This window comes from Janthinobacterium sp. DSP2-3-3 (assembly GCF_049897325.1).
Taxonomy (GTDB): domain Bacteria; phylum Pseudomonadota; class Gammaproteobacteria; order Burkholderiales; family Burkholderiaceae_D; genus Janthinobacterium.
In genome coordinates this window covers 1-56,117 of sequence record NZ_JAFCWA010000017.1, presented here as the reverse complement: position 1 = coordinate 56,117, position 56,117 = coordinate 1, and the positions used below count along the sequence as shown (strand labels likewise).

The following is a 56,117-nucleotide window of genomic DNA, read 5'->3' as shown; positions in this document are numbered from 1 at the left end:
CCCGTGTCGCGCACTTCGAAGCGCAGCCAGGCGCGCCCGTTTTCGCTCTCGGCCAGACTGACGGCCACCACCACTTCGCCGCTCTCGGTGAACTTGATGGCATTGCCGGCCAGGTTGACGAGAATCTGCTGCAGGCGCTGGGCGTCGCCCACAAGGCGCCGCGGCACGTCGGGTTCGACGGCGATGGCCAGTTCCAGCTCCTTTTCGCCCGCATTCATGGTCATCGTCGTGGCCAGGGTATTCATGACTTCGTCGAGATCGAATTCGACGGGCGACAATTCCATGCGGCGCGCCTCGATCTTCGAATAATCGAGCACGTCGTTGAGGATGCCCAGCAGCGACTGGCCCGCTACGCGCACCATGGTCAGATACTTGCGCTGTTCCGTATCGAGCTTGGTATTGCCCAGCAAGTACACCATGCCCAGCACGGCATTCAGGGGCGTGCGGATTTCATGGCTCATGTTGGCCACGAAATCGCTCTTCGCGCGGTTGGCCGCCTCGGCCCGGTCACGCTCCTGTTCCAGCTCTGCCGCGCGCGATTCGAGCTCCTGCTGCAGGCGGTCGCGTTCGCTCATCAGGCCGTTGAACGCTTCCGTCAGTTCGCCGATCTCGTCGCGCTGCTGCACCGGCACGGGAGTGAAGCGGTTGCCGCTGGTGCGCAGGGCCAGCAGGGTGTCGCGCAGGCGTACCAGCGGCGACAGCAGGCGCACGGTGACCCAGCCCAGAACAAAAGCAGCCAGCAGCGAAGCGAGGATGCTCCACAGTACCAGCCGGTACAGTACGCCATCGAAGGGTTCGAAGGCATCCTCGACGGGCAGCGAGGCACCCAGCAGCCAGTTCACGGATTTCAGGCGCTTGAAGCTGTTGACGGCCGTGATGCCGCGGTTGTTGGTGCTGACCATGCTGCCTTCGCCATCTTCCTTCAGCAACTGCGTGGTCGTCAGGTTGGCGTTCGGCTGGCGCGGCTGCAGCAAACGGCTGGTGTCGGGATGCAGCACGTAGCGCGGCACGGCGCCGCGCGTGAGGATGAAGTAATAGCCGCTCTTGCTGATCTTTTCCGAGCGCAGGCGTCCCAGCAGGTTATCCTTGTACAGGCGCAGCACGCCAATCACCACGCCGGCCACCTGGCCATCGGCGGTGAGCACGGGCGCCACCATCTGCACGATGGGCATGCCGCTTGATTTGCCCAGCATCGGCTCGGTGATCATGGGCTGGCGCGTGCGCACGACGGTCTGGAAATATTCGCGCTCGCCGACGTTGATGCCGGCGCGTCCCGCGACCCGCGGCATGTCGGCCACGATGGCGCCTTGCGCATCGAGCACCAGCACGTCGTCGAACAGCACCAGCATCGCGCGGCGCGCATAGTATTCGCGCAATTGGGCGGGCTGGGCGATCAATTCCGGCGGCTGCTGCCTGGCCGTCAGCGCGACGATCTGCAGCAGCATGCCCAGCTTGTCGTCGAGCTCGGCAGCGGTGCGGGTAATCAGGGCCGATTGCTGGCTCAGCAGCACTTTGGTGAAGTCGGCGCGCATGTGCTGCACCTGGATCATGGTGACCAGCGCGATCATGGCGATCGAGGTCAGGCTGGTGGCTAGCGCGACTTTTGCTTTAATGCCGAGAGGCTTCATGATTTCCTTTTCAGTACCGGGCGGCACAGGCGGCAGATAATGCTGTCAGGAATTTTCCTATCAATACCCGAGCTTGGCAAGCGGTGCGGCGCAAATTGCCCTCCCCGCATGGGCTTTTGACGATGTTGCCATATAATTAAAGTCAGAACGTCGTTTATTCAGCGCAATTGCGGTGAAATTGGCACACGGCAACCGTGTATGCAGTAAACTTGTTATTGCATTTTCTAAAAGGTATCAACATGACTGAAGCGCTACTCACTCCCACCTTGCCCATAGTGAACGTGGAAGCGTTGCGTGCGCGATGCTCGACCTGCAGCATGCATCAATTGTGCCTGCCGATGGGCCTCGATGTGGGCGATATGGACAGGCTGGACCAGATCATCGGCCGCCGCCGCAAGATCGTGCGCGGCGCCTCGCTGTTCCGCATCGGCGACTCGTTCCAGAACCTGTATGCGATCCGCCTGGGGCACTTCAAGACGTACCAGATCAATCCGGGTGGCGAAGAGCAGGTGACGGGTTTCCAGATGGCCGGCGAACTGCTGGGCATGGACGCCATCAGCGCCGACCGCCACCACTGTAATGCCGTGGCGCTGGAAGACAGCGAAGTCTGTGAAATACCGTTTTCCAGCCTGGAACAATTGCTGGGCAATATGCCGACCCTGTTGCGCCATTTCCACCGCATGATGAGCCAGGAAATCACGCGCGAGCAAAGCGTGATGCTGTTGCTGGGCAATATGCAGGCGACGCAGCGTTTTGCCGCCTTTATCGTCAACCTGGCCTCACGCTATGAAGCGCGCGGCTATTCGGCCAGCAAATTTCAGTTGCGCATGTCGCGCGAGGAAATTGGCAATTACCTGGGGCTGACCATCGAGAGCGTCAGCCGTCTGCTGTCGAAGTTCAAGAAGGAAGGCTGGCTGCGCGTCTCGAATCGCGAAATTGAAATCTTGCAGCCCGCCAAGTTGAAAGCCATTACGGCTGGTACCGACGTCTGCAAGTAAGCTTTACAGCTCTGCGTCAGCATGCAGCGCGATGCTGCGCTGCAGGGGCCAGGTCCAGATGCCGGACAGGCGCCACTCGCGTTTATCGTTTTCCACCAGCACTTGCCAGCGGCTGCGCTCAAGCATCGGCAGCGCTACCGAGAAGTTGCCGGCCACATCGGGCTGCACCAGCAGCTTGATATCCTTTTCCGGCAAGGTCGCATGCGCCAGATGCAGCTGCAGCGGACCCTGGTAAGCCTTGCCGAAGCTGTGCACGGAACCACTGAGGCGCGCGTGCGCCACATCATAGGATAAGCTGGTATCCATCGCCAGGTTGCTGGCGATCGTGTCGCGCTTCAAATCCTGGTTGATTGCCTTGCCCTGCTTGTAATAGTCGCCCACCACCAGTGCATCGGGCTGCGTAAACGCGATATATCCCATGAAGCTGCCGACGACCACGGACAAGCCTGGGCCGATCATCAGCAGCCAAGGCCAGCGATGCTTGTACCACGGTGCAACGGGTGCTTGCAGCTTGAGACTGTCGGACATGATATTTCTCCTGTTTGATCAGCCAGTCCCCATGCGGGGACTGGCCTTCCTACATTAGCGCGGCACGATGAATACCGCGCTTTCACGTACATGCAGCGATGGGTCGTCCAGCGAGTGCAATTCGATCGCAATCTTGTTCGAGCCCTTTTCGCCGACCCCGTGCGGCACGCGCAGGCGGATCGGCCAGCCCAGCGTTTCCGTCGGCTGCAACATCACTTCTTCGCGCGTCAGCAAGGTCAGGCCCGGCAAGCCGGAGACGCTGATTTTAAAATGCTGGCTTTGCTCCGAGGTGTTCATGATCTGCAGGCGGTAGACGTTTTCGATCATGCCGTCTTCCACTTCGCGTCCCATCGAACCGCGGTCGCGGATCACGTCCATTTTCAGGGGCGTGCGCAAGGCCAGCGAAGTACACACGGCGATGATGATCAGGGCCAGGATGGAAGTGTAGATCAGCACGCGCGGACGCATGGCGCGCTGGCGTATCTGCTTCGAATTGAAGTTGTTTTCCATCGCATGGTCGGTACTGTAGCGTATCAGGCCCCGTGGCCGCTCGACTTTGTCCATCACGCTGTTGCAGGCATCGACGCAGGCGGCGCAACCGATGCATTCATACTGCAGGCCGTTACGGATATCGATGCCGGTCGGACACACCTGCACGCACAGGGTGCAGTCGATGCAATCGCCCAGCTTGTCGTTGTTGCCGGCCTTCTTGCTCATGGCGCCACGCGGTTCGCCGCGCTTGGTATCGTAGGTGATGATCAGCGTGTCCTGGTCGAACATGGCGCTCTGGAAGCGCGCGTAGGGGCACATGTATTTGCACACCTGCTCGCGCAGCCAGCCCGCGTTGCCGTAGGTTGCCAGGCTGTAGAACAAGACCCAGAACCATTCCCAGGGACCGAAATTCAAGGTGGTCACCGCCTGCGCCAGTTCCTTGATCGGCGTGAAGTAGCCGACAAAGGTAAAGCCCGTCCACAGGGCGATGGCGCCCCACACCAGGTGCTTGGCCGTCTTCTTGAAGGCCTTGCGCACGGAGGGACCCTGCTTGTCGAGGGCCATGCGCGCGCTGCGCGTGCCTTCGATGCGGCGTTCGACCCACAGGAAGATTTCCGTGTATACCGTTTGCGGGCAAGAGAACCCGCACCACACCCGCCCGGCAATGGCCGTGACGAGGAACAACAAATACGCACAGATGATCAGCAGGGCCGCCAGATAGATGAAATCCTGGGGCCACAGCACGACGCCGAAAATGTAGAACTTGCGCGTGGTCAAATCGAACAGCAGGGCTTGCCTGCCATTCCAGGTCAACCACGGCAAGCCGTAGAACGCCAGCTGGGTAAGCCATACGCATACCCATCGCCAGGTAGCGTAGCGTCCTTTGGCCTCGCGAGGGTAGATTTGCTCGCGGGCCGCATACATCTTGATGACTTGAGGTTCCATTACATCATTTCACGGGCGTCTGGGGATTCGACAGGCTCCAGACATAGGCCGACAGCACGTGTACCTTGGACTCGCCGAGGAAATCGCTGAAGGCCGGCATGGTGTTGCTGCGTCCCTTGCGTACGGTTTCCATGATGGTATCGGCACTGCCGCCATACAGCCAGATCTTGTCCGTCAGATTCGGCGAACCCAGCATCGGGTTGCCCTTCGCATCGGCGCCATGACAGGCCATGCAGGCGCCGAACTTGGCTTTGCCCAGCACCGACTTGACGGGGTCCGAAGTGGAACCGGACAGGCTCAGCACATAATGGGCCACGTTCTCGACATCCTTTTCGGAGCCCAGGGCGGCGCCCATCGGTGGCATCTGCCCATTGCGGCCGTGCAGGATGGTGGTCTTGATGATGTCAGGTTCGCCGCCATACAGCCAGTCCTTGTCGGTCAGGTTGGGGAAGCCCTTGTTGCCGCGCGCATCCGAACCGTGGCATTGCGCGCAGTAGGTCAGGAACAAACGCTGGCCGATGGCTTGCGCCTGCGGATCGGCGGCCACCGTCTTCAAGTCCTGGCTCAGGTACTTGTTGAACAGGGGGCCGTAGTCGGCTTCCGCCTTCTTCAGCTCTTCCTCGTACTGGCCCGTCGATTTCCAGCCCAGGCTGCCGGCATAGTTGCCCAGGCCCGGATACAGGAACAGATACGCCAGGGCGAAGACGATGGTGATGTAGAACAACCACATCCACCAGCGCGGCATTGGCGTGTTGAGTTCCTTCAAGTCCTCGTCCCAGACGTGGCCCGTGGTGCCGTCGGCAGGCGCGCCGTCGACCACTTTGATTTTCGACTGCGAGTACAGCAGCACGCCGCAGCCGATGATGCCCAGCAAGGACAGCACGATAATGTAGATATTCCAGAAGCCATTGGTAAAGTCAGCCATGGTTGCGCTCCTTTGCCACGCTCATCTCGGCCTCGGCCGGATAGTCCAATGCGTCATCGGCGAACGGCAGGTGCGCCGCCGCGTCGAAGTCGCTGTTGCTGCGGCTGAAAGTCCACCACAGGATGCCTACGAACGTCGTAAAGGAAACCACCGTCATGACGCTGCTGGCGCTGTCAAACAGGTTTTCGATTGCCATGCTAATTCCTTGTTTTGATTAATGTACCGAGGCCTTGCAGATAGGCGACCAGGGCGTCTTCTTCCGTCTTGTCCTGCAGCTGCGCCGGGCCGGCGGTGATTTCCGCATCGCTGTACGGCTGTCCCAGGCGTTGCAGGGCGCGCATCTTCGGCATGATGTCGTCAGGCACCAGCTTGGTCTTCGCCAGCCATGGGTAGGCCGGCATATTCGACTCGGGCACCACGTCGCGCGGGTTGTTCAAGTGCGTGCGGTGCCATTCATCGCTGTAGCGGGCGCCCACGCGGGCCAGGTCCGGCCCCGTGCGCTTGGAACCCCACTGGAACGGACGGTCATACACGAACTCGCCAGCGACCGAATAGTGGCCATAGCGTTCCGTTTCCGCGCGCAGCGGACGTACCATCTGCGAGTGGCAGTTGTAGCAGCCTTCGCGCACGTAAATGTCGCGGCCCGCCAGGCGCAGCGGCGAATACGGCTTCAGGCCGGCGACCGGTTCCGTCGTGCTCTTCTGGAAGAACAGGGGAATGATCTCGACGGCGCCGCCGATGCTGATCACCACCGTGACCAGGGCGATCAGCAGCCAGGGGTTTCTCTCAATCCATGCATGTGAAAATTTCATTTGCTTTTGCTCCTATCAGGCGTGCGCCGCGTTCAGTTCCGGAATGCGGGCGACGGGGAGTTTGCTGCCGCGCAAGGTCATCCAGGTGTTGTAGCCCATGATGCACATACCCGACAGGTACAGCAGGCCACCGGCCACGCGCACCACGTAGTACGGATATGTTGCTTTCACGCTTTCGACAAAGGTGTAGGTCAGGGTGCCGTCCGGATTGACCGCGCGCCACATCAGGCCCTGCATCACGCCGGCGATCCACATTGCCGCGATGTACAGCACGATGCCGATGGTGGCCACCCAGAAGTGCACGTCGACCAGGCGCGTGCTGTGCATCTGCGTGCGGCCCGCCAGGCGTGGCAGCAGATAGTAGATCGAACCCATGGTGATGAAGCCCACCCAGCCCAGGGCGCCCGCATGTACGTGGGCAACGGTCCAGTCGGTGTAGTGCGACAGCGAGTTGATGGTCTTGATCGACATCATCGGACCTTCGAAGGTGGCGATGCCGTAGAACGACAGCGAGACGATCATGAATTTCAGGATCGGATCGGTGCGCAGCTTGTGCCACGCGCCCGACAGGGTCATGATGCCGTTGATCATGCCGCCCCAGCTTGGTGCCAACAGAACCAGCGAGAAGACCATGCCGATCGATTGCGTCCAGTCAGGCAATGCCGTGTAATGCAGGTGATGCGGGCCGGCCCACATGTAGGTGAAGATCAGCGCCCAGAAGTGGACGATGGACAGGCGGTACGAGTACACGGGGCGCTCGGCCTGTTTCGGGATGAAGTAGTAGACCATGCCCAGGTAGCCGGCGGTGAGGATGAAACCCACCGCGTTATGGCCGTACCACCACTGGATCATGGCGTCCTGCACGCCCGCATAGGCGGAATACGACTTGGTGAACGAGGCTGGCATGACGGCGCCATTGACCACGTGCAAAATCGTCACGGCCAGGATGTAGGCGCCGAAGAACCAGTTGGCCACGTAGATGTGCTTGACTTTGCGCTTGATCAAGGTGCCGAAGAACACGATGGCGTAAGCGATCCAGACGACGGCGATGAGGATGGCGATAGGCCATTCCAGTTCGGCGTATTCCTTGCCGCGCGTCATGCCCATGGGCAGGGTGACGACGGCGCACAGGATCACCGCTTGCCAGCCCCAGAACGTGAAAGCGGCCAGTTTGTCGGAAAACAGGCGCACCTGGCAGGTGCGTTGTACAACGTAGTACGAGGTGGCGAACAGGCCGCAGATGCCGAAGGCGAAAATCACCGCATTCGTGTGCAGCGGACGCAAACGTCCGTATGTCAGCCAAGGTATGTCGAGGTTCAGGGCAGGCCAGGCCAACTGAGCGGCGATGATAACGCCAACCAGCATGCCGATGATGCCCCATACCACAGTAGCGACCGCGAATTGCTTCACGATCTTGTAGTTATAGTTCAGCGATTGATCCACAAAGACTCTCCCTGGAATTACTATTTATGATGGTGGCCAGAGAGTAAGTGTTTGCCCGCGAAAAAACTTTGATGTGGATCAAAATTCCCAGGATGAAATAAGGGTAGCTAACTGGCATCGAAATAAATGCTGATTTGGATAAAAAAAGCCATGCAAGATCCCTGCAAGAGGTGCTTGACCTGTGTCAAAAAGCGTATGCCAACGATGGCTGGGTACCATCGTGCCGGGTGTGGAAAAGTCAAGCGTGCGGTTCGTCGGGCGGCGGTTTGACGGCCGTATCGTCGTCCTGCAGCACGCGCAGGCCCGGTCCGACGAGGTCGTCGAACTGGCCGCTGTCGGAGGCGGTGAAATACACCCACAGGGCGATGAAGACGACCACGACGCTTAAAGGGATGAGAAGGTAGAGTGCTTCCATGGTTCAGGCTTTCCGCAGGCGCAGGGCGTTGGCGATGACGACCGCCGAGCTGGCAGCCATGCCGACGCCGGACAGCCAGGGGTTCAGGAAACCCAGCGCGGCGGCCGGGATGGCCGTCAGATTGTACAGGGTGGCCCAGCCCAGGTTTTCGCGGATGATGCGCATGCTGCGCGCGGCCGTTTGCGCCGTATCGAGCACGGAAACCAATTGGCTCGAGAGCAGCACCGTGTCCGCATGCGCCTGCGCCAGCGCGGCGCCGGAACCCATGGCGAACGAGACGTCGGCCGCGCTCAGCACGGCGGCGTCGTTGATGCCGTCGCCGACCATCGCCACGACGGCGCCCGTCGCCTGCAATTGCTGCACGAAATCGAGCTTTTCATCGGGCAGGCATTCGCCGCAGGCCGTGGCGATGTCCAGCTGCGCCGCCACGCTTTGCGTCAGCGCTTCCTGGTCGCCGCTCAGCAACACGACTTGCTTGCCGCGCCGATGGAAATACTCGACCACTTCGCGCGCTTCCGGGCGCAGCGCATCGCTGAGCAAAAAGCGCGTGAGCCAGTGCCCCTGCGTGCCCAGGTACAGCGGCGTCATGCCTTGCATGCCGACGGCCGTGTCGCCCAGCGGCGGCCCGGCGATGGCGGCGACAAAGGCCGCATTGCCCAGGCGGTAGCGCACGCCATCGATCACGCCTTCGAGTCCCTGGCCCTGCACTTCCTGCAATTGTTCCGCATGCGCGCGCGGCTGCTGTCCTGGCAATCCTTCGGCGGCAGCCAGGATCGCCTGCGCCAGCGGATGGGCGCTGCCCGCTTCCAGCGCGGCGGCCAGTTGCAGGCAAGCGTTTTCCGTCATGTTGCCGAGGCCCTCGATTTGCTGCAGCACAGGCCGGCCCAGGGTCAAAGTCCCCGTCTTGTCGAAGACGATATGGGTGGCGCGGTGCAGGGTTTCCAGCACATGCGGCTGGACGATGAGCACGCCGCGCCGCAGCAGGCTGTCGGTGGCGGCCGCCAGCGCCGTCGGCGTGGCCAGGGATAATGCACACGGGCACGACACGACCAGCACGGCGATGGCCACGGGCCAGGCCCGCGACGCATCGTGCCAGCTCCAGAAGGCGAACACGGCGACGGCAAACAGCAGCAGGCCCAGCACGAACCAGGCCGCCACTTTATCGGCCCACTGCGCGATCTGCGGCTTTCCGCTGCCGGCCCGCTCGATGAGTTTTAACAGGTCCGACAGGGTGCTTTCACGCGCCGGTTTCAGTACGCGCAATGTCAGGACGGCACTGGCGTTGATGGCCCCGCCCGGCACCTGTTCTCCCGCCTTGCGCCGCTGGGCCGCACTCTCACCCGTCAGCAGAGATAAATCGAGCGCGCTCGTGCCTTCGATGATGACGCTGTCGGCGGCGATCGCCTCGCCCGGTTTCACAAGGATGATGTCGCCCACATCCAGCGTGCCGGCCGGCACCAGGGTGGTGGCGCGGTTGTCGGGAAAGCCCGCCATCAGCGAGGCCGAGGCGGGCAAGGCGTGCTGCAGGCGTTCCAGCGCCGAGGCGGCCTTGCGGCGCGCCTGCAGCTCGTAATAGCGGCTGCACAGCAAGAGGAAGATGAACATCGTGGCTGAGTCGTAATACACCTCGCCGCGGCCCGTAAAGGTCGCCACCACGCTGCCGAAGAAGGCCGCCAGGATGCCCAGCGCCACGGGCACGTCCATGCCGAGGGTGCGTGCGCGCAGGCTGGCCCAGGCACCCTGGAAGAAGGGCATGGCCGAATAGCAGATGGCCGGCAAGGTCAGCAGCAGGCTGGCCCAGCGCATCAGGCTGGCCATATTGTCGTCCAGGGTGCCGTCCTCGGCGGCCAGGTAGGCGGGCGCCACGTACATCATCACCTGCATCATCGACAGGCCCGCCACGAAGAGCTGGCGGCCCAGGGTCTTGCTGGCCTTTTGCAGGCGCTCGCCATGGCGCACGGCGTCATATGGATAAGCCGTGTAGCCAACTTGCCGCACGGCTTGCAGGATGTCGCCCGGCTCGCACTGCGCGCGGCTCCAGCGCACGTACAGGCGCTCCGTGGCGACGTTGAGGCTGGCTGCCTGCACGCCGGGCAGGCGCGTCAGCTGGCGTTCGATCAGCCAGACGCAGGCAGCGCAACGGATGCCTTCGACGGAGAGTGTCGCTTCGCAGCTGCTGGCGTCGCGCGCGAATTGCGCGTCGTCATTGCTGTACAGGCGCAGTTCGGGCGGCATCAGGGTGGCATCAAACGCGTTGACGGCATATTCGTCGCGGTCGCGGTAGTAGGCGCTCTGGCCGATGTCGACGATGGTTTGCGCCACCGCTTCGCAGCCGGGACAGCACATGGCGCGCGGCACCTCGTCGATAGTGACGGTCCAGCTGGAGCCAATGGGGACGGGCAAGCCGCAATGGAAGCAGGCGGAGGGTTTTAAAACAGCATTCATAGGTTTGGTTTCATGCGTCTTTTTATGGATGGCCCGTGACGCACAGGGCGTCGAGCCAGCCCAGCGACACGCCGTTGGCGGCGCGCAGCAGGCCCAGCAAGCCAAAGCCCAGCACCAGCAAGCCGCTGGCGATGCGCACGGGGCGGCGCTGCATCTGCGCGCGCAGGCGCGTGCCCAGCAAGCCCATGCCCAGCAGCATGGGCAGGGTGCCCAGGCCGAAGGCGGCCATGCTGGCCGCGCCGTCGAGGGCCGAACCCTGCAGCATGGCCGTCAGCAGGGCGCTGTAGACCATGCCGCACGGCACCCAGCCCCACAGGCCGCCCACGGCCAGCGCCTTGAATGCGCTATCCATCGGCATCAAAGGATGCAGCAGGGGGCGCACGCGGCGCCAGACGACGTTGCCGGCCGCTTCCAGGTGGGCCAGGCCGCGCCAGGCATCCATCAAGTACAGGCCCAGGGCGACGAGCATCAGATTGGCCAGCCAGTAACCGGCCACTTGCAGGGACGCCATGTGCAGCATGCCCGCGCCGGCCAGGCTGCCGGCCAGGGCGCCGGCCAGCATGTAGCTGCCGATGCGCCCGCCGTTGTAGGCCAGCACGCGCAGCACGTTTGTTTGCAGCGTCGTTTGCAGCACCGGGCGCGCCACCGCGATGGCGATCACGGGACGGCTGGGCGCGGGAGCTGCGCCACCGCCCAGCGACAGCGCGCCGACGATGCCGCCGCACATGCCGATGCAGTGCACGCTGCCGGCCAGGCCGACCATGAACATGGGCACGAGGCTGAGGGCATTCATCGGGCGGCGTTACACCGTTTTCGAGTAGCGCAGCGGCTGCACCGCGTCCGGCGTCGCGTTCGCGCGGGCCTGCGTCAGGTAGCGGTCGAAGACCATGCAGATATTGCGGATCAGCAAGCGCCCTTTCGGCGTCACCGTCAACCAGTCTTCCTCGATGACGAGCAAGCCGTCACGGGCCAGTTCGCGCAGCTTTTCCAGCTCGGCGGCGAAATAGCTGCGGAACTTCACTGGGTGGGCTTGCTCGATGGTGGCGATCGACAATTCGAAGTTGCACATCAGCATCTGGATGATGATACGGCGCAATAAATCATCGGTATCGAGCTTGATGCCGCGTGCGATCGGCAGCACGCCTTCGTCGAGTTTTTCGTAATACGCGTCCAGCGTCTTTTCATTCTGGCTGTAGACGGCGCCGACGGAACTGATGGCCGACACGCCGCAGGCGATCAGGTCCGCTTCCGCGCGCGTCGAGTAGCCCTGGAAGTTGCGGTGCAAGCGGCCCTGGCGCTGCGCCACGGCCAGGTCGTCCGTTGGCTTGGCGAAATGGTCCATGCCGATGTAGACATAGCCGGCGGCCGTCAGGCGCGCGATGCACAGGCCCAGCATGGCCAGCTTGGTGGCGCTGTCGGGCATGTCGGCGTCGAGGATGCGGCGTTGCGGCTTGAACAGGTGCGGCATATGCGCGTAGTGATACAGGGCGATGCGGTCGGGGCTGGCGGAAATGACTTTGCGCAGGGTTTCCGTCATCGTTTCCAGGCTTTGCTTGGGCAAACCGTAGATCAGGTCGATGCTGATCGAGCGGAAACCGGCGTCGCGCGCCGCTTGCATGATGGCCACCGTTTCCGCTTCCGGCTGGATGCGGTTGACGGCCTTCTGTACGTCGGCGTCGAAATCCTGCACACCCAGGCTGATGCGGTTGAACCCTTGCGCGCGCAGGGAAAACACGCGTTCGCGCGACACGGTGCGCGGATCGATCTCGATCGAATACTCGCCGTCTTCATCGGAAGCGAACTCGAAATGCTGGCGTAAATGCAGCATCAGCTCGTCCATCTGCTTTTCGCTCAGGTAGGTCGGCGTGCCGCCGCCGAAATGCAGCTGCTCGATCTGGTTCATGCCGGCAAACAGCTTGCCCTGCATGGCGATTTCCTGTTTCAGATAGCTGAGATAGGTGGCGGCCTTGCTGCGGTCTTTGGTGATGATCTTGTTGCAGGCGCAGTAGTAGCACAGGGTGTCGCAGAACGGCACGTGCACGTACAGCGACAGCGGACGGCGGCCGCCGCGCATGCGCAGCGCGGCCAGCGCTTCGAGGAAGTTGCCGTAGCCAAAGTCGGCATTGAAACGGTCGGCGGTCGGATAGGACGTGTAGCGGGGGCCGGACTGGCTCATCTTGCCGATGATGACCGGGTCGAATTCGACCACGGCGTCCAGGTCGGCGGAAGCACTGCTGAGTAGTGTAGGCATGATGTGTGTAAGGTCTTGAAAGGTGTTAAGCGGCCAGGCGTTTCAGAGCGGCGGGTTTGCCGGTGTTCGCGGCGCCTCCCTTGCCGCCGGGCATGGCGACGCGGCGCGGTGGCGGCATCTTGCCGAAATTGAACAGGCTCACGGCTTGCGACAGGCTGGCGGCTTCTTCCGCCAGGCGCGTGGCGGCGGCGGCGGCTTCTTCCACCAGGGCCGCATTCTGCTGCGTCACCTGGTCCATGTGGGCGATGGCCTGGTTGACCTGGTCGACGCCGATGCTCTGTTCGCGCGAGGCGATGGAAATTTCCTGCATGATGGCCGTGACTTGCTTGACGGAGCTCACTACCTGTTCCATGGTGGCGCCGGCGCGGTTCACCTGCAGCATGCCGGCGCCCACCTTGCCGACGGAAATTTCAATCAGCTGTTTGATGTCCTTGGCCGCCACGGATGAGCGCTGCGCCAGGTTGCGCACTTCGCCCGCCACCACGGCGAAGCCCCTGCCTTGCTCGCCGGCGCGGGCCGCTTCCACGGCCGCGTTCAGGGCCAGGATATTCGTCTGGAAGGCGATGCCTTCGATCAGGGCGATGATGTCGACGATTTTCTTCGACGAGGTGTTGATCTCGTCCATGGTGGTGATTACTTCGGCCACGATTTCACCACCCTGTACGGCCACTTTTGAGGCGGCCACGGCCAGTTCGTTGGCTTGCACCGAGTTGTCCGCGTTCTGTTTCACCGTCGACGAGAATTCTTCGATGCTCGAGGCCGTCTCTTCCAGGCTGGCCGCCTGCGATTCCGTGCGGCCCGACAAGTCCATATTGCCGACGGCGATTTGCTTGGTGGCCACGGCCATGGTTTCCACGTTGATGCGCACGTCGCGGATGGTGGCGATCAGGTTGCTGTTCATCTGTTGCAGCGCACGCAGCAATTGCCCCACTTCATCCGTGCTTTCCGTTTCAAAACTGCCCGACAGGTCGCCGGCGGCAATTGCGCGCGCGCCGTTCAAGGCCTTGCCCAACGGCTTGAGCACGGACATGCGCAAGGTGTACCAGAGGAAAACGTTGATCAGGAAGCCGAACAGGGTGGCGCCGAAGATGGCGTAATTGGTGATCTTGCCGCCGCTGGCGAACAGGCTGATGATGCACACCAGCAGTTGCAAACAGTTCACGATGGACGTGGCGGCCCAGATGCGCAGGTTGAGCGACATGTGCGTCAGATTGTGCAGCAGGTGCGCCAGGCCCGGGCGCACGATCTGGCCGTTTTTGATGACAATGTTGCCGCCTTCCTTGTTGCGGATGGCCGCGTAGGCTTCCTCGGTCGCCTTGACCTGATCCTTGTCGGCCTTTACGCGCACTGACATGTAGCCGATGGTCTTGCCCGCTTCGCGGATGGGTGTGACGTTGGCGCGCACCCAGTAAAAGTCGCCGTTCTTGCAACGGTTCTTGACCAGGCCCGTCCACGGCGTGCCGGCCTGGATCGAGGTCCACAGGTCGGCAAACGCTTCGGCCGGCATATCCGGGTGACGCACGATATTTTGCGGCGAACCGATCAGTTCTGCCTCGCTGAAGCCGCTGACCTGGCTGAAGTACGGATTCACATACACGATATTGCCGTTCATATCCGTTTTCGACACGATGGCCTGATCGTCCAAGACGAGGACTTCACGGTTAGTCACTGGCAAATTTTGGCGCATGGTCGCGGCTTCCTGATCAGTTAAAGAGCTCATTGGTGAGTAAGACTTGCACGATTGCAAGAATGGAGATCAGTGTAAGGAGTCGCCTGCGCAAATTTATTGATGTAGATCAAAATCCTCCAGATTGGTCGTGCTCGCACGCATTTAGCGATAGCAATGCGGCATTGTTTTAAAGTTACTGGTTGCCGACGGTGGCTAATCGGCGCCCGCCGTCAGCGGCCGCGGGCTGCCCACGGCGTAGCCTTGCGCGTAGTCGATGCCCAGGTCGCGGATGATGGCCAGGGTTTCCGCGTTTTCCACGTATTCGGCCACTGTTTTCAAGCCCATCACGTGGCCTACTTCATTGATGGCTTTGACCATGGCGCGGTTGATGGCATTGGTGGCGATGCCGCGCACGAAGACGCCGTCGATTTTCAGGTAGTCGACGGGCAGCGCTTTCAGGTAGCCGAACGAGGAAAAGCCGCTGCCGAAGTCGTCGAGCGAGAAGCGGCAGCCCATGGCCTTGAGCTGGCGCATGAACACTTGCGCCTTGGGCAAGTTGGCAATGACGGCCGTTTCCGTGATTTCAAAGCAAATTTGTTCGGGCGCAATGGCGTACTGCACGAATTGCCCGGTGATGTAGTCTTGCAGGCCCGTGTCGGCCAGCGACATGCCTGACAGGTTGACGGAATACATGGCCGGTGTGCGGCGCCGGCTTTCCGCCAGCGCGGCCAAAGGCGGCAGGCTGTCGCGCACGCTCTGGATATGCTGGCAGACGGCGCGGATGACCCAGCGGTCGATCGACAGCATCATGTCGTAGCGTTCGGCGGCGGGAATGAAGGCGCCGGGTAATATCAGGTCGCCCTGGCTGTTGCGGATGCGGATCAGCACTTCGTCATGTTGTTCCGGGCTGTCGCGCAGATGCACGATGGGCATGGCGTACAGGCGGAAATAATGGTGTGCGAACGCTTCGTTCAGGCGCGAAATCCACAGTATTTCACCATGCCGCTGCGCCAGCATGACATCGGACTCCTGGTACACATGCAGGCGGTTGCGGCCCTGTTCCTTGGCCAGGCAGCAAGCCTGGTCGGCGGCGCTCAGCAGCTCGCTCATGGACTTGCTGTCCTGGTTGATTTCCGCGATGCCGATGCTCACGCCCAGTTCGAAGCTGTGTTCGTCCCAGGCGAAGGGGAATTCGCGCACGGACTGGCGCAGCTGTTCTCCGATCAGGCGCGCATGCTCGAGCGGACAGTGGGGCAGCAGTACGCCCAGTTCGTCGCCACCGAGGCGCGCCAGGATGTCGCTGTCGCGCATCTGTCCCTGCAGCATCTTGGCCAGCAGCTGCAGCAGCACGTCGCCGGCGGCGTGGCCGCAGGTATCGTTGATGATCTTGAACTGGTCCAGGTCGAGGTACAGCAGCGCATGCGCGTGGCCGTTTTCTTTGGCCGTATGCAGGGCGCCCGCCACCAGGTGTTCGAATTCGCGCCGGTTGATCAGGCCCGTCAGGGCGTCGTGTGTGGCTTGCCACGACAATTGCTGGCTCAGCTTGCGTTCGTGGCTGACGTCTCGAAACACGACGACGGCGCCGAGGATCTCACCTTCGCGCGACCAGATGGGTGCGGCGGACTCTTCGATGGCGATGCGCCGACCTTCGCGCGTGATCAGTTGCGTGTGCGTGGAGATGCCGATGGCCTGGCGCAGGCGCAAGCACTTGATGGCGACGTGCTCGAGCGGCTGGTTCGAGTGCTCATCGACCAGGCACAGCGTTTCCAGGATGTCGAGCCCCTCGGCCAACTGGCTGCTCCAGCCCGTGAGTTGCTCGGCCACGCGGTTCAGGTAGCGCGTCTTGCCCTGCGGATCGGTGGTGATGACGCCGTCGCCGATGGAGCTGAGCGTCACTTCGGCCAGTTCCTTGCGCTCGGCTATCATGAGTTCGCGCAGTATGTGTTCGGTGACATCCCAGATGACGCCCAGGGTGCGTTCGGGGTGGCCGCCGCCATCCATGAAGACCTGCGCCTTGGCCGCCAGCCAGTGTTCGCTGCCATCGGGCCAGACGACGCGGTATTGCAGGGCGTAGCCGCCGCACCGGCGCACACCGTCCTGCAGCACGCCGATCACCTTGTCGCGGTCATCGGCATGCACGCAGTCGAGAAAGGCGGGGAAGGAATGCGTCAGGGCGTGCTCCCCGAGGCCCAGCAGGGCCGCGCCCCTGGCCGACCAGATGACCGTGCCGTCGATGACCTGGCCAGCGACGATGCGCGAATCCCATATCGCCATGTGCGCCGCCTCCAGCGCCATTTGTAAACGTTTCTGCTGGTCGCTCATCGTCCTCTCCCGATATGGATATAGCGATAGACGCGCCGCTGGTGCTTAAGTTCCCGGCGCGTCGGCTGGTATGGCGGCCGGGGCGCGCGCCACATCGCGCACATTCTTTTGCACGGCCACGGCGGCAAACAGGCTGAGCAGGAATGCCATGGCATAAAAACCCTTTTCGCTGTTTTGCAGGGTGGCATTCCACAAGCCGACGGTGAGCAGCAGCAAGGCCAACAGCACGGAAACCCAGCACAGGCCGAAGTACATGCCCGTCACGGCGACGCCTTCGCTACGGTCGCGCACGGATTTTTGCAGCGAGATGGCGGCGAACAGGCCATACATGAGAAGCGTAAAGTAATAGCCCTTTTCGTTAAGGGCCATCGTGGCGTTCCACAGGCCGGACAAATAGGTAATGGCGCCGATCAGCAGGGCCGCCCAGGAGGCGCCAATGAAGGCGTTGCTGGGGCGTTGGATGGGGGAAGGCTGCATAAGGTCTCCTTGGGCAGGCAGGCGCCGCCGGCATGGCCGGGGCGGCAGGCACGGATGCGCCTGCCGCCCCATCAGACCAGAAAGCTTATTTGTTTGATTTGAGCATGCGCAACAAAGCCGACACGGCAGTGACGCCGGCCAGCACCAGGCCACCGGCGATGAGGCCAGCCACCGCGTTAATCAGGCTGGGCGTGATGGCTGCCAGCACGGGACCGATGCCGGCCACGCCGCCGACGGCTGCTTCCGCGTGATGCAGCAGACCGCTGGCCCACGGCCAACCGTGCGTCAAAATGCCGCCGCCCACCATGAACATGGCCAGCGTGCCCACCACGGAGAGAAATTTCATCAGTTTCGGCGCCGCCGACACGAGCATGCGGCCAAAGCCGCGCACGCCATTCATCAGCGCGCCCGCGCCCTTGCGCGCCGCCAGATAAAAGCCCGCGTCATCGAGCTTGACGATGCCAGCCACCAGGCCATACACGCCCACCGTCATGATGAGGGCGATGCCGACGACGACGGCCACCTGCTCGGCGAAGGTGGCCGCAGCCACCGTGCCCAGCGCGATGACGATGATTTCCGCCGACAAAATGAAGTCGGTGCGGATGGCGCCCTTGATCTTGTCCTTCTCCAGCGCCACCAGGTCGACTTGCGGGTCGCGCAGCGCCTGTGCCAGCTCGGCCTTGTGGCTGTCGTCCGGGTGCAGATATTTATGCGCGATCTTTTCGAAGCCCTCGAAGCACAGGTAGGCGCCGCCCACCATCAGCAGCGGCGTGATGGCCCATGGCGCAAACGCGCTGATGGCCAGCGCGGCCGGCACGAGGATGGCCTTGTTTTTCATCGAACCGACAGCGACGGCCCAGACGACGGGCAGTTCGCGCTCGGCGCGCACGCCGGCCACTTGCTGCGCGTTCAGGGCCAGGTCGTCACCAAGCACGCCGGCCGTCTTCTTGGCGGCCACCTTGGTCATCAGGGAAACATCGTCGAGGATGCTGGCGATGTCGTCGAGCAGGGCCAGCAGGCTGGAGCCGGCCATCTCAGCGCGCTCCCGCGGTGGTGGCAGGAAATTTTGCAGCGAGGAAAGTGTTGTTTTTCATAATGTTATTCTTGGTTGTACGGCAAGGGATGACGTAGGTAAGGCATGACTGCGATCTTACCTCAGGCTGGGCCGGCAGGGCCGCACGGGCCGGGTTAAAATTGCTTCTCATCAGCATTTTTGGATACCGCATGCACTTTGCCACCTGGATCACCTTTGTCATCGCCGCCTCCATCATCGCCGTCTCGCCCGGCTCGGGCGCCGTGCTATCGATGTCGCATGGCCTGTCGTACGGGGTGAAAAAGGCCAGCGCCACCATTCTGGGGCTGCAACTGGGGCTGCTGGTGGTGCTGGGCATCGCCGGTGCCGGCGTGGGCTCTTTGCTGCTGGCCTCCGAAGTGGCTTTTAATATCGTCAAGACAGTGGGCGCGCTGTACTTGATTTACCTGGGCCTGTCGCAATGGCGCGCCAAGGTGGCGGTTACGGGCGACCTGCATGCCGACGCTGTGGTGCCTTCCATGGGCCGACGTGTGCTGACGGGCTTTCTGACCAACGTGACGAATCCGAAAGGCATCATTTTCATGGTGGCGGTATTGCCGCAATTTATTAGTCCCACGGCACCGCTGCTGCCGCAATTGCTGATCCTGGCCATCACCATGTGCACGATCGATCAGATCGTCATGCACAGCTACGCTTTCCTGGCCTCGTCGATGCAGCGTTTTTTCCGCGACGCCAGCGCCGTGAAAAAGCAGAACCGCTTCTTTGGCGGCCTGTTGATGGCCGTCGGCGCCGCCTTGTTCTTCGTCAAACGGGGCAGCCAGGCGGCATCCTGAGCCAAGGCAATATGCAAACCAAGATGCAAACATTTGTAAGCCCGCTTGCGATGCCCGCCCGATGCGGATGTAATCGATAGCAATCATCCTTGTACGTCTTGCCTGGAGCGCTGCCATGCGTGCGACCCTACCTTTCCCCTGCCTGCAAGCCGTGTGCGCCGTGTTGCTGTCATCGGCATGCACCTTCGCCATGGGCGAGGACCCGCCGGCCCGCGTGGGCCGCATTTCCACCGTCGAAGGGCAGGTGCTGGTACGCGCCGGTGATGGCGAGGCGCAAAACGCCCTGCTGAACTGGCCCATCACGACGGATAACCGGCTTAGCACCCAACGCGGCGCGCTGGCGGAATTTCGCGTGGGCGCGGCCGCCGTGCGCCTCGATGGCGATTCCGAGCTGGAAGTGAGCGAGCTCGAAGACGACAGTTTCAAGCTGCACCTCGGCTATGGCACAGTCAGCGTGCGCGTGCGCAATCCCGATGCGCTGCGCGGCTTCGAGCTGACCACCGCCCAGGCGCGCGTGACGCTCACCCAGCCGGGCTGGGTGCGCATCGAGGCGGGGCGCCAGCCCGGCACCAGCGTCGTCAGCGTGCTTGAAGGCGCGGCCGACGTGGATGGCGCGACGGGCAGCGTCACCTTGCGTGCCGGCAAGCGCGCCGAGCTGACGGACGATGCATTGCGCACGGGCGCCTTGCACAGGGTCGCTTTCGACCACTGGCCCGAAGCCTTGCCCGTCGCCGCGTCGGCCTTGCGCTATGTCACCGACGATACCACCGGCTATGAAGAGCTGGACCGCTACGGCGCCTGGCACGAAGACGCGGAATACGGCCCCTTGTGGCTGCCCAGTACGGTGCCGGCTGGCTGGGCGCCCTACAGCGACGGGCGCTGGACGTGGATCTCGCCGTGGGGCTGGACCTGGGTCGACAATGCGCCGTGGGGCTATGCGCCCTCGCATTACGGTCGCTGGGTGCTGCTGGGCCACCGCTGGGGCTGGGCACCGGGGCGTGATCGCGGCCGCGTGCCCTGGGCGCCGGCCCTGGTGGGCTGGGTGGGGGGTGTTCATGGGCCAAATGCTGGGCCGCAGCAAGGCCCGCGTCCTGGCGTGGGCTGGTTTCCCCTGTCGCCGCATGACCGCTACGTGCCCGGCTACCGCGCCAGCGCGGACTATGAACGCCGCATCAACCGGGTGGCCGAGGGACGCCGCGCCGTGGCGGGCGAGCGCGAACGCCGTGCAGGCATGAGCATGCTGCCGGGCGAGCGCTTTGGCGCGCAGCGCACGGTCGATGTGCCACGCCGCAACCGCACCAGCATGCCGCCACCCGTCATGCAAAGCTTGCCCTTGAGCACGGCGCCTGCGCCGGCGGGCAACTGGCAGCGCCCCTTTGATGCGCCGCACGGCGACAACGGTTTCCGGCGTGACTGGGTCAACCGTCCCGGCCGCTTGCAGACGGACGATGGCCAGACGCACCTAGCGCCGCGGCCCATGCAGCCGAACCGGCCGCCCGTGCCGGCCCAGCCGCAACAGCCGCCGATACCGGCCCAGCCCGTGATGCCGGCGATGCCAACCTTGCCACCCGTGCAAGACCAGGTGGGCCGCCCCGGGTGGCGTGGTGAGCAGCGGCCCCACGCCGAGCGGCCGCAGCCGCGCCCCGTCATCGAGCGTCCCTTTGATGCGCGCGGTGTCGAGCGCGGCGGTCCCGGCCGCAGTAGCCGGATGCAGGAAACGGAGCATTGAACGGGGCGCTGGCGCTGGCCGTCTGTCCGCCCGGTCATGGATTATCGACGTTCAAGCCGCCAAACCGACAGTTCGTCACATTTCAGCGGTCAAGCCGTGGTGTTTTGTCTACAGTGGAGTCATTGCAAGACAACGCAATGCCTTCGCGGCCGACAGCACCGATTTTTCCGGCTATTTTGTCCAAACGAAATAGTTTTCGCCAGCTTACCCAGCTGGCTTTTTTTTTCCGCGCCCCTGGCGCCATGGCAACGGCGCAGGCGCCCCCAAAGTTGGCTACAATACGTCTTTATGCAGCCGCCGCGCGCTATATGCTGCGCCGCCTGTTCTGACCGGCACTGATAGGATTTCCCATGCAAACCACCCCACCCACCGAAGTCACGATTCCTCCCAGCGAATCGCTGATCGAATACCCGAGCGATTTTCCCATTAAGATCATGGGCCCGACGCATGTGGACTTCGCGCCGACCATGCTGGAACTGGTCATCAGCCACGATCCGACCTTCCACGTGGGCCGCATGGAAGAGCGTCCTTCGCCCAAGGGTAATTACACAGGCCTGACCGTGACCGTGCGCGCCATCAGCCGCGAGCAGCTCGACGCCCTGTACATGGCGCTGTCGGGCCACCCGATGGTCAAGATCGTCATGTAAGGCTTGCTGCCGCCACGCTGGCCCGGCTCTTCGTGAGCAGCCAGACGGCGGCAAAGGCAGCGCTGGCCGCCGCCGTCACCCACAGCAGGGGCTTTTCGCTGCCGTCGGTGATGGCGGCGATGACGGCGCCACAGGCGGCCGTGATGAGCATCTGCACGAAGAAGAACAGGCCCGAGGCGCTGCCCGCCTGGGCGCCATACGGCTGCAGCACTGCCAGCTGGCAGGCGGGGATGGCCATGCCCACCGACACCATCACCAGCAGCATGGGCGCCACCAGCGATGCCACGTGTTGCGGCGCCAGGCTGCCCGCCAGCAACAAACTGCCTGCACCTACCACATTGATCAGTACCGCCACGCCCAGCAGGTAATCGGCGCCCAGGCGCGGCCCCAGGGCGCGAAACAGGCTCGATCCTGCCACGTAGCCGCTGACCGTCAGCGCGAACACCAGCGCATACGCGTGCGGCGACAGATGCATCCCCCTTTGCAACAACACGGACGATTCCGCGATGAACGGGAAATACGTGCAATACACACAGCCGATGGCCAGCGCATAGCGCAGGAAGTACGCGTCGCCCAGCAGGCGGCGGTACAGCGCCAGGGTATTGCCCTGTGGCACGGCGTCGGCTGGCTTGGTTTCCGGCACGTACGCGGCAATCAGCCCCAGCGACAGCGCGCCCAACAGGCACAGCACGCCAAACACGGCGCGCCAGCCGAAGGCGGCGTCGAGCACGCTGCCGGCCAGCGGCGCCACGATGGGCGACAGGCCCATCACCATCGAGATGCGTCCCAACATGCGCGCCTGCGTGACGGGGTCGAAGCGGTCGCGCACCATGACGCGGCCGATGATGGTACCGCTGCAGCCGCCGAACGCTTGCAGCACGCGCGCGGCGATCAGCACGTGCACATCGGAGGTCAGGGTGCAGACGATGCTGGCGAGCACATAAATGCCCGTGCCGGCCAGCAGCACGGGACGGCGTCCGTAACGGTCGGCCAGCGGCCCGCAGGCCAGCATCGACGCGGCCGAGCCGGCCATGAACAGGCTCAGGGTCAGTTGCAGCTGGGCATCGCTGGCATGCAGGGCATCGGCCATGGCCGGCAGTGAAGGTAAATAGATGTCGATGCTGATGCGCGACAGGCAGACCAGCAGCAGCACGATGCCGCCCCAGGCCCATAAAGCGAGTTGTTTCTGCATTGTTGTACACGGTCCATGCAAGCGTGCGCCCCGCTGGCGCACCGGAACGGTGAGAGTAGAATGTTTGTGGTGTAATGCGAAGTGCCAGTCATCAGAAAATTCATTGGACCACTTGGACGATTATTATGCCGCGAGGAAAATCACCGCACGCCCTGGACTTGCCTCGTCCCACCAGCTGGCTCGACAAGGCGGGCGTCAACAAGCAGGATGGCGCGTATGAAGCGCTGCGCTCGGCCATCCTGACAAAAATGCTGCCGGCGGGCAGCCGTTTGCCGTCCAGCCGCACCCTGGCGGAACGGTGGGAGCTGTCGCGCGGTACCATCGAAACCGTGTTCGACCGTCTGCACGCGGAAGCGTATGTGACGCGCGTGCCCGGTTCCGGCACGCGCGTGTGCGCCGTGGTGCCGGAACGCTTCCTGATGGCAGGCTTCGCCGATGCCACCCCGGCCGCAGCGGCTAGCGTGCCCGCGCCCGCCCCGGACACGGGCGTGCGCGACGGCTTGCCCTTCGTGGCGCGGCGCGCCGACGCCAGCCTGTTTCCCATGGCCGCCTGGTCGAAGTGCGCCACGCGGGCGCTGGCGGCCGCCACGCCGGAGCAGTTGTGCAGCGCCGATCCGGCCGGCCTGCCTCAGCTGCGCCAGCAGATCGCCGACTTCCTCGCCAAGTACCGCGGCATCTGCTGCGACCCGCAAGACATCGTTGTTACCACCGGCATCCGCCACGCGATCGACTTGCTGGCGCGCAGCATCGTGCGTGATGGCGACAAGGTCTGCCTGGAAGAGCCGGGCTACCCGGCCGCGCGCGCCCTGTTCACCCTGGCGGGTGCCGTGTGCGTGGACATTGCCGTCGATGCCGAGGGTATCGATTGCGCCGCCTTGGCTACGCACGCCGACGCCAGCCTCGCGTATGTGACGCCGGCGCACCAGTCGCCGCTGGGCGTGACCCTGTCCGTCACGCGCCGCCTCGCCTTGCTGGAGTGGGCGAACGACAGCGGCGCCTGGGTGCTGGAAGACGATTACGACAGCGAATTCAATTACCAGAGCGCGCCGCTGGCGGCCCTGAAGGCGCTGGACCAGTACCAGCGCGTGATTTATTGTGGCAGCTTTAACAAGACCCTGTTTGCCGGTCTGCGCGTGGGCTTCATGGTGCTGCCGCCCGCCTTGCGCCCGCAACTGCTGCGCACCCTGCAGTTAACGGGCCGTTCCGTGGGCGTGACGGAGCAGCTGGCGCTGGCCGCCTGGATGGAGGAAGGCGCCTTCGTGCGCCATCTGCGCCAGGCGCGCCTGGCCTACAAGGAGCGGCGCGACCTGCTGCTGGCCTGCCTTGAGCAAATCGCCCCCGGGCGCTACGCCATTTCCGGCCAGCAGGCGGGCTTCCATTGCGTGCTGTGGCTGCCGCCAGACAGCGACGAGCGGGCGTTTTGTGCGCGCGCCGCGCAGGAGGGGCTGGCGCTGCAGCCGCTCGGTGATTTTTGCCATAGCGCAAAGCTGGCGCCGGCCGTGTTGCTGGGCTACACAGCCCTGAATGCCGCCCAGATACGCCATGCTGCTCAAAAATTGGGCAGGCTGCTGTTGTTGCCAGGGCCCGCCCCGGAATGAAACGGCCGCCTGGCTTATAATCATGGCTTCGCCGCAGCGTCCGCAAGGCGCCGGCAGCTGATTACAGAATCTGTCATGACCACCACCCGAACCGAAACGGCGCTGATCCGCGAACTGGGCCGCGTCGATTACGAGCCGACCTTTGCCGCCATGCGCGCCTTTACCGACGCGCGCACGACGCAGACGCGCGACGAGCTGTGGATCGTCGAGCATCCGCCCGTGTTCACCCTGGGTCTGGCGGCCGACCGCGGTCATTTGCTGGCCGGTGCGGCGATTGCAGAAAATGCGATCCCCGTGGTGCAGACGGACCGTGGCGGCGAAGTCACGTTCCACGGCCCCGGCCAGGTGGTGATTTACTTGCTGATGGACTTGCGCCGCAACAAGCCGGGCGGCAAGCTGTATGCGCGCCAGTTCGTGCATAAAATCGAGCAAGCCATCATCAACGTGCTGGCGGCGTATAATCTTGCAGGCGAGCGCATCGATGGCGCGCCCGGCATTTATATTGCAGGCGGGCCAGACAAGGGTGCGAAGATTGCCGCGCTGGGCTTGAAAGTGCGCGGCAACGGCTGTACCTACCATGGCGTATCGCTCAACGTGGCGATGGATCTGGCGCCGTTTTCCTGGATTAACCCCTGCGGCTATTCCGGCCTGAAGACGGTGGACATGCGCAGCATGGGCGTGTTGGCGCCGCTAGCCGAGGTGCAGCGCGCCCTGGCCCATGCATTGACCGTATTACTCGATGTAAGCGAAGTAAACAGCGCCGCAGGCGCGCCTCAGGCAACGGATGCCTGAGCAAACAAACCAACATGCCCCTCAAGGGCTTGCAGCCATGACTTCTGAGACCATTTCCAGCACCGCCCCCGCCGCTCCCGCCTACAACCCGAGCGAAAAGCAAAAAGGCGCCAGCAAGACTTCGCGCATCCCGATCAAGATCATTCCGATCGAGCAAGTCGAGCGCCTGAAAAAGCCGGACTGGATCCGCGTCAAGGCCGCCTCGGCATCGACCCGTTTCTATGAAATCAAGGACATCCTGCGCGAAAACAAGCTCGTCACGGTGTGCGAGGAAGCCAGCTGCCCGAACATCGGCGAATGCTTCGGCAAGGGTACGGCCACCTTCATGATCATGGGTGACAAGTGCACGCGCCGTTGCCCGTTCTGCGACGTCGGCCATGGCCGTCCTGATCCGCTCGACAAGGAAGAGCCGGCCAATCTGTCGAAAACCATCGCCAAGCTGCGCTTGAACTACGTCGTCATCACTTCCGTCGACCGCGATGATTTGCGCGACGGCGGCGCCGGTCATTTCGTCGAGTGCATCCAGCAAACGCGCGCCCTGTCTCCAAACACCCGCATCGAAGTGCTGGTGCCCGATTTCCGTGGCCGTCTTGAAAAAGCCTTGCTGTTGTTCAAGGATGGCTTGCCTGACGTCATGAACCACAACCTGGAAACGGCGCCGCGCCTGTACAAGGAAGCGCGTCCCGGCTCCGACTACATGCACTCGCTGAAACTGCTGAAAGATTTCAAGGCCATGTACCCGGACGTGAAAACCAAGTCCGGCATCATGGTGGGCCTGGGCGAGACGGACGAGGAAATCCTGCAAGTCATGCGCGACATGCGCGAGCACGATATCGACATGCTGACCATCGGCCAGTACCTGGCGCCATCGAACAGCCACTTGCCCGTGCGCCGCTACGTGCACCCGGACGTCTTCAAGATGTTTGAAGCAGAAGCCTATAAAATGGGCTTTACCCACGCCGCCGTGGGCGCCATGGTGCGCAGCTCGTACCACGCGGATGAACAGGCGCACAGCGCCGGCGTGGAATCGGCGCTGAATTTCTAAGTAACCTTGCGCCACATCAAAGCCACCTGCTCATGCCGGTGGCTTTTTTTTGCTTCATCGCGGTTGGTGGGGGAAGACGGGCTTGACGTTTTTGCCGAAGAGTATGCGGCGGGGCCGTGTTTTCCGCCGGGCAAGGCCATCTTTCGCGTGTTCGACCTGACGCCGGTTGGGCAAGTCAACGTCGTGATCCTGGGGCACGACCCGTATCACACGCCCGGCGCGGCCATGGGCTTGTGCCTTTCCGTGCCGGACGGCCATCCGCCGCAACCGAGCCTGCAGAATATCTTCAAGGAGTTATCCACGGATGTGGGTGTGGCGCGCGCGGATTTGTCGGACTGGGCAGAGCAAGGGGTGTTTTTGCTCAACAGCGTGCTGACCGTGCGCGCCGGGGCGGCCGGTTCGCACGCGGCCAAGGGCAGGGAAAAGCTGACGGATAGCGCGATTCGCCACCTGTCCACCGAGCGTCAACATCTCGTCTTTATCTTGTGGGGCGGCTATGCGCAAGCCAAGCGCAGCCTGATCGACCCCGGCAAGCACCTGGTGCTGACAGCGCCCCACCCTTCGCCCTTGTCGGCGAGCAAAGGTTTCTTTGGCAGCAAGCCGTTCAGCTTGGCGAACGCCTACCTGCAAGCGCATGGCCAGGCGGCCATCGCCTGGGCACAAGTACGGCAACCGACAGCGGCAGGCGTTGCTCCCTGCCGCTGTCTTCGCGCGTAACGGTTAAAAGCTGGTCGACAGGCCGGCGTAGAAACTGCGGCGGGCGCCGTATTGCGGTGCCCCCACGCCCACGCCGGAACCGTCGCGCAGCAGATACGATTTATCGAACAGGTTGATCAGGGCCAGACGTCCTTCGACCTTGCCCATGGGCGTGTTTTTCCACGTGTGCGTGAGCGCCGTGTTGACGGTGAAGTAACTCGGCAGATGGCCTGAATTGGGCGCGCCGCCGTCCGGCGTCATGCGCAGGCCGCTGCCGTACAGGAAGTCAGCGCTCACTTGCGAATCGCCGAAGTGATAATGTCCGCCGCCCGACAGCGTGTATTTCTGGTCATGATCGAGGTAGACATAGTGCTGGCTGATGGTGCTCAACTCATCGGCACCAAACAGGGCCTGGCCCGAATTGATGTTGCGTCCCTGCGCCTTTTGCGTGCTGACGTTGAGGAACAGGCCCCAGTCCTTCTCGCTGTAGATGGCCGACATTTCCAGTCCCTTGGCGTAGCCATCCGCATAGTTGAATGGCGTCAAGATCAGCGCCTGGCCGAACTGGCCTTCGTCGAGCAGGTTGTTGATCTTTTTATAGTACACATCGGCCGTTACGGTCAGTTTCGAACTTACCTGGTGGCTGATGCCGATGTCATAGTAGTGCGTGCGCTCGGCCTTGACGTTGTCCGACTGGCCGATTTCCGGCGCATTCGTCGTGTTCGCATACAGGTCGATGCTGCCCTGAGCCGCCAATTCTTGCGGCGGCGGCGTGAAATAGCGCGAATAGCCGGCGTGCAGAGCCGTGCCAGGCGCCAGCTGATACGCCAGATTGACGCGCGGGCTCCATTGCTGCTCGCTCGTGTAGGCCGAGACTTTGTCGAAGCGGGCGCCATAGTTCAGGGTCAGGGGCTTGCTGATATGCCATTCATCCTGCAGGTAAAAGCTGGCCAGGGTGCCTGTCTTGCCGCTGTTGTCGAGAATGCTGATCGGCGTGGTGGAGGTTTGCGCCCCGTCAATGGCGGGGAAGACGGCCACCGTATTGTCGCTGGTCGTCTTTTGACGCGTGTAGGCCAGGCCCGCGCGCACGGTGTGGTCCGGCTGTAGCTTGTAGCTGATATCGAACTGGGCACCCGAAGCGCTGTTCGCGCGGCGCGCATCCGAAGCCACGCCGTTGTAGATCAGGTCGCCGATGGCATCGGGCGTGAAGTGCAGTTCCGAGTACTGGTGGAAGGCGGAGAACTGGTAATTGACGTCGCCCAGGCTTTTTTGCAGCGATAGCACGAGGAAGCGGTTCACTTCGCGCTGGTTTTCATTCAGTTGCGATGACGGCAAGGTAGACGTGCCCGCCTGCGCATCGCTGTGGCCATCGAGCGAGAAGGCGGGCGCCTGGTTCGGATTGTTGGGGATCTGGAAGCGGCCGTTATACGTGCCGAACATGGCGCCCAAGCGTGTGTTGTCATCGAGGAAATACGACAGGCTGCCGAACGATTTATTCTGGCGTGTCTTGTCGTGCAAGGCGCTGCGCGTGGCTTGCGGGTTTTCCACACCCAAGGAATTGCCCAGGTAGCTGCCGGACAGGTAGTAATTGAACTTGCCCACGCTGCCGAAAAATTCGGCACTCGGTTCCACATGATCGTGGCTGCCGACCATAATGCCGATGCGTCCGCCTGGCGTCATGCCGCCCTCCTTCGTTTCAATATCGACAATGCCCGCCGTGCGCAGGCCAAACTGGGCCGGCAAGGCGCCCGTCATGAAATCGGTCTTGTCGATCAGGCGCGTGTCGATCGACTGGCCGAAGCCGCTGATGCTTTCCGGCAACTGCACGCCGTTGATGCGGTATTGCACGTTGGCATGGTCGTCGCGCACGTGCAGGGCGCCCGAGCCCTTCGAATCCTGCGATACGCCCGGCAGGCGTAGCAGCACTTCGTTGAATGGCGTGTTGTCGCCCTGGCCCAGCATGTCGACCATGTGGCTGTCGATGCTGTAGATGGTGGTGCCGACTTTCGGCGACAGTTCGATGCGCGCGCTTTTCAAGTGGGCGGACGTAACTTCGACTTTTTGCATGTCTTGCGGCGCAGCGTCGGCGTTGCTGGCTGCCGGGCTGGCTTCGGCAGGCTCGGCGGCGTGGGCGGAAACGGTAAACAGGCTGGCAAGGGCGAGCGACAGCGCGCTCAGACGGGGAGTGTATTGCATGGTAAACCTCAAAAATAGTCAACGCCAGGCGGCACGGCACGCATGAAGATGCGGCACGCGGCAGTGCAGCCCGAAAAAGGATAAAACAGCGTGGGAACTACAGTGAGGCGGCAGGCGGACCGCGCACGGGCGGCAGGATGAGGGCGACGACGGGCGCCAAGGTGGCTGGCGCGGCGGTCAGCAAGCGGTAGGGCAGTAACTGGGCGGGCGGCGCGGTGATGGCCGGCGGCACGGCGATATCTGCCACCTTGTCGATGACCGTGGCGCACAGCGCGCACTCTTCCGTGTCGAGGCTGGTCTTGTGCAGGTGCGAGGCGGCCGTCGACAGCAGGAACACGAGGGCCAGCGCACTGAACAGGGCCACGCACAGCTGCCACGGCGTGCGCGCTAGGGCGGCGGCACCGTGATGAGCAAGCTTGCGGGTGGGCTGGCGGGAAGACATGGGCGCATAGTAGCAAGAAAATCGTCTCACTGTCAGCCTTGTTGCGTGATTTTCGCTGCCTGGGTACGACAGCATGTCATCTGATCATGATGTTCACTCGCGGCCTTTCATGCTATCGTTCCGCAGCCCAAAATTCCCCGAATCGCCTCCCCATGTCCAAACGTCCGAGCAAGTGGTTGATCAGCAAACTGCACCTGTATGCGGGCCTGTGGTTTGGCGCCCTGTTCGTCCTGCTGGGCTTGACGGGGTCCGCGATTGCCTGGATGCCGGAGCTCGATGCCTGGCTCAATCCCACTTTGTTGCAGGCGAGTACGCCCGCGCCTGGCCAGGTGTTCCATGTCACGCCGCGCACGCTGCAAGCGGTGGTCGATGGGCTCACTGCCGACCCCGCTTATGGCAAGCCTTCGCAGCTCAATCCGCCCGCCGATGCGCGCGACGTGTACGTGGCGTCATATCGCCAAGCTGGCAAGCCTTCCCCTTTCAGCCAGGCCATCGTGCGCCAAGTGATGGTCGACCCCTACACCTTGCAAGTCAAAGGCGAGCGCGACTGGGGGCGTTTTGGCCTCACGCGCCCACTGTTAATGTCGGGCATGTTTCATTTGCACCGCTATTTATTGTCTGGCGAGGTGGGCAAAACCATGACCGGCATTTCAGGCGTGATGCTGCTGCTGATGGCGTTCAGCGGCATCTATCTGTGGTGGCCGCGCTGGCAGTGGACGGCCATCCGGCGCGCGCTGACGGTGTCGCATGGCGGCTCCTGGCCCCGCTTCAATTACACGTTTCACAAGGCGGCCGGCTTCTTTGCCGCGCCCGTGCTTGCCATCCTCGCCTTCTCCGGCATCTATTTCAATTTGCCGCAGCTGGTCGTGCCATTGGTGGACCTGGTGTCGACGGTGCCGGACACGGCAAAGCTCAAGAATGTGCAGCAGGATGGCGCCCTGCTTGATGCGGGCCAGGCCATGGCCGCCGCGCAGTTGCTGTATCCGCAGGCACGCGTCTCGCGTGTCGTGCTGCCGGCCAAGAAGGAGCAGCCGTACGAGATCCGTGTGCGCCAGCCGGACGAAATCGCCCACGGTGACGGCGCCACGCGCATCACCCTGGATGCGCGCAGCGGCTTGCCCCTGCGCATACGCGATCCCTTGCGGGCGCCAAGCGGAGACGTTTTCCTGGGTTGGCAATTCCCCCTCCACTCGGGCCAGGCATTTGGCGTGGCCGGGCGCGCCTTCATTACCATCTTTGGCTTGATGCCGCTGCTGTTCCTGCTGACGGGGACTCTGGTGTGGTGGAAACGGCGGCGTAGCCGGAAATAAGCGCTTGCCAAACCGATGCGGGGAAAGTTGCTATCATCATAGTATTTTCCGGCGTATCGACTGTCCGGACTTACCCGCACAAGGACCAGCATGAGCAATCCCGACATCACCGTAGCAATGTTGAATGAACGCGGCGTGGGCCGCCTGCCCGGCCACCTGGGCATCGTCATCACGGCCGTGGGCGACGGCCAGCTGACGGCGGAACTACCCGTGCTGCCGCACCTGCTGGCGCCGAATGGCTATCTGCATGCCGGCAGCGTGGTCACGCTGGCCGACACGGCTTCCGGCTATGGCTGCATCGTCAACCTGCCCGAAGGTGCCAGCAACTTCACCACCATCGAGCTGAAATCGAACCACCTGGGCACGGCCCGCGAAGGCACGCTTACCTGCACGGCGAAAGTCGAGCACCAAGGCCGCAACACGCAAGTGTGGGACGCCGTGGTGAAAAGCAAGGAAACGGGCAAGACGATTGCCCTGTTCCGTTGCACGCAGATGATTTTATATCAGAAGCAAGCTTAGATTTTTATCCAGTTACCCTTGTATAAAACCGGCCCCGTCGGTCCGTTCGGATCGGGCGAACCGCCTTTTGGTTCCAGCGTGACGGCCAGCAGGGCCACGTCGTTGCCGATGGCGCGCTGGGACAGGGCCAGTTTGACGTTGCCCTTGTCGGCCAGCAAGCCCAGCGAGCGCGGATTGCCGCTCTTCGGCACGGCCCACAGTTCCAGGTCCTTATCGCTCGGCACGGGCGCGTTGCCCACCATGCGCACTTCGAGCGCGCTGTGGCGGCTGTCTGCCGTCAGCAGCAGGGCTGTTTGCGCTTTCTCGTCCGTCAGGCTAGCCACATAGCTGATCTGCGGCGCGTCCAGCAGGCGCGTGGCCACGACGATCACCAGCAAGGCGGCGATGGCGCTCGAAGCCATCCCCAGCGAACGCCAGAACGACAGCGAATCACGGAACAAAGACCAGCCACCCTGCGGCGCCAGGTGCAAGCGCTGCTCGATCCGTTGCCAGACGCGCTTGGGCGGCGCTACGCGAGGGGCGAATTCTGCCATCGGTTCCAAACGCTGGCGCCATTCGGCCGTGATATTACGTAAGTCGGCGTCGTTGTGCAGCCAGCCTTCGAAACGCCGCCGTGCTCCCCCTTTCAGGGTGCCCAGCACGTATTCGGACGCCAGTTTCTGGCGCAAGCTGTCATTACCGCGGCTATTCATGGTGCCTCCCGTTTCGCCAGACACGTGCGCAGCCGTTCCAGGCTGCGGCGTATCCAGGTCTTCACGGTGCCGATGGGCAGCGACATCTGCTGCGCCACTTCGCTGTGCGACAGGTCGTGATAGAACGCCAGGGCGACCACCTGCCGGTGCAGCCCTTCCAGGGCCGACATGCAAAACGCCAGTGCCTTGGCATCACCACTCATTTGCAGCGATTCAATCGGCGTGGCCTGGGGGTCTCGGAGTGCATTCATGACTTCGCTATCAAACTGTTCGGCATCGATTTCCACGGTATCGTCGCTGCGCCGCAGCACATCGAACGCCTTGTTGCGCACGATGGTGGCCATCCAGGTCATCGGCGCGGCCAGATGGCTCTGGTAAGTGGCGGCGTTGTTCCAGATGGCGACGAAACCCTCTTGCAAGGCTTCTTCAGCGAGCTCTTGCTTATGCAATATACGCAGCGCGAAGCCAAACAGTTTCGATGAGGTGGAGTTATATAGCTGACGGAACGCGGTGGCGTCCTTGTTGCCGGCGGCGAGCAGCCAGGTTTTGAGTTGTTGCGGGTCGGGCGATTGAGCGGCTAGGGACACGGCTGGCCTTCACAAGGTAAATAGGATTATGCCTGGGAAGGTTATAACAACTTGGCAACCTTTAGCAACAAGGTTTTGTGCGGTGTTTGTGCGGTGCCTTAGCCGGCGATGGCCGTTTCGAGCAGCTTATGCAGTTCGGCGAATGCCGGCTTGCCCACGTAGCGTTTCAGGATCTTGCCCTGCTTGTCGAGCACGAAGGTGGTGGGCGTGAGGGCCACGTCGCCGTAGGCCTTGGCCGCCTCGCCCGTCACGTCGAGCGCCACCTTGAACGGCAACCGGCGCGTTTCGGCAAAGTTCAGCACGTAGTTGGCCGGATCGTATTGCATGGCCACGGCCACGAATTCCAGGCCCTGCCCCTTGTACTTGTTGTAGGTGTCGATCATCTCCGGCATTTCCGCCACGCACGTAGTGCACGAGGTGGCCCAGAAATTGACCATCACCACCTTGCCGCGCAGGCTGGCCGAGGTGATTTTCTCGCCATGGATGCCGTGGAAAGTCACGTCCGGCGCGCTTTGCTTGTCATTCAGCGACAGATAGCCGGCCGCCGCCACGCCCGCCACGAAGATGGCGATGAGGGCTGGCTTGATCCAGGACTTGCTTGCGGATGGCGAAGTTGACATGGTTTTCATTTGAAAAGCGCGGCGCTGCGGCCACGATGTGACTATTATAGCCGCCGCATCGTCGCCGTGCCCTAGGTCGGATGGCGGAGGCGCTTACTGCTGTACCGTGTCGCTGGCTGTGCTCGTCGTGCGCTGCTGCGGCGGATCGGGTTGCAATTGCTTCAGTTCCGTTTCCGAAATGTAGTCGAACAGCTTGACCACTTTCTGCACGCCGCCCACGCCGCGCGCCACGTCGGCCGCCACCGTGCCTTCGCGCTGGGTAACTCTGCCCATCAGGAAGACGGTGGCGTTTTCGGTGACGACCTTGAACGAGGCGGCCGAGATGGTTTTCATGTCCACCAGGCTGGCCTTGACCTTGGTGGTGATCAGCGCGTCGTTCGAACGCGAGGTGTAGCTGGCCGGGCCGGCGATGATCAGTTCATTGGCCACCGATTCCACGCCCTCGATATTGCGTACTTCGCGTTCGACGGCATTTTTCATCGCCTCGTCGCGCACTTCGCCCGTCAGCAGGACGCGGCGGTTGAAGCTGGTGACGTTCACATGGCCGGCATCGCCGACGATGGAGGGGATGCGCGACTCGCCTTTGAGGGCGATCGACTTGTCTTCGGTCTGGGCACCCAGGGTGCGGCGGTCTGCCGCGGCAACGCCGCCCATCACTGCGCCGCCGACCATCAGTTCGATGCAGCCGGTGAGCGAGGTGAGCATGGCGCCGCACAAGAGTGCGGTGGCCAGCGGGCGTTGTACGCGTTTCCAGCCTGGGCCAGTACCGAATTTAGTCATTCACGTCTCCTCCGAATAGGGCGACGTCGATGCCGTCGCAGATGCAATGTATGGTGGTCAGGTGGACTTCCTGGATGCGCGCCGTGCGCTCGGCCGGCACGCAGATATGAACGTCGGCGTCCGTCAGCATCTTGCCGATGGCGCCGCCGTCCTTGCCCGTCAGCGCCACGACGCGCATTTCGCGCTCGAGCGCCGCTTCCACGGCGGCCATCACGTTGGCCGAATTGCCCGATGTGGAGATGGCCAGCAAGATGTCGCCGGCTTGGCCGAAGGCCTGCACCTGCTTCGAGAAAATCTCGCGGTAGCTGTAGTCGTTGGCCACGGCCGTCAGGATCGAGGTATCCGTTGTCAGCGCCAGGGCCGGTAGCGGAAAGCGCTCGCGTTCGAAGCGTCCCACCAGCTCGGCTGCAAAATGCTGGCAGTCGGCGGCGGAACCGCCGTTGCCGCAAGCCAGGATCTTGTTGCCGTTGGACAATGCATAAAACATCAGGTCGATCGCCTGCGCAATGGGTTGCGCCAGTACGGTAGCGGCCTGGATCTTGAGTTCGGCACTTTCGTGGAAGTGCGAGAGGATGCGTTGATTATTCATAGTCTGCCGATTATAGTGCAGGCGCGCGGCAAGGCGGACAAGCACTGTTAAAAATGCTTACATATCGAGGATGTTCTTCAGCCAGCTGATGCGCCCGCCATCGATGGCGAGTGCGTCGAAGCGGCATGGCGGCACGCTTTTTTGTGTCAGCAGCCAGGTTTGCGCCGCCACCACCATGCGCCGCTGCTTGGCTGGCGTGATACTGGCCAGGGCGCCGCCGAAGGTTGCACTGCTGCGTAGCCGCACTTCGACGAAAACGATGGCGGGGCCATCGCGCATGATCAGGTCCAGCTCGCCGCCCTTGCACAGATAGTTGCGCGCAAGCAGCACCAAGCCTTGCAGCAACAGATACGCAAGCGCATCGTCTTCCCCCTGCCGTCCCCGCGCCTGCTTATTCTGGAACGGCAGGGGTGGCATGGCGTACTCTTATTGCGCTGGCGGCAAGGCGACAGGCGTGGGCGCGGCCGGCGGCCAGGTGCCCAGCACGCCCTGCTGGTAGGTGGCGGCTTGCTCCGTGCGTTCGAACACGCTTTGATCGTTCTCGAAGCGCACGGCCAGGCGGCCCGTCACGCCATCAAGGGTAAATGGCGTGTTCGGCCGCAGCGCCACTTCGCGCGCCACGCGAAAGGCATCGATGCCCAGCGCGTACAGGCGTTCCATGTCGGCCGTCAGGCGGCGTTCGGCAGGCTGCGGCGGCTGCGGATAGACCATCACTTGCGGATGGTCGCGCTGCACTTGCCACGGCAAGTCCAGCAGGCGCGCACCGTCGAGCTCAGGGCCGCTGGCGCCACGCCCCGTGCCGGGATTCAATGACGACGTGCCATACAGGGGCAGATCGCTGCCGATGGCCACGCGCAGCTGGCGCGCCTGGTCGGCGTCGAGCGCGGCAAACAGCAGGCCCGGCGGCGTCGCGGCCAGGCGCGCGCGCAGTTGCACCAGCTCGGCATCGCTCAGGTAGCCATTCGTGGCCGTCAAGTCCATCGTCTCGATCTTGCCACCCTGGCGCAGCCATTCCTGCTTGAAGGCGGCGCTGGTGCGGCGCTGCGAGGGCGAACCGGCCGACAGGATCAGCGCGCTGGCGCCAGGCTGTTCACTGGCGGCCCAGGCGGCGACTTGGCGTGCTTCGGCCTCGATGGACAGTCCAATCACCAGCAGCTTGGCCGGCAGGCGCGCCTCGCCGCGGTTGTCCGGGTGGTTCAGGGCGATCGTCGGCTTGCGCACCAGGTCGCTATTCGCCACGGCTGTCACGCCCGAGCGCGACAAAGGCCCGACGACGATGTCCTGTTCTTCCTGTGCTTGCGCAAACTTGTTCAGGACGTCGCTGCTGCCATCGCCCGTGTCGATCACCGTCACTTCGAAGCCGCTGCGGTCGCGTTCATACGCGGCCATGAAGCCTGCGCGCAGCAGTTCGGCGGCCGGGCCCAGGGAGACCGAGCGCAGCGGCAGCAGCAGGCCGATGTGGTGGACCTTGCCGTCGGACGGCGCCGGCGCCGTGGCCGCTGGCATATCGAGCGGCGTGCCGGTCGCCGGTTTGTTCTTGATGGGCGCCAACGGCGCGCCATTGCTGTCATACGCGGTAATATCGGGCACGGCCACGGCAAACGTCACCGGTTCGGGCGCGGGCGGCTTGGGCGGCACGGGCGGTGGCAGCGGCTTCGGTGGCGGCAGCGCCCTTGTGTTAGATTCAATAGGCGCGCACAATTGTCCGGGCGCGTCGCAAGGCGTGCTGCAAGCGCTCAGCATGCCGGTCGCGGCACAAACAAGCAGTAACTTCACACTATTAGCAAGCATTTAACCTCCAAAATGACCGTACAAGAAATCAGTTCCATCGCCAGCCTGCCCATCATGACAGAGGCGGCGCACCAGGTCTATCCTATCGCAACATTGTATATAGTGGCCACGCCGATCGGCAATGTGACCGATATCAGCCTGCGCGCGCTGCATTTGCTGAGCCTTGCCGACGCCGTCGCCTGTGAAGATACGCGCAACACGGCGCACCTGCTGACGCGCTTTGGCCTGAACAAGCCATTGATTGCGGCGCATCAACATAACGAGCGCGAAGTGGCGCAAACCCTGATTGCCCGCCTGCACGCCGGCGAGCGTATCGCCCTCGTCTCGGATGCGGGAACGCCCGCCGTCTCCGACCCGGGCGCGCGCATCGTCGACGCCGTGCGCGCCGCCGGCTTGCGCGTGCTGCCTTTGCCTGGCCCCTCGGCGGCGATTACCGCTATTTCCGCCAGCGGGCTATTGAATGACCAGTTTTACTTTGTCGGCTTCTTGCCGGCCAAGGCCAAGCAGCGCGAAAACATGCTGCACAGCCTGCGCGGCGTGACGGCCACCATGGTGTTCTACGAGGCGCCGCACCGCATCCTCGATTGCGCCACGGCCTTGGTGGAAGCATTCGAGCCCACGCGCCAGGTGGTGTTCGCGCGCGAGCTGACGAAAATGTTCGAGGAAATCCACCGCTGCCCCCTGTCCGAAGCGGAAAGCTGGATACGCGCCGACGCGCACCGAGAAAAGGGAGAATTTGTCGTGCTGCTGGAAGGCGCCACCGAAGCGCAGGATGCGGAGGACGTCGAAGCGGAGCGCATCCTGAACATTTTATTGGCTGAATGCAGCGTCAAGCAGGCGGCGAACCTGACGGCGCAAATCACGGGCCGCAAGAAAAACGCCCTGTATGAACGGGCGTTGCAGTTGAAAGGGCAGGAATAAGGGGATTATAAGATACCCAATCTGGGCATGTTGTTAGACTCACCACTTGCAGCCGCTATCCTTCTTGTCGAGCAACATCAGCACGGGTGCCAGCAAGCCCGCGCCTGAATAGGCGCTGCGGCAATCGCCGCGCTTGCCTTGCGCGATATCGCGCGCCAGCTGGGTTTCCGTCTGCAGCGGCTTGTCGGGGATTTGCCCCACAGCCGTGCCCACCTTGGAGGGATCGCGCTCACCAGCCACCTTGCGCGCCGTCTTCCTGGCCGCTTCCATATCGAATTTCGGCGTTTCTTGCGTGAAGGTATCGGGACTGGCCGCCGGCGTGGCCGGTGATGCAGGTACGACCGTGATGGCTTGCGGGTTGGACACCGGCGCCGTGGCCTCTGCCGGCGTTTCCCGCGTCGTGGCGCGTTTCGGCTTGCTGATGGGTTTGGGTTCGCGCTTCGGCTTGATGACTTCGACGGGCGGCGGTGGCGGGGGAGGCTTGGCGGCCAGCGGACGTATCCAGACGGCGATCGATTCCACGCGCGGGGCCGTGTCTATCTGTGCAGCCGGCTGCACATGGCGCCACAGATAGATCAAGGCGCCATGCAGCAGCAAGGACACGGCTATGCCCAGCACGATGCTGCGGCGGTTCGGCATGGGCTGGCCGCCGTCGCTTCCGCCGTTTCTTTCGATACTGAAATCCATTGCCGTCGTCGCCTTCATGTCTGATCGGGAAAACTTGCGTAGTGAGTGTCGCATATTTCATGCATGTTGAAAAATACAGGGGTTCCAGTGCCGCGCGTAAATAATTTACACAGAGTTTCACCTGACCCTTGACCGAAGTCGATACGGCCTGTATTATCTTGGTCTTCGGAGTGTGGCGCAGCCCGGTAGCGCACCTGGTTTGGGACCAGGGGGTCCAAGGTTCGAATCCTTGTACTCCGACCAAATTTGTAGAAAAAAACCCAAGAGTTGAGGCTCTTGGGTTTTTTTTCGTCTGTACGGCGGAGCACTGCATTCACACTGCAGGGGAGGAGACGCCCCTGCCCTGCATATTCAGCCTGCGCGTTTCGCCGCGATGGCGTTGCCGGCGCGGCTAGATCCCTTGCGCCCCAGTTGCTGCGAAATGAACTGTCCCGCGTCCACCACCAGGTCCAGGTCGATGCCGGTGTGTATCCCCAGTCCCTGCATCATGTACAGCACGTCCTCGGTGGCGACGTTGCCGGTGGCGCCCTTGGCGTAGGGGCAGCCGCCCAGGCCGGAGACGGACGAATGATAAATCGCAATCCCCGTTTCCAGGCTGGCGTAGATATTTGCCAGCGCCTGGCCGTAGGTGTCGTGGAAGTGACCGGACAGGCCGTCTACGTGGAAGGCCGCGATGGCGCGCTCCATCACCGCCTGCGTTTTGCGCGGCGTGGCCACGCCGATGGTGTCGGCGATGTCGATTTCGTCGCAACCGAGGTCGCGCATGCGGCCCACCACGTCGGCCACGGCGTCGAGCGGCACGTCGCCCTGGTAGGGACAGCCGAAGGCGCAGCTGATGCTGCCGCGCAGGCGCAGGCGCTGTTCCTTGGCCGCCTTGGCCACGCCCTCGAAACGGGCGATCGATTCGGCGATCGAGCAGTTGATGTTCTTTTGCGAGAACGCTTCAGAGGCGGAGCCGAAAATCACCACTTCATCGGCCTTCGCCGCCAGCGCGGCATCGAAACCCTGCATATTCGGCGTCAGCGCCGAATAAATCGTGCCGGCACGGCGCGCGATCTTGTCCATCACTTCCGCGCTGGTGGCCATTTGCGGCACCCATTTCGGCGAGACGAACGACGCCGCCTCGATGTTGGCGAAGCCCGCCTGCGTCAAACGGTCGACCAGTTCGATCTTGACGGCGGCGCTGATGGTGTCCTTCTCGTTTTGCAGGCCGTCGCGTGGCCCCACTTCGACGATCTTGACCTGCTTGGGCAGACTGGTAGTAGGGTTCATTTCAATATCCTTGCGAACGGTTGACGACGCCGGCGACAGAGTCTCCGGCGTGCAGGCGGCGCATCTTGGCGGCGATTTGCGCCACGCTTTCGCGGCGCAGGGTGGCGGCCGAAATATGCGGCGTGATGGTGATGCGCGGTTCTTGCCAGAACGGGTGCTGCTGCGGCAGCGGCTCGTTGCGGAACACGTCCAAGGTCGCTCCGGCGATATGCCCGGAGCGGATCAGGGTCAGCAAATCCGGTTCAGCGAGATGCGCGCCGCGCGCCACGTTGATGACATAGGCGCCCGGCAGCAGCATCGACAGGCGCGTGCGGTCGAGCAGGTTGTGCGTCTCTGGGGTGAGCGGCAGCATGCACACCAGCACGCGCGTGTCGCGCAGGAAGGCTTCAAGCCCGTCCTCGCCGGCGTAGCACTCCACGCCATCGACGCGCTTTTGGCTGCGGCTCCAGCCCCGCAGGGGAAACTCGAACTGCGCCAGCGCATCCAGCACGCGCGTGCCCAGCACACCCATGCCCAGCACGCCGACCGGGAAATCCGCCTTGTCGAACGCGGGCAGCGGCTGCCAGATGCCTGCGCGGCCCTGCGCTTCATAGTCGTGGAAACGGCGGAAGTGGCGCAGCACGGCATGGCTCACATACTCGGCCATCTGCACGCCCATGCCCGCGTCGTCCAGGCGCACCAGCGGCACGCGCGCGGGTAGCGCCTCGCCAAATTGCAAGAGCGCGTCCACGCCGGCACCCGTGTTGAAGATGGCTTTGACTTCGCGCAATACGGGCAGCATGGCGGCGGGTGGCTTCCACACGACGGCGTAGTCGCATGGCGCGAACGTGTCGCCTTCGCGCCAGAAGATAATCTCGGCCTCGGGCAGCAAGTTGTTAAAGTCGGCGATCCACGCCGCTTCCTTGCCGTCCGCGCGTTGTAACAGGATGCGCATCGATGTTTTCACGAGCGTTCCTTACGCGGCGGCTTTGAAGGCCAGCAGCGGCGCGCCATCGGCCACCTGGTCACCGATGGCGTACAGCACGTCTTCCACCAAGCCGTCGTGCGGCGCGGCGATGGTGTGCTCCATCTTCATCGCTTCCATGATGACCAAAGGCTCGCCCTTTTTGACATCCTGCCCCTTGTTCACCAGCACGGCGACGACCTTGCCCGGCATGGGGGCCGTCAGGCGCCCGCCTTCCGCTTCCACTTCGCCCGCATGCGCCATCGGGTCACTGTAATGCAAGGTGGTGTGCAAGCCGTTGGTGAACACGTGGAACTGCTCCCCGTCGCGCAGCACCGTGCCGTGCACGGCACGCTCACCGAGCTTGATGTGCAGCTCGTTGCCTTTGCGCGCCGTCAAGGTCAGGGGCTGGCCGTTGAACAGCCAGCCATCTGTCTGGTAGGCGATGCGTGTTACGTAAGCCTTGCTGTCGCCGGCCAGCGCGAATTCATCGGCAAACGCCAGGCTGCGTACCAGGGTGCTGTTCAAACGCCAGCCCAGTGCATTGCCCCACGGGTCTGCGCGGTGCGTCGACTGCGTTTCCGCAGCCGCTTTTTCTTCCAGCAGCAGGGCGACGGACGCCAGCGCCAGGGCCGTGTCGGGCGCCGCCTGCAGGGCGGGGAACAGCGACTCTTGATTGCGCTCGATCAAACCCGTATCGAGGTCCGCGCTGGCAAATGCCTGACCTTCAACCAGGCGTTTCAAAAAGGCGATATTGCTGGCCAGGCCCACGATCTGGTATTCGGCCAGCGCCTGCGCCATGCGCGCCAGCGCCTCGCGGCGGTCCGCGCCCCAGACGATCAGCTTGGCGATCATCGGGTCGTAGAACGGCGAAATGGCGTCGCCCTCGCGCACGCCCGAATCGATGCGTACGGCGGCCGGAACCAGCGTGCCACCCAGCTCGAACGTCACGGCGCAAGGCGACTGCATGTGGCGCAGGGTGCCAATCGACGGCAAGAAGCCCTTCTCCGGGTTTTCCGCATAGATGCGCGCTTCGATGGCGTGGCCGTGTATCGTCAATTCGCTTTGTGTTTTCGGCAGCGGCTCGCCAAAGGCGACGCGCAACTGCCATTCCACCAGGTCGGTGCCGGTGATCATTTCCGTCACCGGATGCTCGACCTGCAAGCGTGTGTTCATCTCCATGAAGTAGAACGAACCATCCTGGTTGGCGATGAATTCCACCGTGCCGGCGCCCACATAGCCGACGGCCTTGGCGGCGGCGACTGCCGCTTTGCCCATGGCTGCACGGCGGTCAAACGGCATGCCCGGCGCCGGCGCTTCTTCCAGCACCTTCTGGTGACGGCGCTGCACCGAGCAATCGCGCTCGAACAGATAGATGCAGTTGCCGAGGGTGTCGGCAAACACCTGGATTTCGATATGCCGCGGGCGCGACAGGTATTTTTCGGCCAGCACCTTATCGTCGCCGAAAGAGCTGATCGCTTCGCGCTTGCACGAGGCCAGCGCGGCCTTGAAATCGTTTGAGTTTTCGATGACGCGCATGCCCTTGCCGCCGCCGCCGGCCGAGGCCTTCAGCAGGACGGGGTAGCCGATCTTGTCGGCTTGGCCGTGCAGGAAGTCGGCATCCTGTTCGTCGCCGTGGTAGCCGGGCACCAGCGGTACGTTGGCTTTTTCCATCAGCGACTTGGCGGCCGACTTGGAACCCATGGCGCGCATGGCAGATGCCGGCGGGCCGATGAAGACCAGGCCTGCAGCCTGGCAGGCGTCGGCGAAATCGGCGTTCTCGGACAGGAAGCCATAGCCGGGGTGGATCGCCTGCGCACCTGTCGCCAGCGCCACGGCGATGATCTTGTCGCCGCACAGATAGCTTTCCTTGGCCGGCGCTGGGCCGATCAAGACGGCTTCGTCGCACACGGCGACATGCTTGGCGTTGGCGTCCGCTTCCGAATACACGGCGACGGTCTGGATGCCCATGCGGCGCGCGGTAGCGGCGACACGGCAAGCGATTTCGCCGCGGTTGGCGATCAGGATTTTAGTGAACATGGTCTCTCTCTTTGCAGCTCGTGGCTGGAAGTTTTTTATCTGAGGTGTCGCTGGGAGTGGATGCGCCCTGGCGGGGCGCATCCCGGGGGCTGGATCAGCAGCCGCACTTCTCTTTCTGTACCGAGTCCAGCATGGCGCCGCGCGTCTGCAAGCCCAGTTTGTTCAACAGGGTGCGGTCGTCTTCCGCTTCCGGGTTGTCGGTGGTGAGCAGCTTGTCGCCGTAGAAGATGGAATTGGCACCAGCCAGGAAGCACATGGCTTGCACGGCTTCGCCCATCTGGCGCCGGCCCGCCGACAAACGCACGCGCGCTTTCGGCATGGTGATGCGGGCCACGGCAATCGTGCGCACAAATTCGAATGGGTCGAGCGCTTCCAGGCCATACAAAGGCGTGCCTTCCACTTGCACCAGGTGGTTGACGGGCACCGATTCCGGATACGGATTCAAATTGGCCAACTGGGCGATCAGGCCAGCGCGCTGCAGACGCGTTTCACCCATGCCGACGATGCCGCCGCAGCACACTTTCAAGCCTGCTTCGCGCACGCGGCCCAGGGTATCGAGGCGGTCCTGGTATTCGCGCGTGGAGATGACGTTGTCGTAGAATTCGGGCGCCGTGTCCAGATTATGGTTGTAGAAGTCGAGGCCCGCGTTTTTCAGGCGGTCTGCCTGGCCTTCTTCCAGCATGCCCAAAGTAGCGCAGGTTTCCAGGCCCAGCGCCTTGACTTTGGTCACCATCTCCTCGACTTTTTCCATGTCGCGCTCTTTCGGGCTGCGCCAGGCGGCGCCCATGCAAAAGCGTGTGGCGCCGTTGGCTTTCGCCTGGCGGGCCGCGTCGAGCACCGTCTCGATGTCGAGGATTTTTTTCGCTTCCACGCCCGTGTCATAGCGGGCCGCCTGCGGGCAGTAGCCGCAGTCTTCCTCGCAGCCGCCCGTCTTGATCGACAACAAGGTTGCCAGTTCCACGTCGCCATCGGGGAAATTGATGCGGTGCGTTTGCTGGGCTTTGAACATCAGGTCATTGAAAGGCAGGTCGAACAGGGCCAGCACATCGGCGACGGGCCAGGTGGCCGCTTCCGGCACGGTGATGCGCGCCGCAGGGCGGTGCAGTTCGACGGTTTTTGCTGCTTCTTGGACGTGAGACATGTGATTCCTTCGCTTCTATTTTTGGATACGTTCAGTTGTTCGGTTTAATTGTGCGGATGTTGCGCCGGCCAGTTGGGCAAACCGGTGAAATCGAGATACGCCGCCGCCGCTTCTGCGCTGGGCTGCGCCAGGCGCGGCACCTTGCCCAGCAGCGGCGCCGGGATGTGCTCGATCAGTGCATCGATATTTTCGTCGAGGAAGCGCATTTCCACTTCCAGGGTGTTGGCGACCCAGCCGATCACGGTCAGGCCGCGCGCTTCGATGGCTTCCACCGTCAGCAAGGCCTGGCTGATGCAACCGAGGCGCATGCCGACCACCAGGATCACCGGCAAGTCGAGCTGCTGCGCCAGGTCGGCCGAGTCGAAACCGGGCGACAGCGGCACGCGAAAACCACCCACGCCTTCGACCACGACGGCGTCCGAGGCGGCGGCGATTTCCAGGTAGGCGGCCAGGATGGGCACCGATTCGATACACACGCCGTCGAGAGCGGCGGCGATGTGTGGCGCGGCCGGCTCCTTCAGCATATAGGGCGTGGTCAGGTTGCGCAGCATGGTGACGTTGCCGGCGGCGATCAGGCTGTCGGCGTCTTCATTATGCAGTTCGCCGTCGCGCATCTCGGCGCCGGCGGCCACGGGCTTCATGCCGCAGGCGCGCACGCCGCGCCGGACCAGCGCGTGCAGCAGGGCCGACGACGTCAAAGTCTTGCCGATTTCCGTGTCGGTACCGGTGACGAAACAGGCAAAGCGCGATGGCAGGCCGGTGGTAGCGGGTGCCGGCCGCACGGCCGGTACTGCTGACACTTCTGCCAGGACAGGATCATCAAGGCTCATGGCGAGTCCTTTCCAAGGTGTTGACTGCGTTGATCAATTGCGCCACTTCCTGCGCCGTGTGGCCGGCCGACAGGGTCACGCGCAGGCGCGCCGTACCTGCCGGCACGGTAGGCGGGCGGATCGCCCCTACCCACAGCCCCTGCTGGTACAGTTGGGCGGCGATGCCCATCATTTCCGCGTTGTCGCCGATGATGACGGGCTGGATGGCGCTCAATGACGGCAAGGCTTGCCAGCGTTGCAGCTGCAAGCCTTGGTTCCATTGCGCCACCAGCGTCGCCAGGTGCACCCGACGTTGTTTTCCTTCGTCACCGGCGATGATGTCCAGGCTGGCCAAGAGCGCATGCGCCAGCGCCGGCGCTGCCGCCGTGGTGAAGATGTACGGGCGCGCCTTCTGGATCAGGGTTTCGATCACTGCCTCATGCGCGCAAACAAAGGCGCCGCCCACGCCGGCCGATTTGCCCAGCGTGCCCACATACACCAGGTGCGGCGACTGCAGGTCGAAGTGTTCGAGCGCGCCGCGGCCGTTCTCGCCCAGCGCGCCGAAGCCGTGTGCGTCGTCGACCACCAGCCAGGCGCCGTGTTGCTCGCACAGGGCCAGCAGCGCGGGCAGCGGCGCCAGGTCGCCATCCATGCTGAAGATGCTGTCGGTGACGACGATCTTGGTTGCTGCCGTGCTGGCCGCCAGCAGGACCGCAAGCGCGTCCAGGTCCGCATGCGGATACACGCGCGTCTTGACGCGGGCCAGGCGCGTGCCGTCGATCAGCGAGGCATGGTTCAGCGCTTCCGAAAAGATCTCGGCTTCGGCATCACCGGCGGCCAGGGCCGTCAGCACGGCTAAATTAGCCATGTAGCCGGTGCAGAAATACAGGGCGCGCGCCTGTTCCAGGTTGGCGCCCACGAAAGCGGCCAGGCGCCCTTCCAGCTGTGCGTGAGCGCGGCTATGACCACTGATCAGGTGCGAAGCGCCGCTGCCGGCGCCATACAGATCGGCGCCCTCTTTCAGCGCTGCCACGATGCGCGGATGCGACGCCAGGCCCAGGTAGTCATTGCTGCAAAAGGCCAGCATGTCGCGTCCGTCCACCGTCAGGCGCGGCGTGCAGGGCGTGTCGACGGTCCGGCGGCGGCGCATCAGGCTGCGCTCTTCCAGCCCCTGCAGCTGCTGTTGTAATCGCGCGATCAGCTCCATCTCAGGCTCCGATCACTTTGTTGAAGACGGCCAGGGTCTGCTGGCCCAGGCCCGCGATTTCTGCGTCGTCGAGGATGTACGGCGGCATCAGGTAGACGGTCGAACCGATGGGGCGCATCAACAGTTCGTGTTCCAGCGCCGTGCTGAAGAAGCGGCGCGAAAAATCGGGCGCCGCATCGATGGCGTCAAAGGCCCAGATCATGCCCTGCTGGCGGAAGTGTTTTACGCGCTCGTGCTGCGCCAGCGGTGCCAGGGCGTGCGTTATCTTGTCTGCGCGCTCCCGGTTGGCCACCAGCACATCGTCTTCCTTGAAAATCGACAGGGTCGCCAGCGCCGCGCGGCAGGCCAGCGGGTTGCCCGTGTACGAGTGCGAATGCAAAAAGCCGCGCCGCACGTCGGTGCTGTAGAAGGCCTGGTAGATGTCTTCGCGCGTCATCACCAGCGATAAAGGCAGGTAGCCGCCGCTGATGCCTTTCGACAGGCAGACGAAGTCGGGCCAGATGCCGGCCTGTTCGCAGGCAAAGAAGGTGCCCGTGCGCCCGCAGCCGACGGCGATTTCATCGAGGATCAGGTGGACTTGATAGCGGTCGCACAGGGCGCGCACCAGCGACAGGTACAAGGGGTCATGCATGGCCATGCCGGTGGCGCACTGCACCAGCGGCTCGATGATGATGGCGGCGATTTTGTCCGATTTTTCCTGGAACAAAAGTTCCACGTCGGCGGCGGCGCGGCGCGCCACATCCTCGGCGGACTCTCCCTCTGCCGCCTGGCGGAAGTCGGGCGACATCACGGTCGTTGATGCGCGCAGCAAGGGGCCGTAGGCATCCTTGAACAGGGCGACATCCGTGACGGCCAGCGCGCCTATGGTTTCGCCGTGGTAGCTGCCTTTTAAACAGACGAATTCCTGTTTCTCGCTCTTGCCGCTGTTGCGCCAGGCGTGAAAGCTCATTTTCAGGGCGATTTCCACGGCCGAGGCGCCGTCGGAGGCGTAAAAGCTGTGACCGAGCACGCCGTTGGTGAGTGCGGAGAGTTTTTCCGACAGTTCGATCACCGGTTCATGCGTGAATCCGGCCAGCATGGCGTGTTCCAGCCGGTCCAGTTGATCCTTCAGTTCCGCATTGATGCGCGGATTGGCATGGCCGAACAGGTTCACCCACCAGGAGCTGATGGCGTCCAGGTAGCGTCGGCCTTCGTGGTCATACAGCCAGGCGCCGCGGCCGTGGCTGACGGGGATGAGCGGTACAGTCTCGTGGTGCTGCATTTGCGTGCAAGGGTGCCACACGCTGCGCAGACTGCGTTCGACCCAGCCCGATTGTTTTTCTGCTTTCAAAACTGCTCCAGTGATATTGCTAGCCCATGAGCCAACTCGGCTTGCGCTTGTCGAGGAACGATTGCACGCCTTCGCGTCCCTGCTCCGAGGCGCGGATTTGCGCGATGCGCTCGGCCGTGTCCGCCAGCAGCACGTCGTCGACCGGCTGGCCGGCGATCTCGCGCACCAGCGTTTTCGCTTGCGCCACGGCGTGCGGGCTGTTACCCGTCAGCGCTTTCAGCACCTCCAAGGTTTTCGCGTCCAGCGCGTCGCCAGCGACTACCTCGTGGGCAAAGCCGATGCGTAGCGCTTCCTGTGCCGAGAATCGCTCGGCGGTCAGGAAATAGCGGCGTGCCGCGTTTTCGCCCATGGCCTTGATGACATACGGTGAAATAGTGGCCGGGATCAGTCCCAGCCGCACTTCGCTCAGGCAGAAATGCACGTCTTCCGCAACCAGAATGATATCGCATGCGGCGACCAGGCCCATGCCGCCCGCATAACAGTCGCCCTGGATCTTTGCCACCACGGGCTTGGGACACAGGTAAATCGTGCGCAGCATCTGCGCCAGCTGCAGCGCGTCGGCCTGGTTTTCGGCAAGCGTGTAGCCGGCCATCTTCTTCATCCAGTTCAAGTCCGCGCCGGCGCAAAAGGCTGCGCCCTTCGCCGACAGCACGATGGCGCGCACCATCTCGCTGCGTCCCAGGCCTTCAAAGGCCCGGGCCAGTTCGGCGATCGTCGTCTCGTTGAAGGCGTTGCGCACGTCGGGGCGGTTCAGGGTCACGGTGGCGACATTGCCCTCGATGACCAGTTTCAGTGTTTCGAATTCCATGCTCTTTAGTCCCTTTGCATCACATGCGGAAGATGCCGAATTTTGTGTCCGGGATTTCCGCGTTCAAGGAGGCCGACAGGCCCAGGCCCAGCACCATGCGGGTATCGGCCGGGTCGATCACGCCATCGTCCCACAGACGCGCGGTGGCATAGTATGGGTGGCCCTGGTGTTCGTATTGATCCTTGATCGGCTGCTTGAAGGCCGCTTCCTCATCCGCGCTCCATGCGCCGCCCTTGCCTTCGATGCCGTCGCGCTTGACGGTCGCCAGCACGGAGGCTGCCTGGTCGCCGCCCATGACGGAAATGCGCGCATTCGGCCACATCCACATGAAGCGGGGAGAAAACGCGCGGCCGCACATGCCGTAGTTGCCGGCGCCGAAGCTGCCGCCGATGATGACCGTGAATTTCGGCACGGCCGCCGTGGCGACGGCCGTGACCATCTTGGCGCCATTGCGGGCGATGCCCTCGTTTTCGTATTTGCGCCCCACCATGAAGCCCGTGATATTTTGCAGGAAGACCAGCGGGATCTTGCGCTGGCAGCACAATTCGATGAAATGCGTGCCTTTCAAGGCCGATTCGGAGAACAAGATGCCGTTATTGGCGATGATGCCCACTTTGACGCCATAGATATGCGCAAAGCCGCAGATCAGGGTGGTGCCGTAGCGGGCCTTGAATTCGTCGAAATCGCTGCCGTCGACGATGCGCGCGATCACTTCCCTGACATCGAAGGGCTTGCGCGTGTCGACAGGGATCACGCCATACAGTTCCTGCGTCGGGTATTTCGGCTCGACGGACTCGCGCAGCGCCATCTGCTGCGGCTTGGTGCGGTTCAGGTTCGAAACGATGGTGCGCGCCAGCGACAGCGCGTGCAAATCGTTCTGCGCCAGGTGGTCGACCACGCCGGACAAGCGCGTATGCACGTCGCCGCCACCGAGGTCTTCGGCCGTTACCACTTCGCCCGTCGCCGCTTTCACCAGCGGCGGGCCACCGAGGAAAATCGTGCCCTGCTCCTTGACGATGATCGATTCGTCGCTCATGGCCGGCACGTAAGCGCCGCCCGCCGTGCAAGAGCCCATCACCACGGCGATCTGCGGTATGCCCTTGGCCGACAAATTCGCCTGGTTATAAAAAATGCGGCCGAAATGGTCGCGGTCGGGGAAGACGTCGTCCTGGTTCGGCAGGTTGGCGCCGCCCGAGTCGACCAGGTAGATGCAGGGCAGCTTGTTCTGGTCGGCGATTTCCTGGGCGCGCAAATGCTTTTTCACCGTCATCGGGTAGTAGGTGCCGCCCTTGACGGTGGCGTCGTTGCAGACGATGACGCATTCCTGGCCCGAGACCCTGCCGATGCCGGTGATGATGCCGGCGGAAGGCGCCGCATCGACGCCCTTGGCGTCCTGGTACATGGCGTAGGCCGCCATCTGGGAAAACTCGAGGAAGGGCGTGCCGGGATCGAGCAGCATTTGCACGCGGTCGCGTGGCAGTAGTTTTCCGCGCGCCAGGTGCTTGGCGGCTGCCGCTTCGCCGCCGCCGGCCGCGATTTTCTCCACCTTGTCGCGCAAATCGTCGACGATGGCTTGCATGGCCGCGGCATTGGCCTTGAAATCTTCACTGCGCGGATTGAGTTTGCTTTCGATGTGCGGCATTGCGGTTCCTTTTTATGATCGCCCGGTCTCTCGGGTCGCGCTATTCGGGAAAACTGCCGTCGAGATAAAACCAGCGCAAGGCACCCTCGCCTGCCTCGCGCACGAAGCGGCTCACTTCATGCAGGCGGTGCGCGCGGCCGTTGACCTTGTAGCGGGCCACGAATTCCACGCTGTCGCGGTGTATCTCTTCGGCTTGATCTGCTGATTTTGCTTTACGTTGACGTAAACGTAAAGCAGATTTTACCTCAAGTCCCAGCCAGTGAACTTTTTCTTCTTCCGCAAATAAAGCGTCGTCGGGGCGGGTGCTGGCGTGCCAGGTAGCGCGCAGGTAGGCTTCATCGCGCAAGGTAAACGCCGTGTAGCGCGAGCGCATCAGGGCTTCGGCCGTGGGCGGCAAGGCATTGCCCGCGATGTATGGGCCGCAGCAGCTGGCGTAGGAGGCGCCGCCACAGGGGCAGGCGGCAGATGTCGAAGGTGTGGGCATGCGCTGGCAATAATGAACAGAGATGAGGGAACAGGAAAGTCCCGCAATTATCCGCCATAACGGCGGCATCGGTCGCCGCCGCCGCTGGTACGCTTATTGTCGAGGACTGAGGAAGTCCAGCGCGAACGGTGGCGCCTTGCCCGCCATCAGGTCGGCCAGGATGCGCGCCGTGCCGGCGGCGAAGGTAAAGCCCAGCGGGCCATGGCCCACGTTCAGCCACAGGTTCGCATATTTGCTGGCGCCCACCAGCGGCGCGCTGTTCGGCGTGGCGGGGCGCAAGCCGGCCCAGGCCGTGGCCTGGTCGTAATCGGCGCCGTGCGGCATGGCTTCGCGCGCCAGCCGCGTCAGGCCCGCGATGCGGTTCCAATCGATGCTGTTGTCGGCGCCCACCATGTCGACCATGGCCGCCACGCGCAAGTCGCCACCGATGCGCGCATACAGCACCTTGCGTTCGAAATCCGTGATGCTGATCTCGGGCGCCCGGTCTTGCGCGCGAATGGGCGCCGTCAGGCTGTAGCCTTTCAGCGGGTACAGCGGCAGGTAGATACCCGCCGTGGCGGCCAGGTCGCGGCTCTGGATGCCGGCTGCCAGCACGTAGTGGTCCGCTTCCAGCAAGCCCAGGCTGGTGTCGACGCCTGCGATCTTGCCACGGTGCGTGACGAGGCGGCGCGCCTCGCCTTTTAACAGGAGTGAACAATTCGGATGCTGCAGCAAGCGCGCTTCCAGCGCCAGGCAAAAGGCGTGGCAATCGGCCACCGCTTCGCCTTGCGTGAAGATGCCGCCCGCCAAGGAACCCTGCAAGGCGGCCAGCGCCGGTTCGCGCTGCACCGCTTCGGCCGGGGACAAGACGATGCGCGCCTCTTCCGACTCGGGCCGGGCCACGGCCCGCTGAAAGATGGCCGGCGAACGATAGACGATGAGCTTGCCCGCATCGCGCCAGGCATACGCTTCGGGCGGCACGCTCAGTTCCAGCTGCGCCATGCCGGCACGGCTCCATTCGCCCAGTTGCAGCAGCTTGGCCGTCGTGCGGGCATTGCTGGCGCTGTTGCAATTACGCAAGAAACTGGCCATCCAGCGCCATTGGCGCCAGTCCGCTTCGGGACGGAAGCGCAACGGACCATCTTTCTGCAGCAGCCATTGCAGGGCTTTGAAGGGTACGCCCGCGTCCGCCAGCGGCGCCACATAGCGATAGCTGAGCTGGCCGCCATTGCGGTAGCTGGCGGCGATCGCCACCTGTTCATTGCGTTCGAGTAAGGTGACCTTGTAGCCGGCCTCGGCCAGCCACCAGGCCGATGTCAAACCGACGACGCCGCCGCCGATGATGATGACTTGTTGCTGCATGTTGCCTCGCTGCGTTGCGCTCCCATGGTGCGGAAGCATTCGGGAAGAGCTTAGAGGCTGGCCGGTCGGGGAGCCAATGAAACATCATGGTGCAGCCATAACTTTCAGGAATGCACTATTTCAGTGCACATTTTTCATGCTTGTCAATTGCACCACGGTATAGAGTGGTGAGTATCAGTTCCTCGCTGCGTCCCATGGCGGAATACGTGCCCGGGTACTGTGCGGGATCGCTGCCCGTGCCACCCACCAGCATCACCATGCCATTCTTGTTCTTGAAATCGAGCACGAAGGCGGAGACCAGGCCATACGCGTCGCCCAGGTGGCCCACGGCCGTGAAGCTGGCGCCCTCGACCAGGCCATTGCCCTGCCCCGCCAGCGCATCGAATTGCTGGTTGCCCAGACCCCAGGCGCGGTACAGGCCCCGCTCGCTGTCGCCATTGCTGCCATTGCTGCCATTGTCGCCATCGGGCACCAGCTGCCATTGCCGGGCAAACATCAAGGCGATGCTGGCTGGCTGCAATAGTTGCTTGCCCTGGTGGCGGCCATCGTCAAGCAGCATCTGCATGACCGTGCCCAGGCCTGCGGCGGAGATGCGCAAGCCGCCCGTGGGACTGAAGACGGTGGCATTGCTGCCGATCACATAACGCGCAAGGCTGGCGGGCGCGGCAGGTGGATACGCCTGGAAATCATCGGCTTGCGCGATCCAGAGACCGGCTGGACGCCACTGTTCCGTATCGAGCGTGCGCTTGCGGTACAAGGTGGCCGTGTTCGCCGCCTCGTCCGTGGAAAATGCCGCCGGATGGTAGCCGCCGCGCACATCGAGGGGGTCGAGCAGCAAACGCCGCATCAGCAAGTCGAAGCGCTCGCCCGTGGCCTTTTCCATCACGGTGCCGATCACGCCCCAGTTGAGGTTGCTATATGTAAAGTAATTGCCGGGCGCCGCGGAGGCATCCCACATGAGGTCGCCACCGGCTGTAAACACGTCGCGCAAGCTGCGTTCAGGGCCCCAGGCATAGCCGCCCGCGTCGCGCAGCGAGGAAGTATGGCTGAGCAGGCTGCGCAGGGTCAGCGGTTGCTGGGGGAAATGCGGGTTGCGCAGGGAAAAGCCCAGATAGATACCCACGTCCTGATCCAGACTCAGCTTGCCCTGCTCGACCAGCCGCATCAGGCCCAGGGTGGTCATCATCTTCGATACGGAGGCGATGCGAAACAGGGTGGCCGACGTCACGGGCAAGCTGTCCGCTGGCGTAACGCCGATGTGCCGGTAGCCAAATTGTTGCTGATACGACACCTTGCCCTGACGGATGGCCAGCACGGACAGGCTGGCCAGCGGATGGAGCGGATCATCGACGATGGCCGACAGCGCCGCATCGAGCGTGCGCTGCTGGTCGTGTTGCGCGAGCTGCTCAGTGCCGCTGCCGGGCGGGGCGGCCAGCGCGGTCCAGGTCGTGCCCAGCAGCAGCAAACCCAGAAAACCCCTCATTTTGTTGATCATGCTTTCCCTGTGTCATGGTGGATGGAGGCCTTGCCAGCATAGGGTGCGATGGTTTACTACGCTAATGAAAATTGCTTATTTATCTATAATGCAAAGCTATACGTACGGTAAAACATTGTTTTTTTAAGTGTATAACCGTTATTTATGGTCATTTTCCATTTATTCATGGGTAGACGGGCTACGCGCAAGCGCCATCGCTATTACACTAGGAGGACAAGGAGAACTGTATGAGCCAGACCAGCGTAGAACTCAAGGTCGATTTAAATGACAATTCGCCTTTATATATGCAGATCGCCCGCAAGCTGAGCGATGACGTACGCAACGGCCGCTACCAGGTAGACCAGGCCCTGCCATCCGAACGTACCCTGTCCGAACTGCTCGACGTATCGCGCGTGACTGCCCGCAAGGCCATCGACCAGCTCGTCGAGCAAGGCCTCGTCGTGCGCCGCCGTGGTTCCGGCAACTATATTGCGCCACGCATCGAGCAGCCGCTGTCGAACCTGTCGAGTTTTTCCGAGCAGTTGCAGCAGCGCGGCTACCGCCCCGGCTCGCGCTGGCTCAAGCGTGAAGTCGTCATTGCCAGCAGCGATGAACAGCTGAGCCTGGGCCTGGCGCAGAATACGAAAGTGGCGCGCCTGGAGCGCTTGCGCCTGGCCGACGACGTGGTGATGGCGTATGAAGTGAGCGTGCTGCCCTTCAGCGTGGTGCCGGATCCGGCCGCCATGGGCGATTCGCTGTATGAATACTTGAGCAGCATCAAGAAGGCACCCGTGCGCGCCTTGCAGCACATCCGCGCCATGAATGCGACGGACGTGCTGGCCAAGCAGCTAGGCATCCCCGATGGCCAGGCCGTGCTGTTCATTACGCGCATCGCCTACCTGGAGTCGGGCGAAGCGGTGGAGCTCACGCATTCGTATTGCCGCAGCGATCATTATGATTTTGTGGCGGAAATGCGTCGCGCTCCATAAATCTACTGCTCGAACAGGCGGATCATGGATTCCGCCACGCCGACGGACGACTCCCAGCTCATGCCGGTCACTAACCGGCCATCGACCTCGACGTGACTCTTGCCGTTGGCGCCGTGCCTGAATATGCCGCCATGGCGCTTGATGCTGCCTTCTGCCGAAAAGGGATAGGCCTTGTATATCGCCGATTCCTTGTTGAGAAACGCATCGGGGAACGAGGTGAGCACCTTGCCCTGGATGAGGAAAGTGCCGTCACTGAGCTTCAGATTCTTGATGCCCTCGGTGCCATGGCAGATTGCCGCGATCACCCCACCTTGTTGTTCGTAGATACGCAAAGCGATGTCTTGGAGCGGCTTGTTTTCCGGGATGCCGACGATGGCCGCGCCGCCGCCGACGAAAGCGATGCCCGCATACTCGTCTGCCTTGACCTCGGAGACGGGCTTGGTATGGGCCAGTGCCCACATGAAATCACTGTCGTACAGATGCTTCTTGAGCAGCTCGTCCGACGTGACGATCATTTCCAAAGGAATGGCACCACCCTCGGGACTGACGAAGTCGACCGTGTACCCTGCTTTGCGAAATGCATCATAGGTATAGGCCAGCTCGGGGAAATTATTGCCCGCATTAATTTTTGTGCCGGGATATTGATGCACATTCGACACGACCAGCAGCACCTTGCGTGCATGGCGCGCGGCTGATGGCTCGCGATGGGCCGACTTGCTGACGATCTTCCAGTTGCCGGCGATCTTTTTCAACAGAAAGACATCCATATAGCGGACCCCTTGCTGGGGAATGTGGATCTCGGCCTTTGCGGTGGCCACCTTGCCGCTCACATCCACCTTGATCAGTCGCCCGTGACGCCCATTGAATTGCCCTATTTTCTCTTGGGAAAAGAGTTTTGCGTATTCCGGACCGCTCAACTCCCATTCCGCATCGTTTTTGCCATCGAGGTAAAGGCGGGCGGTGGCATGGAAGGCCTGGTTGATCTCGTCCTGTACGTTGAAGCTGGTGCCATGCAGATACAAGCGCACGGTCTCCCGGATGGCATTTTCGTCCTGGTCTGCGGTTGCGGCGGTGCCGACGGCGGCGCTGCTTAGCAAGCAACAGGCGAGTACCGTTCGCAATAAAAACTGAATCATGACTTTACCCTGAATGAAGAACTGCGTTTATCGGAGCAACGACTATTTCAGATCGTTGTTGGTCGACAAGTTATCGAAATACAGGGGAATTGATGTCGCCAAACATGATTTCAGACTCCGGAATGGCGATTCCGGAGCGGTTTTACGCGGAAACGGCCCTGGCCGCCTGGCTGGATTGGGCCCGGAAGCTGGCGGGCGTCTGCCCAGCAACTTTCTTGAAGGTAGAGTAGAAGGTGGAACTGGAATTGAATCCGCAGCGCTCGGCAACGATATCCATGTTCAGTTGCGGCTCGTCGGTCAATACCTGTTTCGCTTCGGCGATACGGTATTCGTTGACATAGGTATTGAAGCTCTTGCTCAGCTTGTCATTCAGCACCTGCGATACCTGCGCCTGCGTGCATCCCGCCCGCTTGGCCAGTTGGGCCAGGGTGAGGTTCGGATTCAGATAGGATTTCTGCCCGCTCATTTGTTGTTCCAGCGCAGCGAGCACGGCAAGCGCATCGTCGTGCGTCAGGCGGCTATTCTGGTACTTCTGCTTCGGGTCGGCAGGCGTCGAGGTTTCCTTTCTCAGCAGAAAGACCATGACCGCGACATGCAGCGAGAAGGTGAACGACAAGGCGCCGACAATATAGGACGTGAACGGCGTGCTCGCGTACGCGGCCAACATGACACAGCTGCCTGCAAAAACGCTCAGCGGGAGCACGCTGCTGGTGGCCATCCGCTGTCCGTCGTTCAGCCATGCATGGCGGCTTTGCCAGAGCAACTTGGCAGTTGCCAGCAGGTAGCATAGCCAGAATACATGAATGGCATGACTCGAATGGTCCCACGCAGAACGATATACGGAATACGGAAAGGCAACGCCAATGACTATCAGCAGGAAGGACAAGCCGAGATGCCAGCGCCATTGTTGGCCGGCAGGCAGTTGCGCGAGTCCGGCCAGGAAAGAGCGCACATAGAGATAGGTCAGGGGGCCGATCAGCAGGCAGGCCGACAAGCCCAGCTGGCGGAATTCGAGTGCGATTGCAGGGTTGAAGTAGAGAAAGGCAGATTTGGCGGTGCGCACCCCGACGGCAAGCAGCAATGCACCGAGCATGCAGTCGGCGAGGCAGCGAGGCCGACGGCTGAAAAAATAGACGGCCAGGAAAATGCCGTTGATGGCGCCAAGGGCGCTAAACAGGAACAGCAATTGGCGAGCGATCATGGGGCGTGTCGTTGATGTTGGCGTCGAACCCAAGTATAGACACAAACGGGTCTGGAACTTGGCTCTAGGCCCTTGAATTAACACATTCAGCAACTGCTTTACCGCCGTATCGAAGTAGTACAGCACGTTCCTTGAGGTACCCTGACTTTTTCGGACACTCTTGTTTGGCAAACTTCACCAACTGGAGAACATATGAAACGCTCAACAACATACACGCCAGAGCTTCGAGAAGAAGCAGTAAAGCTGGTCTT

The 56,117-nt window shown here is 62.7% G+C and carries 53 protein-coding genes and 1 tRNA gene (1 of these 54 running past the window's edge); 14 read left to right on the top strand and 40 right to left on the bottom strand.

The features are described from left to right. Positions 1-1,628: the 5' portion of a response regulator gene (locus ACP7DE_RS25555; protein ID WP_426074725.1), read on the bottom strand. Its footprint begins 1,447 nt before the window's first position; 1,628 of the gene's 3,075 nt are visible here — the first part of the coding sequence; it begins with the start codon at positions 1,626-1,628; its stop codon lies beyond the left edge, outside the window. 239 nt (positions 1,629-1,867) lie between these two features. Here ACP7DE_RS25555 and fnr point away from each other — a divergent pair, with 239 nt between their 5' ends. Continuing rightward, a complete protein-coding gene (fnr, locus tag ACP7DE_RS25550) occupies positions 1,868-2,626 on the top strand; it encodes a fumarate/nitrate reduction transcriptional regulator Fnr (protein WP_426074724.1) in 759 nt (252 codons plus the stop codon). 3 nt (positions 2,627-2,629) lie between these two features. Here the strand turns inward: fnr and ACP7DE_RS25545 are convergent, their stop codons facing one another. The 14 genes from ACP7DE_RS25545 to ACP7DE_RS25480 form a co-directional block, all read right to left on the bottom strand. Beyond that, complete coding sequence (locus tag ACP7DE_RS25545) at positions 2,630-3,154, bottom strand: FixH family protein (RefSeq protein WP_426074723.1); 525 nt, start codon at positions 3,152-3,154, stop codon at positions 2,630-2,632. Between the two features lie 54 nt (positions 3,155-3,208). After that, on the bottom strand, positions 3,209-4,591 hold the full coding sequence (ccoG, locus tag ACP7DE_RS25540; RefSeq protein ID WP_426074722.1) for a cytochrome c oxidase accessory protein CcoG: 1,383 nt from the start codon (positions 4,589-4,591) through the stop codon (positions 3,209-3,211). Between the two features lie 4 nt (positions 4,592-4,595). Continuing rightward, a complete protein-coding gene (ccoP, locus tag ACP7DE_RS25535) occupies positions 4,596-5,516 on the bottom strand; it encodes a cytochrome-c oxidase, cbb3-type subunit III (RefSeq protein ID WP_426074721.1) in 921 nt (306 codons plus the stop codon). Further along, positions 5,509-5,712: a cbb3-type cytochrome oxidase subunit 3 gene (locus tag ACP7DE_RS25530; RefSeq protein ID WP_426074720.1), complete on the bottom strand. Its 204-nt coding sequence runs from the start codon at positions 5,710-5,712 to the stop codon at positions 5,509-5,511. The genes ccoP and ACP7DE_RS25530 overlap by 8 nt, the downstream gene beginning before the upstream one ends. Before the next feature lies 1 nt (position 5,713). Next, positions 5,714-6,328, bottom strand: a complete 615-nt coding sequence (gene ccoO / locus ACP7DE_RS25525) for a cytochrome-c oxidase, cbb3-type subunit II (RefSeq protein WP_071080090.1) — start codon at positions 6,326-6,328, stop codon at positions 5,714-5,716. Between the two features lie 15 nt (positions 6,329-6,343). Then, entirely contained in the window at positions 6,344-7,771 is a 1,428-nt protein-coding gene (gene ccoN / locus ACP7DE_RS25520; RefSeq protein ID WP_034752511.1) for a cytochrome-c oxidase, cbb3-type subunit I, read from the bottom strand. Positions 7,772-8,009: 238 nt separating this feature from the next. Then, on the bottom strand, positions 8,010-8,186 hold the full coding sequence (gene ccoS, locus ACP7DE_RS25515; RefSeq protein ID WP_426074718.1) for a cbb3-type cytochrome oxidase assembly protein CcoS: 177 nt from the start codon (positions 8,184-8,186) through the stop codon (positions 8,010-8,012). A 3-nt stretch (positions 8,187-8,189) separates the two neighbouring features. Then, positions 8,190-10,631, bottom strand: coding sequence for a heavy metal translocating P-type ATPase (locus ACP7DE_RS25510; protein ID WP_426074717.1), 2,442 nt, complete (start codon positions 10,629-10,631; stop codon positions 8,190-8,192). A 22-nt stretch (positions 10,632-10,653) separates the two neighbouring features. Next, positions 10,654-11,424 carry a sulfite exporter TauE/SafE family protein gene (locus ACP7DE_RS25505; RefSeq protein WP_426074716.1) on the bottom strand — a complete coding sequence of 257 codons (771 nt, stop codon included), beginning with the start codon at positions 11,422-11,424 and terminating at the stop codon, positions 10,654-10,656. A gap of 9 nt (positions 11,425-11,433) precedes the next feature. Then, a complete protein-coding gene (hemN, locus tag ACP7DE_RS25500; protein ID WP_426074715.1) occupies positions 11,434-12,882 on the bottom strand; it encodes an oxygen-independent coproporphyrinogen III oxidase in 1,449 nt (482 codons plus the stop codon). Between the two features lie 25 nt (positions 12,883-12,907). Next, positions 12,908-14,569: a methyl-accepting chemotaxis protein gene (locus tag ACP7DE_RS25495; RefSeq protein ID WP_426074714.1), complete on the bottom strand. Its 1,662-nt coding sequence runs from the start codon at positions 14,567-14,569 to the stop codon at positions 12,908-12,910. A 195-nt stretch (positions 14,570-14,764) separates the two neighbouring features. Further along, on the bottom strand, positions 14,765-16,873 hold the full coding sequence (locus ACP7DE_RS25490; protein ID WP_426074713.1) for an EAL domain-containing protein: 2,109 nt from the start codon (positions 16,871-16,873) through the stop codon (positions 14,765-14,767). A gap of 45 nt (positions 16,874-16,918) precedes the next feature. After that, positions 16,919-17,350 (bottom strand): inner membrane protein YiaA, encoded by a 432-nt coding sequence (gene yiaA, locus ACP7DE_RS25485; protein ID WP_426074712.1) that lies wholly within the window; start codon positions 17,348-17,350, stop codon positions 16,919-16,921. Between the two features lie 85 nt (positions 17,351-17,435). Next, on the bottom strand, positions 17,436-18,383 hold the full coding sequence (locus ACP7DE_RS25480) for a DUF808 domain-containing protein (protein ID WP_426074711.1): 948 nt from the start codon (positions 18,381-18,383) through the stop codon (positions 17,436-17,438). A 191-nt stretch (positions 18,384-18,574) separates the two neighbouring features. On the opposite strand from ACP7DE_RS25480, the gene ACP7DE_RS25475 reads away from it, so the two are divergent. From ACP7DE_RS25475 to ACP7DE_RS25460, 4 genes are all read left to right on the top strand, one after another. After that, positions 18,575-19,216, top strand: a complete 642-nt coding sequence (locus tag ACP7DE_RS25475) for a LysE family transporter (protein WP_426074710.1) — start codon at positions 18,575-18,577, stop codon at positions 19,214-19,216. A gap of 115 nt (positions 19,217-19,331) precedes the next feature. Beyond that, a complete protein-coding gene (locus tag ACP7DE_RS25470) occupies positions 19,332-20,945 on the top strand; it encodes a DUF6600 domain-containing protein (RefSeq protein WP_426074709.1) in 1,614 nt (537 codons plus the stop codon). After that, positions 20,942-21,274, top strand: a complete 333-nt coding sequence (locus ACP7DE_RS25465; RefSeq protein WP_426074708.1) for a hypothetical protein — start codon at positions 20,942-20,944, stop codon at positions 21,272-21,274. The genes ACP7DE_RS25470 and ACP7DE_RS25465 overlap by 4 nt, the downstream gene beginning before the upstream one ends. Before the next feature lie 21 nt (positions 21,275-21,295). Next, positions 21,296-21,592, top strand: a complete 297-nt coding sequence (locus tag ACP7DE_RS25460; RefSeq protein WP_102122449.1) for a DUF493 family protein — start codon at positions 21,296-21,298, stop codon at positions 21,590-21,592. Here the strand turns inward: ACP7DE_RS25460 and ACP7DE_RS25455 are convergent. Then, a complete protein-coding gene (locus ACP7DE_RS25455) occupies positions 21,585-22,784 on the bottom strand; it encodes a multidrug effflux MFS transporter (RefSeq protein WP_426074707.1) in 1,200 nt (399 codons plus the stop codon). The two genes, ACP7DE_RS25460 and ACP7DE_RS25455, sit on opposite strands and share 8 nt — an antisense overlap. A gap of 125 nt (positions 22,785-22,909) precedes the next feature. Between ACP7DE_RS25455 and ACP7DE_RS25450 the strand changes: the two genes are divergently transcribed. The 4 genes from ACP7DE_RS25450 to ung all read left to right on the top strand — a co-directional run bounded on the left by ACP7DE_RS25450 (position 22,910) and on the right by ung (position 26,936). Then, positions 22,910-24,382, top strand: coding sequence for a PLP-dependent aminotransferase family protein (locus ACP7DE_RS25450; RefSeq protein WP_426074706.1), 1,473 nt, complete (start codon positions 22,910-22,912; stop codon positions 24,380-24,382). Between the two features lie 75 nt (positions 24,383-24,457). Next, on the top strand, positions 24,458-25,174 hold the full coding sequence (gene lipB / locus ACP7DE_RS25445; RefSeq protein WP_426074705.1) for a lipoyl(octanoyl) transferase LipB: 717 nt from the start codon (positions 24,458-24,460) through the stop codon (positions 25,172-25,174). A gap of 37 nt (positions 25,175-25,211) precedes the next feature. Next, on the top strand, positions 25,212-26,219 hold the full coding sequence (gene lipA, locus ACP7DE_RS25440; RefSeq protein ID WP_426074704.1) for a lipoyl synthase: 1,008 nt from the start codon (positions 25,212-25,214) through the stop codon (positions 26,217-26,219). Positions 26,220-26,285: 66 nt separating this feature from the next. Continuing rightward, entirely contained in the window at positions 26,286-26,936 is a 651-nt protein-coding gene (gene ung / locus ACP7DE_RS25435) for a uracil-DNA glycosylase (protein ID WP_426074703.1), read from the top strand. 3 nt (positions 26,937-26,939) lie between these two features. On the opposite strand, the gene ACP7DE_RS25430 is transcribed toward ung, so the two are convergent. Beyond that, a complete protein-coding gene (locus ACP7DE_RS25430) occupies positions 26,940-29,111 on the bottom strand; it encodes a TonB-dependent receptor (protein ID WP_426074702.1) in 2,172 nt (723 codons plus the stop codon). 97 nt (positions 29,112-29,208) lie between these two features. Further along, a complete protein-coding gene (locus ACP7DE_RS25425) occupies positions 29,209-29,553 on the bottom strand; it encodes a hypothetical protein (RefSeq protein WP_426074701.1) in 345 nt (114 codons plus the stop codon). A 152-nt stretch (positions 29,554-29,705) separates the two neighbouring features. Here ACP7DE_RS25425 and ACP7DE_RS25420 point away from each other — a divergent pair, with 152 nt between their 5' ends. Both ACP7DE_RS25420 and ACP7DE_RS25415 read left to right on the top strand, forming a co-directional pair. Further along, positions 29,706-30,863 (top strand): PepSY-associated TM helix domain-containing protein, encoded by a 1,158-nt coding sequence (locus tag ACP7DE_RS25420; protein WP_426074700.1) that lies wholly within the window; start codon positions 29,706-29,708, stop codon positions 30,861-30,863. A 90-nt stretch (positions 30,864-30,953) separates the two neighbouring features. Beyond that, positions 30,954-31,382: a PaaI family thioesterase gene (locus tag ACP7DE_RS25415; protein ID WP_426074699.1), complete on the top strand. Its 429-nt coding sequence runs from the start codon at positions 30,954-30,956 to the stop codon at positions 31,380-31,382. Here the strand turns inward: ACP7DE_RS25415 and ACP7DE_RS25410 are convergent. The 7 genes from ACP7DE_RS25410 to ACP7DE_RS25380 form a co-directional block, all read right to left on the bottom strand. Continuing rightward, entirely contained in the window at positions 31,379-32,074 is a 696-nt protein-coding gene (locus ACP7DE_RS25410) for an anti-sigma factor (protein WP_426074698.1), read from the bottom strand. The genes ACP7DE_RS25415 and ACP7DE_RS25410 overlap by 4 nt on opposite strands. Beyond that, a complete protein-coding gene (locus tag ACP7DE_RS25405) occupies positions 32,071-32,661 on the bottom strand; it encodes a sigma-70 family RNA polymerase sigma factor (protein WP_426074697.1) in 591 nt (196 codons plus the stop codon). Before ACP7DE_RS25405 ends, ACP7DE_RS25410 begins: the two co-directional genes overlap by 4 nt. Before the next feature lie 98 nt (positions 32,662-32,759). Next, positions 32,760-33,281 (bottom strand): peroxiredoxin family protein, encoded by a 522-nt coding sequence (locus tag ACP7DE_RS25400; RefSeq protein WP_426074696.1) that lies wholly within the window; start codon positions 33,279-33,281, stop codon positions 32,760-32,762. A gap of 93 nt (positions 33,282-33,374) precedes the next feature. Continuing rightward, positions 33,375-34,061, bottom strand: coding sequence for a BON domain-containing protein (locus ACP7DE_RS25395; protein WP_426074695.1), 687 nt, complete (start codon positions 34,059-34,061; stop codon positions 33,375-33,377). Continuing rightward, the gene (locus tag ACP7DE_RS25390) at positions 34,054-34,650 is read right to left on the bottom strand and encodes a phosphoheptose isomerase (RefSeq protein ID WP_034752465.1); all 597 of its coding nucleotides are present in this window, start codon (positions 34,648-34,650) and stop codon (positions 34,054-34,056) included. The genes ACP7DE_RS25395 and ACP7DE_RS25390 overlap by 8 nt, the downstream gene beginning before the upstream one ends. A gap of 57 nt (positions 34,651-34,707) precedes the next feature. Further along, on the bottom strand, positions 34,708-35,067 hold the full coding sequence (locus ACP7DE_RS25385; protein ID WP_426074694.1) for a YraN family protein: 360 nt from the start codon (positions 35,065-35,067) through the stop codon (positions 34,708-34,710). A gap of 9 nt (positions 35,068-35,076) precedes the next feature. Continuing rightward, positions 35,077-36,288 carry a penicillin-binding protein activator gene (locus tag ACP7DE_RS25380; protein WP_426074693.1) on the bottom strand — a complete coding sequence of 404 codons (1,212 nt, stop codon included), beginning with the start codon at positions 36,286-36,288 and terminating at the stop codon, positions 35,077-35,079. Positions 36,289-36,453: 165 nt separating this feature from the next. On the opposite strand from ACP7DE_RS25380, the gene rsmI reads away from it, so the two are divergent. After that, positions 36,454-37,362 (top strand): 16S rRNA (cytidine(1402)-2'-O)-methyltransferase, encoded by a 909-nt coding sequence (gene rsmI, locus ACP7DE_RS25375; protein WP_166446200.1) that lies wholly within the window; start codon positions 36,454-36,456, stop codon positions 37,360-37,362. 39 nt (positions 37,363-37,401) lie between these two features. Here the strand turns inward: rsmI and ACP7DE_RS25370 are convergent, their stop codons facing one another. Continuing rightward, positions 37,402-38,049 carry a hypothetical protein gene (locus ACP7DE_RS25370; protein WP_426074692.1) on the bottom strand — a complete coding sequence of 216 codons (648 nt, stop codon included), beginning with the start codon at positions 38,047-38,049 and terminating at the stop codon, positions 37,402-37,404. A gap of 166 nt (positions 38,050-38,215) precedes the next feature. On the opposite strand from ACP7DE_RS25370, the gene ACP7DE_RS25365 reads away from it, so the two are divergent. After that, a tRNA-Pro gene (locus ACP7DE_RS25365) sits at positions 38,216-38,292 on the top strand. Positions 38,293-38,400: 108 nt separating this feature from the next. Here ACP7DE_RS25365 and ACP7DE_RS25360 read toward each other — a convergent pair. From ACP7DE_RS25360 to ACP7DE_RS25305, 12 genes are all read right to left on the bottom strand, one after another. Then, the gene (locus ACP7DE_RS25360) at positions 38,401-39,321 is read right to left on the bottom strand and encodes a hydroxymethylglutaryl-CoA lyase (protein ID WP_426074691.1); all 921 of its coding nucleotides are present in this window, start codon (positions 39,319-39,321) and stop codon (positions 38,401-38,403) included. A gap of 1 nt (position 39,322) precedes the next feature. Beyond that, positions 39,323-40,255, bottom strand: a complete 933-nt coding sequence (locus ACP7DE_RS25355) for a 2-hydroxyacid dehydrogenase (RefSeq protein ID WP_426074768.1) — start codon at positions 40,253-40,255, stop codon at positions 39,323-39,325. Positions 40,256-40,276: 21 nt separating this feature from the next. After that, positions 40,277-42,304, bottom strand: coding sequence for an acetyl/propionyl/methylcrotonyl-CoA carboxylase subunit alpha (locus ACP7DE_RS25350; RefSeq protein WP_426074690.1), 2,028 nt, complete (start codon positions 42,302-42,304; stop codon positions 40,277-40,279). A gap of 94 nt (positions 42,305-42,398) precedes the next feature. Then, entirely contained in the window at positions 42,399-43,445 is a 1,047-nt protein-coding gene (gene bioB / locus ACP7DE_RS25345) for a biotin synthase BioB (protein WP_426074689.1), read from the bottom strand. Between the two features lie 44 nt (positions 43,446-43,489). Continuing rightward, positions 43,490-44,275 (bottom strand): dethiobiotin synthase, encoded by a 786-nt coding sequence (bioD, locus tag ACP7DE_RS25340; RefSeq protein ID WP_426074688.1) that lies wholly within the window; start codon positions 44,273-44,275, stop codon positions 43,490-43,492. Beyond that, positions 44,265-45,461, bottom strand: coding sequence for an 8-amino-7-oxononanoate synthase (bioF, locus tag ACP7DE_RS25335; protein WP_426074687.1), 1,197 nt, complete (start codon positions 45,459-45,461; stop codon positions 44,265-44,267). The genes bioD and bioF overlap by 11 nt, the downstream gene beginning before the upstream one ends. 1 nt (position 45,462) lies before the next feature. After that, entirely contained in the window at positions 45,463-46,791 is a 1,329-nt protein-coding gene (gene bioA, locus ACP7DE_RS25330; RefSeq protein ID WP_426074686.1) for an adenosylmethionine--8-amino-7-oxononanoate transaminase, read from the bottom strand. A gap of 19 nt (positions 46,792-46,810) precedes the next feature. After that, on the bottom strand, positions 46,811-47,599 hold the full coding sequence (locus ACP7DE_RS25325; RefSeq protein WP_426074685.1) for an enoyl-CoA hydratase/isomerase family protein: 789 nt from the start codon (positions 47,597-47,599) through the stop codon (positions 46,811-46,813). A 19-nt stretch (positions 47,600-47,618) separates the two neighbouring features. Then, entirely contained in the window at positions 47,619-49,241 is a 1,623-nt protein-coding gene (locus ACP7DE_RS25320; RefSeq protein ID WP_426074684.1) for a carboxyl transferase domain-containing protein, read from the bottom strand. Positions 49,242-49,281: 40 nt separating this feature from the next. Then, positions 49,282-49,725, bottom strand: a complete 444-nt coding sequence (locus ACP7DE_RS25315) for a YchJ family protein (RefSeq protein ID WP_426074683.1) — start codon at positions 49,723-49,725, stop codon at positions 49,282-49,284. 93 nt (positions 49,726-49,818) lie between these two features. Beyond that, the gene (locus tag ACP7DE_RS25310) at positions 49,819-51,105 is read right to left on the bottom strand and encodes a D-amino acid dehydrogenase (RefSeq protein ID WP_426074682.1); all 1,287 of its coding nucleotides are present in this window, start codon (positions 51,103-51,105) and stop codon (positions 49,819-49,821) included. A 76-nt stretch (positions 51,106-51,181) separates the two neighbouring features. Further along, positions 51,182-52,561, bottom strand: a complete 1,380-nt coding sequence (locus tag ACP7DE_RS25305; protein WP_426074681.1) for a serine hydrolase domain-containing protein — start codon at positions 52,559-52,561, stop codon at positions 51,182-51,184. Positions 52,562-52,788: 227 nt separating this feature from the next. On the opposite strand from ACP7DE_RS25305, the gene ACP7DE_RS25300 reads away from it, so the two are divergent. After that, a complete protein-coding gene (locus ACP7DE_RS25300; protein ID WP_096232721.1) occupies positions 52,789-53,529 on the top strand; it encodes a GntR family transcriptional regulator in 741 nt (246 codons plus the stop codon). Positions 53,530-53,531: 2 nt separating this feature from the next. Here ACP7DE_RS25300 and ACP7DE_RS25295 read toward each other — a convergent pair whose 3' ends face one another. Next, the gene (locus ACP7DE_RS25295) at positions 53,532-54,665 is read right to left on the bottom strand and encodes a nuclear transport factor 2 family protein (RefSeq protein ID WP_426074680.1); all 1,134 of its coding nucleotides are present in this window, start codon (positions 54,663-54,665) and stop codon (positions 53,532-53,534) included. Positions 54,666-54,807: 142 nt separating this feature from the next. After that, positions 54,808-55,866 (bottom strand): helix-turn-helix transcriptional regulator, encoded by a 1,059-nt coding sequence (locus tag ACP7DE_RS25290; protein ID WP_426074679.1) that lies wholly within the window; start codon positions 55,864-55,866, stop codon positions 54,808-54,810. Positions 55,867-56,117 lie beyond the last annotated feature (251 nt).

Excerpts from the sequence above, each read along its gene's own strand:
- fnr (WP_426074724.1), top strand. The coding sequence starts at position 1,868 with ATGACTGAAGCGCTACTCACTCCCACCTTGCCCATAGTGAACGTGGAA.
- ACP7DE_RS25545 (WP_426074723.1), bottom strand. The coding sequence starts at position 3,154 with ATGTCCGACAGTCTCAAGCTGCAAGCACCCGTTGCACCGTGGTACAAG.
- ccoG (WP_426074722.1), bottom strand. The coding sequence starts at position 4,591 with ATGGAACCTCAAGTCATCAAGATGTATGCGGCCCGCGAGCAAATCTAC.
- ccoP (WP_426074721.1), bottom strand. The coding sequence starts at position 5,516 with ATGGCTGACTTTACCAATGGCTTCTGGAATATCTACATTATCGTGCTG.
- ACP7DE_RS25530 (WP_426074720.1), bottom strand. The coding sequence starts at position 5,712 with ATGGCAATCGAAAACCTGTTTGACAGCGCCAGCAGCGTCATGACGGTG.
- ccoO (WP_071080090.1), bottom strand. The coding sequence starts at position 6,328 with ATGAAATTTTCACATGCATGGATTGAGAGAAACCCCTGGCTGCTGATC.
- ccoS (WP_426074718.1), bottom strand. The coding sequence starts at position 8,186 with ATGGAAGCACTCTACCTTCTCATCCCTTTAAGCGTCGTGGTCGTCTTC.
- ACP7DE_RS25510 (WP_426074717.1), bottom strand. The coding sequence starts at position 10,631 with ATGAATGCTGTTTTAAAACCCTCCGCCTGCTTCCATTGCGGCTTGCCC.
- ACP7DE_RS25505 (WP_426074716.1), bottom strand. The coding sequence starts at position 11,424 with ATGAATGCCCTCAGCCTCGTGCCCATGTTCATGGTCGGCCTGGCCGGC.
- hemN (WP_426074715.1), bottom strand. The coding sequence starts at position 12,882 with ATGCCTACACTACTCAGCAGTGCTTCCGCCGACCTGGACGCCGTGGTC.
- ACP7DE_RS25495 (WP_426074714.1), bottom strand. The coding sequence starts at position 14,569 with ATGCGCCAAAATTTGCCAGTGACTAACCGTGAAGTCCTCGTCTTGGAC.
- ACP7DE_RS25490 (WP_426074713.1), bottom strand. The coding sequence starts at position 16,873 with ATGAGCGACCAGCAGAAACGTTTACAAATGGCGCTGGAGGCGGCGCAC.
- yiaA (WP_426074712.1), bottom strand. The coding sequence starts at position 17,350 with ATGCAGCCTTCCCCCATCCAACGCCCCAGCAACGCCTTCATTGGCGCC.
- ACP7DE_RS25480 (WP_426074711.1), bottom strand. The coding sequence starts at position 18,383 with ATGGCCGGCTCCAGCCTGCTGGCCCTGCTCGACGACATCGCCAGCATC.
- ACP7DE_RS25475 (WP_426074710.1), top strand. The coding sequence starts at position 18,575 with ATGCACTTTGCCACCTGGATCACCTTTGTCATCGCCGCCTCCATCATC.
- ACP7DE_RS25470 (WP_426074709.1), top strand. The coding sequence starts at position 19,332 with ATGCGTGCGACCCTACCTTTCCCCTGCCTGCAAGCCGTGTGCGCCGTG.
- ACP7DE_RS25460 (WP_102122449.1), top strand. The coding sequence starts at position 21,296 with ATGCAAACCACCCCACCCACCGAAGTCACGATTCCTCCCAGCGAATCG.
- ACP7DE_RS25455 (WP_426074707.1), bottom strand. The coding sequence starts at position 22,784 with ATGCAGAAACAACTCGCTTTATGGGCCTGGGGCGGCATCGTGCTGCTG.
- ACP7DE_RS25450 (WP_426074706.1), top strand. The coding sequence starts at position 22,910 with ATGCCGCGAGGAAAATCACCGCACGCCCTGGACTTGCCTCGTCCCACC.
- lipB (WP_426074705.1), top strand. The coding sequence starts at position 24,458 with ATGACCACCACCCGAACCGAAACGGCGCTGATCCGCGAACTGGGCCGC.
- lipA (WP_426074704.1), top strand. The coding sequence starts at position 25,212 with ATGACTTCTGAGACCATTTCCAGCACCGCCCCCGCCGCTCCCGCCTAC.
- ACP7DE_RS25430 (WP_426074702.1), bottom strand. The coding sequence starts at position 29,111 with ATGCAATACACTCCCCGTCTGAGCGCGCTGTCGCTCGCCCTTGCCAGC.
- ACP7DE_RS25425 (WP_426074701.1), bottom strand. The coding sequence starts at position 29,553 with ATGTCTTCCCGCCAGCCCACCCGCAAGCTTGCTCATCACGGTGCCGCC.
- ACP7DE_RS25420 (WP_426074700.1), top strand. The coding sequence starts at position 29,706 with ATGTCCAAACGTCCGAGCAAGTGGTTGATCAGCAAACTGCACCTGTAT.
- ACP7DE_RS25415 (WP_426074699.1), top strand. The coding sequence starts at position 30,954 with ATGAGCAATCCCGACATCACCGTAGCAATGTTGAATGAACGCGGCGTG.
- ACP7DE_RS25410 (WP_426074698.1), bottom strand. The coding sequence starts at position 32,074 with ATGAATAGCCGCGGTAATGACAGCTTGCGCCAGAAACTGGCGTCCGAA.
- ACP7DE_RS25400 (WP_426074696.1), bottom strand. The coding sequence starts at position 33,281 with ATGTCAACTTCGCCATCCGCAAGCAAGTCCTGGATCAAGCCAGCCCTC.
- ACP7DE_RS25395 (WP_426074695.1), bottom strand. The coding sequence starts at position 34,061 with ATGACTAAATTCGGTACTGGCCCAGGCTGGAAACGCGTACAACGCCCG.
- ACP7DE_RS25390 (WP_034752465.1), bottom strand. The coding sequence starts at position 34,650 with ATGAATAATCAACGCATCCTCTCGCACTTCCACGAAAGTGCCGAACTC.
- ACP7DE_RS25385 (WP_426074694.1), bottom strand. The coding sequence starts at position 35,067 with ATGCCACCCCTGCCGTTCCAGAATAAGCAGGCGCGGGGACGGCAGGGG.
- rsmI (WP_166446200.1), top strand. The coding sequence starts at position 36,454 with ATGACCGTACAAGAAATCAGTTCCATCGCCAGCCTGCCCATCATGACA.
- ACP7DE_RS25370 (WP_426074692.1), bottom strand. The coding sequence starts at position 38,049 with ATGGATTTCAGTATCGAAAGAAACGGCGGAAGCGACGGCGGCCAGCCC.
- ACP7DE_RS25360 (WP_426074691.1), bottom strand. The coding sequence starts at position 39,321 with ATGAACCCTACTACCAGTCTGCCCAAGCAGGTCAAGATCGTCGAAGTG.
- ACP7DE_RS25355 (WP_426074768.1), bottom strand. The coding sequence starts at position 40,255 with ATGCGCATCCTGTTACAACGCGCGGACGGCAAGGAAGCGGCGTGGATC.
- ACP7DE_RS25350 (WP_426074690.1), bottom strand. The coding sequence starts at position 42,304 with ATGTTCACTAAAATCCTGATCGCCAACCGCGGCGAAATCGCTTGCCGT.
- bioB (WP_426074689.1), bottom strand. The coding sequence starts at position 43,445 with ATGTCTCACGTCCAAGAAGCAGCAAAAACCGTCGAACTGCACCGCCCT.
- bioD (WP_426074688.1), bottom strand. The coding sequence starts at position 44,275 with ATGAGCCTTGATGATCCTGTCCTGGCAGAAGTGTCAGCAGTACCGGCC.
- bioF (WP_426074687.1), bottom strand. The coding sequence starts at position 45,461 with ATGGAGCTGATCGCGCGATTACAACAGCAGCTGCAGGGGCTGGAAGAG.
- ACP7DE_RS25325 (WP_426074685.1), bottom strand. The coding sequence starts at position 47,599 with ATGGAATTCGAAACACTGAAACTGGTCATCGAGGGCAATGTCGCCACC.
- ACP7DE_RS25320 (WP_426074684.1), bottom strand. The coding sequence starts at position 49,241 with ATGCCGCACATCGAAAGCAAACTCAATCCGCGCAGTGAAGATTTCAAG.
- ACP7DE_RS25315 (WP_426074683.1), bottom strand. The coding sequence starts at position 49,725 with ATGCCCACACCTTCGACATCTGCCGCCTGCCCCTGTGGCGGCGCCTCC.
- ACP7DE_RS25310 (WP_426074682.1), bottom strand. The coding sequence starts at position 51,105 with ATGCTTCCGCACCATGGGAGCGCAACGCAGCGAGGCAACATGCAGCAA.
- ACP7DE_RS25305 (WP_426074681.1), bottom strand. The coding sequence starts at position 52,561 with ATGATCAACAAAATGAGGGGTTTTCTGGGTTTGCTGCTGCTGGGCACG.
- ACP7DE_RS25300 (WP_096232721.1), top strand. The coding sequence starts at position 52,789 with ATGAGCCAGACCAGCGTAGAACTCAAGGTCGATTTAAATGACAATTCG.
- ACP7DE_RS25295 (WP_426074680.1), bottom strand. The coding sequence starts at position 54,665 with ATGATTCAGTTTTTATTGCGAACGGTACTCGCCTGTTGCTTGCTAAGC.
- ACP7DE_RS25290 (WP_426074679.1), bottom strand. The coding sequence starts at position 55,866 with ATGATCGCTCGCCAATTGCTGTTCCTGTTTAGCGCCCTTGGCGCCATC.